Raw genomic sequence first — 57,671 nt, 5'->3', positions numbered from 1 at the left:
CGTTTCGAGTCACGACAAGAAACTTCGTATGCAATGAAACTTCTTGCTGCCATGCGTAATCAGTTTGGTGGTCACGAAATCAAAAAAGACTAAGCCCCGCAGTATCTCCGAGGAAATATTGAAAAGAATATAACGAAATGCTAACTTAAAAACTTCCCTTTTGGGGGAGAATGGAGGGGCTAATGAAATCAAAATCAATACAAGACCAAGCTTTGATTATTTTCGGAGCTTCTGGTGATTTAACATACCGAAAGCTGATACCGGCTATATTTGACTTGCATAAACAAAATTCACTACCCAAGAATTTTGCTGTGCTTGGTGTAGCTCGTAGTCAGTTTACAGACGATACCTTCCGCGATAAGATGAAGGATGGTATCAAGCAGTTTGCATTGGCAAAAGATGCTTTGGATGAAGAAATAGAGCAGTTTTGCCAGAAGTTGCATTATCTGCCAATCAATACAGATGACGGGACAGAATATTCCAAATTGAAAGTACGGCTCGAAGCTCTCGATAAGGAAGAGGGTACAGCAGGTAATTATATATTTTACTTGTCAACGCCACCTTCGCTCTATCCGCTTATACCTAAGTTTTTGGCAGAGCAAGGGTTGAATCAGGAGAATGGTAATTTTAGACGGATTATTATCGAAAAGCCTTTTGGTATTGATCTTAAATCTGCTGTGGAGCTGAATGTTTCGCTTCAGGAAAGTTATGATGAAGATCAGATATATCGTATAGACCATTATCTGGGTAAAGAGACTGTGCAAAATATGTTGGTAACACGTTTTGCGAATGGTATTTACGAACCCCTTTGGAACAGAAACTATATAAGCCATGTGGAAATAACTGCTGCTGAGAGCATCGGCGTAGAAAACAGAGGTGGCTATTACGATCATTCGGGAGCACTCCGTGATATGGTGCAAAACCACTTATTGCAGTTGCTGGCTTTGGTGGCAATGGAACCGCCAATGTCTATAGACTCTGTTTCGATTCGCAACGAGAAATTGAAAGTTTTTCAGGCTCTACGACCTATGTCGAACGATGACTTGTTTAAGAATGTTATTCGTGGGCAATACACTGCAGCTAACGTTAAAGGAAAATATGCCAAGGGATACCGTGAGGAAAAAGATGTGGATGCCGATTCCCGTACCGAAACCTATGTGGCTATGAAGCTCTTTATAGACAACTGGCGCTGGGGTGGAGTTCCTTTCTATATACGCACAGGTAAACGTTTGCCGACTCGTGTCTCTGAAGTTGTTATTCACTTCAAACCTGCACCTCAGAAATTATTTCCCGAAAGTGCAGATATGAGTAACGACGAAAATCAATTGGTGATACGTATTCAGCCGGATGAAGGTCTTTTGTTGAAAACAAAGATGAAAGTACCCGGAAGTGGCTATCAGGTTAAGAATGTGAATATGGACTTTCATTATTCACAACTACAGGATACTTATCTGCCTGAGGCTTACGAACGTCTTTTACTCGATTGTATGGTTGGCGATTCTACTCTGTATATCCGTGGCGATGCTTTGGAGGCTACATGGAAGTTTGTACAACCGTTGCTCGACTTCTGGGAGAAGAACCCCGATGCTCCCTTACATGGCTATCCTTCCGGCTCGTGGGGGCCAAATTGTGCCGATGAGCTGATTGAGGGTAAAAACCTCACATGGAGATATCCTTGTAAGAACCTGTCTGATGATGGAATATATTGTGAATTATGATAAAAGAAGAGATTAACATTTATTCGGATGCGAAAGCCCTGAGTGAGGGTTTTACGGCATTTTTGCAAAAGTTAATGGATGTATATCCGCGTGTAAACCTTGCATTGTCTGGTGGAACTACCCCAAAAGTGATTTTTGACTATTGGGCAGAAAACTGTAAAGATTCAATCGACTGGCAGCGACTGTTTTTCTTTTGGGGTGACGAACGCTGCGTTCCGCCCGAAAATGTTATGAATAATTATGGAATGACAAAGGATCATTTGTTTGACAAAGTTCCCAAAATTCCGAATAATAACATTTTCCGTATTCATGGCGAGAATGAGCCTGAAGAAGAGGCTGAATGGTATAGCAAAATTTTGGAAACAAAAGTTATGCAGCGCCGTAATGCTCCTTGCTTCGAAATCGTAATGCTGGGTCTGGGTGACGATGGACACACTGTCTCTATTTTCCCCGATCAGATATCATTGTGGGATAGCAAAGACTTCTGTGTGATAGGTGAGCATCCCGAAAGTAAAATGAAACGTGTAAGCCTTAGCGGTCAGGTAGTGAATAATGCACAGTATGTCGTTTTTCTTGCTACAGGAAAGAACAAAGCTGAGAAGGTAAGGGATATCATTAAAAACAGAGAACAGTTTTTGAATAAATATCCGGCTGCTAAAGTAAATCCAAAGAAAGGATATCTTTATTGGTTCTTAGATGAGGAAGCAGCAAGTTTGTTGTAAACGAAGCATCAAAATATATATCGTAAGAAGTTATCTCGCATAGGGGTAGCTTCTTTTTTTATATGTTAAAGATGGGTGAAATGGCGTATTGAATAGTCTTATGTTTCTTCTTTTGATTTGTATCCGGCTATGAATTCATTGTGTCGCAAAATGCGATTACTTTCTCCAGATAATCTCTGTTGTTTGACAATCGTGGAATTTTGTTCTGTCCTCCAAGTTTGCCAAGATGCTTTAGCCATTCGTTAAAAGTTCCTTTCGGTAGGCTTCTTACAATTGGCATATTCAGCGATAGGTTGTATGAACGCTTGGCTTCGTAGTCAGAGTTTACCTTTTTTAGTTCGCTGTCTAATAAACGGGTGAAATCTTCGAGGCTGTTGGGTTCTACAGTAAACTCTATCAGCCATTCATGTGCTCCGTTGTTGTTATCTCCAAAGTAAACGGGAGCGGCTGTATATTCGTTTATTTGTGCGCCCGTGATCTTGCATGCTTCAGCCAGAGCTTTTTCGGCATTGTCTATAATCAGTTCTTCGCCAAAGGCATTGATGAAGTTCTTGGTGCGCCCTGTTATATGAAACAGGTAAGGAGTAGTAGACGAAAACTCTATTGTATCGCCTATCATATATCTCCAAAGCCCTCCGTTTGTTGAAATAATTATAGCGTAATTCTGTCCGGTTTCTACTTCATCCAGTGTTAATGCTTTGGGATTTTCCTTGTCCCATTCACTCATCGGGACAAATTCGTAGTAGATGCCACTATCCAACATTAACAGCATTTCTTTAGAGTTTTTGGAGAACTGTACCCCAAAGAAACCTTCCGATGCATTATATGTTTCCCAATAGTACATATCGGGCTTTTGTATCAGTTTCTTGTATTGCTCTTCGAATGGAGTAAAGCTCACGCCACCATGAAAGAAAACTTCCAGATTAGGCCATATATCAGTGAGGTCGCGTCCGGTATCTGTCTTTATCTTTTTCAATAAGACGAGTAGCCATGAAGGTACGCCCATAAAAGCCCTCACATCGTTTTTTATAGCATAGTCGGTCAGTGCCTGCAACTTCGTTTCCCAATCAGGTAATAAGGAGATACTTTCGGGTGTACGGCTAAGCTTTGCCCAGAAATATAGATTCTTGATAAGGATAGCAGAGATGTCTCCTGTGAATATGCCGTCACCTATGTTGTTTATTTGCTTGCTGCCGCCTAGTACTAGTGTTTTGCCAAAAAAGAATTTAGCATCCTTATTGGCTTGTGCATAGATAGCAAGCATTTGCTCTCCGCACTTGTAATGTCCTTTGGTGAGTGATTCGTGAGTTACGGGTATGTATTTACTCTTATCCTCTGTAGTGCCCGACGACATGGCAAACCAACGTACGGGCTTGTTCCAAAGTACATTTTGTTCTTTATTTACAATGATCCGATCCAGATAGGGGCGCAAATCTTCGTAGTGGAAGATTGGAACCTGTTTTCTGAAATCGTCTTTGTTTTTTATAGCCGAAAAATTGAACTGCTGCCCAAAGAATGTTTGCTCACCGTTGCGGAGCAGATATTCCAATATCTTCTCTTGCGTTTCGATAGGTTTGTTGATAAAGCTATCAATCTCTTTGTATCGGTAATCCAGATACTTGTGAGCGATTCGGGTAATCATCCGATTTTACTTATTTTTCGGAGCTTTTCTTCGTCTATAATTTTTATTTTGCGACCATCCAGCGTAATGATATGTTCGTCAACAAACGTTGACAAGGTGCGGATGGCATTTGATGTAGTCATATTGGACAAGTTAGCCAAGTCTTCCCTTGAAAGGTAGATGCTTATTGTAGCACCGTCTTCTTCAAGTCCGTAATTCTCGATAAGGAATATCAACGATTCGGCCAAACGTCCACGGATATGCTTCTGAGTGAGGTTTACAACCCGCTCGTCTGCTATTCCAAGGTCTATTGCCAATTCTTTTATAAAGAAACTTCCTAATTTAGAATTTGATGCGACTATCTCGTTGATAAGTTTCATTGGTATGAAACAGATGGTAGAGGGTTCGAAAGCCGAAGCAGCCGTGACGTAAGGTTGGTTGGCAAAAAAGGCGCGGTATCCAAAATACTGAGTAGGTCTTATCATTCTGATAATCTGGCTGCGTCCGCCAACACCGTCTTTGTATATTTTCACTTTCCCTCTACACAGGCACATCAATTCCATTGGAATTTCTTCTTCCCTGTATATCACTTCATTTTTCTTGAAGTCCATAATTCTCGCATTAGCGGCAATTATAGTTTGTTCTTTGTCATTCAACAGATTCCATATTTCAGGAATACTTTCCGACAAGCTAACAGCATTACTATCTGTCATCATTCAAAACTGATAATGTAAAATATGTTATAAGCAAAGTTAATCAAAAAATATTATAAAACATGTTGCAAAACATCTTTTTAACGCATGCCCCTCTTTTTTATATAATTTTTTTGTGCTTGAAAGGCCTTTTGTATACTCAAATATCACGTAATGTGTAGAGTAGGTGGCTCGAATTTTTTCTTTTGCTTGTATTTATACATGCGGAAGTGTTTCGTTTCTAAAAAAAGTAACAACCAGCGGTCACAGGAGCGGAGCGTATGTAAAAGTAACAGATTTCTTCCCTCTTTTTAAGTGTTACTTTTCGCTTTCGGTTGATGAAGGTAAATATTTCTAAGATTAGATAATTTGTTATTTGAAAAATGACGCTTCTGATTTTATAATTTACAGCTAAGCTCTCTCTTGTTTTGTTAAGTTTTTTGCACTGATATACCTAAATAATTCAGAAAGTATGAATTGTGTAAAAGTTAGTTTGTTAATAAACTATCTAATGTTTTAGTATGTTAAACAAATAAAGTTTTTATATTTCACTTTGAATATTACAATAATAAGACTATTTTTGCACCACCAAAAAATAGAGTGGTGTTTTTACTCCATTTGCATTTCGATTGAAATTTGTAACAATAACTAAATAAACTCGTTAAGATGAATGTATCTCTAACAAATGTAGATAGTGTAAACGCTATATTACAAATAAATGTAACGAAAGAGGATTATCAAGAAAAGCTTGATAACGCACTTAAGACATTCCGAAAAAAAGCTAATATACCGGGATTCCGTCCGGGAACTGTACCTATGGGTATGGTGAAAAAAATGTATGGTAAATCGATTTTGGCAGAAGAAGTAAACAAGCTTGTTGGCGAAAATCTATATAAATATATACAAGACAACAAACTAAATGTATTGGGTGAGCCTCTTCCGAACGAAGAAAAGCAACAACCAATAGATTTCTCACTCGAAGGTGACTATGAATTTTATTTCGACGTGGCTCTTGCTCCGGAAATAAAATTATCACTGACAAAAAAAGATAAAGTAAAATATTATGCTATTGAGGTAGACGAAGAGCTTGTTGATAAACAAATCGCTTCGTACAAAGCTAACTATGGCAAATATGAAAAAATAGAAGAAGGTGCAAAAGAAACAGACCTTATCAGAGGTACAATCTCTGAATTGGAAGATGGTAAGGTAAAAGAAGGTGGCATCTTTGTAGAAGCCGGTATTGTAATGCCTTCGTATATGAAAGACGAAGCAGAGCAAGCTAAATTTGTAGGTGCAAAAGCCGGAGATGTGATTGTATTCAATCCGGGTAAAGCTTACAATGGCAACGAAACAGAAATCGCATCTATGCTTCATATCGAAAAGGATGCGGTAGAAACAATAGCTGCTGAGTTCCAGTTTGCTATCACAGAGATCACTCGTTATCAGGAAGCAGAGCTTGACCAAGATCTATTCGATAAGGTTTTTGGTGCAGGCAATGTAACTACCGAAGCTGACTTCAAAGCAAAAGTAAAAGAAACTATAGCAGAGCAGTTTGCGCCGGATAGTGACTACAAATTCCTGTTGGATGCGAAAGAACTTCTTGAAAAGAAAACAGGAGACTTGCAATTCCCTGATGCATTCCTCAAAAGATGGCTTATTGCTTCGGGCGAAGAAAGAACTGCTGAATCTGTAGAAGCAGATTATCCGAAAATCATAGCAGATCTTAAATTCCACCTGATAAAAGAGCAAATAGCAAAAGATAACGATATCAAGATCGAAAACGAAGATATGAAAATCATTGCTATGCAAGCGGCAAGAGCTCAGTTTGCTCAATATGGAATGATGAATCTTCCTGACGAAATGGTTGAGAACTATGCAAATGATATGTTGAAAAACAAAGACAATGCACGCAACCTGCTCGATCGCGCAATGGAAAATAAGATCATCGACGTATTGAAATCAAAACTTGGACTCGAAGAAACTGTAATCTCGCTTGACGAGTTCCGCAAGTTCTTTGAGAAAGAAGAAGCAGCTGAAGCAGAAACAGAAGCGTAAATGAAAAAAAGATAAAAATAACGGACAGGAAGGATAGTGTTTTCTTTCTGTCCGTTTGTCTTTAACATTATAAATAAGGAAAATACATACATTATTATTCCAGCTTTTCAATTTTTTATTTATAACTTTGTTTATAAGAAATGAGGCTGTGCTATTAGCCTCTTTTTTATGCCTGTACGAGTGGCATGATAATTGTTTATAGTAATAATGGTAAAACATTATTTAATAAAAAAAGAAAATGTTGTGAACAATGAATTTAGAAAGTATGCAACGAAGCATCTAGGCTTGAATGGGCTAGCTCTTGATAAATATATCGATATAACAAGCAGTTATATATCACCTACTATTATCGAAGAACGTCAGTTGAATGTTGCTCAGATGGATGTGTTCTCTCGTTTGATGATGGATCGTATTATCTTTTTGGGAACTCAGATCGACGACTATACAGCCAATGTAATACAGGCTCAATTGCTATATCTTGATTCTGCCGATTCGGGCAAAGATATATCTATTTATATAAATTCTCCCGGAGGATCGGTATATGCAGGTTATGGAGTTTATGACACTATGCAGTTTATCAACAGCGATGTGTCTACAATCTGTACAGGTATTGCAGCATCTATGGCAGCCGTATTGCTTGTTGCCGGAGAGAAAGGGAAACGCTTTGCATTGAAGCATTCACGCGTTATGATTCACCAACCGCTGGGAGGTGCTCAGGGACAAGCTTCAGATATCGAAATCACAGCTCGTGAGATTGGTAAGGTAAAAAAAGAACTTTATACTATTATTTCAGACCACTCGGGACAACCATTTGACAGAGTGGCACTAGACTCAGACCGTGACTACTGGATGACTTCGGCTGAGGCTAAAGACTATGGAATGGTGGATGATGTTTTGATGAAAAATAAACAATAATTCAAAAATCAGATTCATTTACTCATAAAAGATAAATGGCAAAAAAAGATACTAACGGCTATTGCAGTTTCTGTGGCAGAAGCGATAAGGATGTAAATATGCTTATCTCCGGTATGTCGGCTGACATCTGCGATAGCTGTGCTGAACAAGCATATCAGATTGTAAAAGAAAGCGTAGAGGCAAAGAAAACATCTTTGGGTATAGATAAAACACAATTGCCCGACCCAAAGACGATAAAAGAGTATCTTGACGGATATATTATCGGTCAGGAGAATGCCAAGCGCTATCTGTCTGTGGCTGTTTATAACCACTACAAACGTATACTACAAGGGAAGGAAGATGATATAGAAATAGAAAAGTCGAATATCATTATGGTTGGCCCTACAGGTACAGGAAAAACATTGTTGGCACGTACCATCGCCAAACTACTGCATGTCCCTTTCGCAATCGTAGACGCAACCGTGCTTACCGAAGCCGGATACGTAGGCGAAGATATAGAAAGCATTCTTACCCGGCTGTTGCAAGCCTCCGACTATGATGTGGCAGCAGCAGAAAGAGGAATTGTTTTTATCGATGAAATTGACAAAATAGCCCGTAAGAGCGACAATCCATCAATCACCCGTGATGTTAGCGGTGAGGGGGTACAGCAGGGCTTACTTAAATTGCTGGAAGGGTCGATTGTAAACGTTCCGCCTCAAGGAGGACGTAAACATCCTGACCAGAAGATGATTGCCGTAGATACCAAAAACATATTATTTGTGTGTGGTGGAGCTTTCGACGGTATCGAAAGGAAGATAGCGCAACGGTTGAATACAATGGTTGTGGGTTATGCTTCATCTAAAAACAACGCGCAGGTAGACCGTAACAATCTGCTGCAATATGTAGCACCTCAGGATTTGAAGTCTTTCGGACTGATCCCTGAGATTATAGGACGTCTGCCTATTTTGACATATCTTGACGCTCTGGATAGGAGTGCTCTTCGCCGGATACTTACCGAGCCGAAAAACTCTATCATTAAGCAGTATGTCAAATTGTTCAAAATGGATGGCGTTGATCTTACCTTCGAAGATGATGTATATGAGTACATTGTAGACAAGGCAGTGGAATATAAATTGGGAGCAAGAGGATTGAGATCCATAGTCGAAACCATCATGATGGATGCTATGTTTAATATCCCTTCCACAAAGCAGGCTCAACTGCATGTTACTAAAGAGTACGCCGTAGAGCAATTGGAGAACTCACAAGTCGTAAAACTAAGAAATTCATTATAAAGTTTGTTTTTTTGACAAAAAATAGCCTATTTTATATTGGAGAATTAAATTTAGGGGTTTATCTTCGTAATAATTAATAGCCTATTTATATGCCGGATATAGAGGATATATTGACGTGTTCATTGAAAAAGCATTTTGGCTTTGACAATTTTAAAGGTAACCAGAAGGCAATAATTCAAAACTTGCTGGATGGAAGAGATACCTTTGTGTTGATGCCTACGGGTGGCGGAAAGTCCCTCTGCTATCAGCTACCGGCACTCTTGATGGAGGGAACAGCAGTAATTATTTCTCCCCTGATAGCCCTGATGAAAAATCAGGTGGATGCCATGCGAAATTTTAGTGAAGAGGACGGCGTAGCGCACTTCATGAATTCGTCACTAAACAAAGCTGCGATAGAACAAGTAAAAGGTGATATACTTTCGGGAAAGACAAAACTATTATATGTAGCACCCGAATCTCTTACAAAAGAAGAGAATATAGACTTTCTGCGTCAGATAAAAATATCGTTTTATGCTATCGATGAGGCACATTGTATTTCGGAGTGGGGGCACGACTTCCGTCCTGAATACAGACGTATACGTCCCATTGTAAACGAAATAGGCAAGCATCCTATCATTGCACTTACTGCTACGGCAACACCAAAAGTGCAAATGGATATACAGAAGAACCTTGGAATGGTGGAAGCAGATGTGTTTAAATCATCATTCAACAGGGAAAACCTCTATTACGAAGTTCGTTCAAAAACGGATAAAGTAGATAAGGATATAATAAAATACATTAAATCGCAAGGCACAAAGTCTGGAATTATATATTGTTTGAGTAGAAAGAAGGTAGAAGAGTTTGCCGAAATATTACAAACAAATAATATCAATGCATTGCCGTACCATGCCGGACTAGACCCAAGTACACGCTCTGCCAATCAGGATGCTTTTCTGATGGAAAAAGTGAATGTAATTGTAGCTACCATTGCATTTGGTATGGGAATTGATAAGCCCGATGTGCGCTATGTGATTCACTACGATATGCCAAAGAGCCTTGAAGGATACTACCAGGAAACCGGTAGAGCCGGACGCGATGGTGGTGAAGGAAAATGTATAGCGTTTTATTCATTCAAAGACTTACAGAAACTGGAGAAATTTATGCAGGGTAAGCCCGTTGCTGAACAGGAAATAGGAAAACAGCTACTCCTTGAGACCGCAGCATACGCCGAAACTGCATTATGCCGGAAGAAAGTACTTCTTCATTATTTTGGAGAAGAATATAAAGAGAAAAATTGTGGGAACTGTGACAATTGTGTAAATCCTAAAAAACAAGTGGAAGCTAAAGATTTATTATTGACGGCTATTGAAGCTGTAATTGCATTAAAAGAAAAGTTTAAAACTGATTACGTTATCAATATCTTGAGAGGTAAAGAAACCTCCGAGATAGAAACGTACGGGCATCAGGATTTAGATGTATTTGGATCAGGTGATGATACCGATGATGAAACATGGAACGCCGTTATACGTCAGGCATTAATAGCCGGGTATTTTGATAAGGATATCGAAAATTACGGCTTACTGAGAGTAACCAAAAAAGGAAAAGATTTCTTGAAAAAACCGGCATCGTTCAAGATTACCACAGCAGACGAAGAAGACTTGTCTGATGATGAGAATATCGATGATGTAGTGGTGAAAGGCGGCGGAGGAGGATCGGCAGTAGATCCGGTTTTGTTTTCTATCATGAAAGATCTTCGCAAGAAGATGGCAAAACACAACAATGTTCCCCCATACGTGATATTTCAAGACCCCTCTCTGGAGGCTATGGCTACAATCTACCCGATAACAATGGAGGAATTGCAAAATATTCCGGGGGTAGGAGCAGGAAAAGCAAAGAGATATGGGACAGAGTTTCTTGAAATAATAAAGAAGCACGTTGAAGAAAACGAAATAGAACGACCTGAAGATTTACGTGTAAAAACAGTAGCAAACAAATCGAAACTAAAAGTAGCCATCGTACAGGCTATCGACCGCAAAGTAGCATTAGACGACTTGGCCGAATCGAAAGGAATTGATTTTGCTGAATTGCTGAGCGAAGTAGAAGCTATCGTATTTTCAGGAACAAAAATAAATATAGATTATTTCCTCAGAGAGGTTATTGATGAAGACCATCTCGACGATATATTTGAATATTTTCAAGAAGCAGAATCGGACGATCTGGAAGCTGCGATCAATGAACTTGGCGAATATTCTGAAGACGAAATACGCCTTGTCAGGATCAAGTTTATCTCCGATATGGCTAACTAAAGAATGAAGAGAAAAGCAATTTTTCCGGGGACATTCGATCCCTTTACAATAGGACATTATTCATTAGTGAAACGATCTCTCGAATTGGTAGATGAGATCGTTATTGCTATTGGAGTGAATGATACCAAGAAAACTTACTTTCCGCTCGACAAGCGCATCGATATGATCCGTTCTTTGTATAAAGGCGACAGCCGCATAGTGGTAGGTACTTATGATAGCCTTACTGTGGACTATGCCAAAGAAACAGGATCAAATTTTATAATACGTGGAATCCGTTCTGTAAATGATTTCGAATACGAAAAAACGATTGCCGATATGAACAGAAATATATCGGGAATAGAGACAATCGTACTCTTTACCGAACCGGAACTAACACATATCAGTTCTACTATTGTACGCGAACTGTTGCGATTCGGACACGATGTCAGTCAGTTTATACCCAAAGGTATGAGTCTGGACTGAATAATGATTAATTAAAAATCAGATGTAATCAGCGTTACCTGCGATTACCCAAAATGTAATTCTAGTATGAAAAGAGTTCTAATGTCGGTTCTCGGTTTTTTTGTCATTGTTTTGGCCGCCTCTGCTCAGTTTAAGATGAGCGAAGGATCTAAGAAAGTAGCTACAACAATTGCCGTTATTGAGAATATGTATGTAGATAAGGTAGACGACGGCAAATTGGCCGAAGATGCAGTGAAAGCTTTGTTAGAAAAACTCGACCCTCACTCTACATATATCAGTGCCGATGAGGTAAAAGATATGAACGAGCCGCTGGAAGGTAATTTCGATGGTATAGGTATATCTTTCAATATGCTTACGGATACACTTTATGTTATCGAAGCGCTTCCGGGAGGGCCATCCGAGAAGGTAGGTCTTAGGGCAGGAGACAAGATATTGTATGTAGACGATACGCTTATTGCCGGAGTTAAAATGTCTACCAAAGATGTTATGTCACGTCTTAAAGGCCCGAAAGGAACATCTGTAAACTTGAAAGTACAACGCAAGGGAATAGCTGATTTACTAAGCTTTAAGATTATTCGCGACAAAATTCCGATCTATAGTATCGATGCCACTTACATGGTGGATAAGACTACAGGCTATATACGCATCATAAGATTTGGAGCAACCACTACCGAAGAATTCAGAAAAGCGCTTCAGAAGCTTAAAGAAAAGGGTATGGAGAATCTTATTCTCGACCTGGAATATAATGGTGGAGGATACATGGCTCCGGCTACTGAAATAGCTGATGATTTTCTGGATGCAGGCAAGTTGGTTGTATATACCGAAGGCTTACGTCAGCCGAGAAGAGATGAAGTTTCCACAGCTAAAGGCGCATTCGAGAAAGGACGTCTTGTCGTACTTATCAATGAAGGTTCTGCTTCGGCTAGTGAAATCTTGTCAGGAGCCGTGCAGGATTGGGATAGAGGTGTTATTGTCGGTCGTCGCAGTTTCGGGAAAGGGCTTGTTCAACGACAAATACCGCTTCCTGACGAATCGATGATAAGGCTCACTGTTGCCCGTTATTATACTCCTACTGGACGCTCTATACAAAAACCGTATACAAAGGGAGATATTATGTCATACAACCTGGATGTAATAGAACGCTATAATAAAGGCGAGATGATGCATGCTGATAGTATACATTTTCCTGATTCATTGAAATATACAACTTTGTTGAATCACCGTACGGTATATGGCGGAGGAGGTATCATGCCCGACTATTTTGTGCCTGCCGATACTACATTTGCATCAGAATATTACCGAAAAATCTGGAACAAAGGCATAACGCTGCGCATAGCTTATAATGAGGTAGATAATCACAGAACGGAGATTTTGCAAAAATATCCTACAGCAACGGACTTCTATAAGCAATATCAAGTTTCGGACGAGATTATGAATAAACTAATCGCAGCCGGAAAAGATGAAAAAGTGGACTTTGATGAGGATGGATATGAGAAGTCGAAAGAAACACTCAAGCGTCAGATAAAAGCATATATAGCACGTGATGTATATGATACGGAGACGATGGTGAGGGTATTCAACGAAGATAGCGAAACTTTTAAGAAAGCATACGAGATTATACGGAATGAGAAAATGTATAACGGATTGCTCAAAGGTAAATAAGAAATAAAATAAAAAAGAGCTGTATTCAAAATGCAGCTCTTTTGATTAATAGGAATAGAAGAATATATACAGCCTTATGATAACGATTAATATTGAAGAACGTCATTTGATAGAAGAGATAATTTCGAAAAACACCATATGCTATGTCGGTATGATAGATAAGGGAGGTTTCCCGTATGTTATACCTATGAATTTCGGTTATCAAGATGATGTTATCTACCTACATTCGGCACAGGAGGGCAAGAGTATCGAATCCCTTCATATAAACCCGAATGTATGTATCACTTTCTGTGGTGAGTCGTCATTAACTTATCAGAATGAAGAGGTAGCATGTAGTTATCGTATGAAAGGAAGTAGTGTTATTTGCAGGGGCAAGGTCGTATTCGAAGAAGATTACGATAATAAAGTGAAGGCTTTGGACATAATGATGAAGAAATACACAACAAGGGCATTCACTTATTCTAAGCCGGCTGTAAATAACGTAAAGATTTGGAAAGTAGAGATCGATTCTATTTCATCAAAAGTATTTGGTGTTCCTCACCCAAATTCACGAAACTACAAAGATCAGCTCGAATTTTAGATAAGATGATTCGTTGCCAGATATTTCCACAATGGGGCGGCGTGCATAGATTGCCTGATCTCATCTTTTTTCAATAGTTCTATCAACTCGTCGATAGATAGCAGATGAACAGAAATATCTTCGGTATCTTCTAAATGCTGTTCCGATATCTTTTCCACATCGGTAGCCAGAAAACAGTAAGTAGTGTTGGTGTGTGTACCCGGATTTGCCGAAGTGGTCATTAATAGCTCCCATTTCCCGTTTCCGTAGCCGGTTTCTTCGAGGAGTTCCCTTCTTGCAGAAACTTCTGCGCTAGGGTCTTCTTCTTCGCATACTCCTGCACATAGCTCTAGCGAAGTGCATTGCAGTCCGTGCCTGTATTGACGTACCATCACAAACCGTTTGTCTTTGGTTATTGCTATGGTGCATACCCAGTCGGGATATTCGTATACATAATAATTTTGAATTTGGTTTCCGTTCGGTAGTTCTACATGATCTTTCCGTACGGTAAACCAAGGCTCTTGCGAAAGATATTCACTATTTAATACCTTCCACTTTTTATTATCTGTATCACTCATTTTTTTGCTGTTAATACGTTGTTGGAATTTTTATTTCTCTAGAACCACTACGTTCATCAAGATGTTTTTAAGAGGCTTGTCTTTTTCGTTGGTTCTTGCTCTTTGTATTTTATCCACAACGTCCATTCCTTCTATTACCTCGCCGAAAACGGTGTATTCATTGTCCAGAAAAGGAGTGCCACCCCTTGTTTTGTAGTATTCCCGCTGCTCGTCTGTATATGATACCTCAGCCTTTCGGGCTTTGGCTTGCTCATCCGCTTGTTTCAGCCAATCAGCACGCATTGCAGATGCAGATATACTATCGCCGCTCTTTAGTAATGCTTTCAGATCATCAAGATGTGCCGATTGTATTTCCTTATATATCTTTTGCTTAAAACGTTCGAAACGTTGTTTTTCTATCTCTGATAATTTATCGTCGAAGCATAATTCACCTGTCACTATATAGAACTGAGATGCATCAGAGGCTTTTGTCGGATTTTCGGCATCGCCCCATCGTGCGGCTGCCAGTACTCCTCGTTTGTGGTATAGCTGAGGAAACTTTATTTCGGCAGGGATTGTGTCACCCAGCGTTTTTTCTTCTTTCAATGCTGCAGAATCTGCAATATTCCTTGTTTGAGGATCTCCACCCTGTATCATAAAATCATTGATAACTCGGTGAAACGTAAGGTTTTTATAAAATCCTTCTTCTGCTAGTTTCAGAAAATTATCTCTATGTCCCGGAGTTTCATTATAGAGCTTAACTTTTATATTGCCATAGCTTGTTTGTATAACGACTATGGGTTCTTTTGGTTTATTATTACACATAGTGAATAAAAAGATTAGACAGGCGATACATATATTTCTCATATCATTTTTCTGTATGAAGTCAGACAAAGATAATGTTTTTTGAGCTCTTATTTTGAAATAATAGAAGCTTCGAATCGATATTTCAGAATCTTTTTATACTAAGGTTCTAAGTAATGAATAATAATTGCTTTCGTATTCGCTCTTATTCAATTTTTTACCACAGAGTAAAANNAAAAGAGTACCACAGAGTTTCTTACATTCAAAAATTATCAAAATATTCTTGTATGGTTATCATTGGTTTTATTGTATCAAAGCCAAATTTTGCAGCTTGTATCTTCATCTCTTTTTCGGTATTGAATTCCTCTAATTGTCTTGTGTTTAGATTAAAAATATAGAATCTGAGAGCGTTCAGGGAAGAAGAGGATTCCGTTTTTGCTAACAGAATATTTCTGTCAAAGGAGAAGTACGTAATATCATGAAGAATAGGCTCGTTTTCATTGTGATCTGCAGCTATGTACTTTATCCCTTTTTCGTCTTGTAAAGTCCCTTTCTCGAGAACATCAATAGCAGTTATCGAATACGGATATATCAGGGGCATACGGAAATAATCGCGAAGTCCCGCGTAAGAGAAATAACTATTCGGTATTATGCTGTCGGTTGGTTGCATCAATTTCAGGCTGTCCATAAAAGGAGTTTCTGTATTTCTTGAAGATAAACTGTTGGTGAATATATCAATCCCTTCTTCAATTTTATTAGGAACAACTACCCTAATTGTTTCCACAACTTTTACTATTACTATAACAGTACAGATTATAGTTAACATAGAGAATAAAAAAGTTAATCCGCAGCCTATGTTCCGATCCTTGTTATGTTTCCATTTGATAATAGTCCATAATATGATTACGAACGTAATGAATCCAAGTAATAGTGCGAGGACAAATAAGAGCCAGCTGTGAGTGATCATAATAAATTTATTTAGATGTGTAAAAATAACTAAATGCTCTTATATCAGAACTTTTAAATTATAATAAAAATCAATTCGTAAAGTTTGACTTTTATAATTTCACAAATTATACTAGATTTGCACTAATATAAAAGCAGAAATGGTAAAATATAACAGAATCCTCCTAAAACTGAGCGGTGAATCCCTCATGGGAGAACAGCAATATGGCATAGATGTAAACCGATTGAATGAATATGCCACGCAAATAAAGGCTGTAGCCGATATGGGTGTACAGATAAGTATTGTTATTGGAGGAGGAAATATTTTTCGAGGTCTGAGCGGAGCTTCCGAAGGGTTCGACAGGGTAAAAGGAGACCAGATGGGTATGTTGGCCACTGTGATAAACAGTTTGGCTCTTAGTTCGGCTCTTACTGCAATAGGTCAGAAGTCGAGAGTACTTACAGCTATCAGGATGGAACCTATAGGAGAAATCTACAGCAAATGGAAAGCAATAGAGGCTATGGAAAATAGTGAAGTTGTTATCCTTTCTTGCGGAACAGGCAATCCATTTTTTACAACAGATACCGGCTCTTCGCTGAGGGGAATAGAAATAGAAGCCGACGTGATGCTAAAAGGTACACGTGTAGACGGAGTTTATACTGCCGATCCCGAAAAAGACCCTACAGCCGTTAAGTTTGATTCCATCTCTTACGATGAGGTTTACAAGCGGGGACTGAAAGTTATGGATATGACGGCAACAGTGATGTGTAAGGAGAATAATTTGCCTATCGTTGTCTTCGATATGGATACTCCGGGCAATTTAGAGAAGCTAATTAAAGGTGAAAAAATAGGTACATATGTACATGCATAACAGAGGGAAAGTAGTAGTTGAAGATCAGTTGTATAATCAGGCTGTATATTTGATTAGAAAAAGAGAAAATCCCGAAAAGGTGAAGATCTTTCTAATCGAACGAGGGCTTAACGAAGAAGATGCTTATATCTTACTCGACCAGATTATACATCAGGTAGATAAAGAAAATATGAAAACAGCACGAAGAAATATCTTTATGGGCTGTTTGGTTTGTGCTGTAGGTGCGTTTATTACCATTACTGCACATACCTTGCTTACTTCTTTACTAATTTTGGCAGGGATAGGGCAACTTATTATTGGTCTTACCCAATTGCCGAGTAGAGTGTAAGTAGATTTATTTAATCTTAAAATATTGAAAACAAAAAATATATATTTATGGCAGCAGACCTAAAACAAATCGAACAAAAGGCGGATGCTAAGATGTCGGCCTCTGTAGAGTTTCTGGACGAGACGTTATCTCGTATTCGTGCCGGAAAAGCCAATCCGCATATTCTTGATGGTATAAAACTTGAGTATTACGGATCAATTACCCCGCTAAGTGGTGTGGCGGCTATCAATACACCTGACGCTAGAACTATCATCGTTCAACCTTGGGAAAAACAAATGCTGAAAGAGGTAGAAAAAGCCATTCTGAACTCTGATGTGGGTATCACACCCGATAATAACGGTGAAGTGATACGTCTTTCTATCCCTCCGTTGACAGAAGAACGTCGTAAGCTCTTGGTAAAACAAGCCAAACAAGAAGCTGAGGATGCTAAGGTAAGTGTGCGTAATGCTCGTCGTGATGCAATTGATACGATCAAAAAATCAGTGAAAGAAGGCTTGGCGGAAGACGTAGCCAAAGATGGTGAAAACGAAATGCAAAAGCTTCATGATAAGTATATCAAAAAGATAGACGACCTGTTTGCTCTTAAAGAAAAAGAGATTTTAACTGTATAACGAAATATACCGAAAATAGAATATGCCAATATGCTGATCGCTTTACAGTATCGGCACATTGGCACATTTGCATTTTAAAGGATTGATTGATGAATGGTCTTGTAATAAAAAATACGGGTAGTTGGTATTTGGTTCGTACCGATGACGGCAGCGACGTTGAATGTAAGGTAAAAGGAAACTTTCGTCTTAAAGATATACGTAGCACCAATCCCATTGCTGTAGGAGACAGAGTAACCATTGTACCAAACAATGAAGGCACTGCTCTGATAACGCAGATCGAAGACCGTAAGAATTATATTATACGCCGTTCGTCTAATTTATCGAAACAATCGCACATTTTGGCCGCTAATATCGATCTGTGTTTTTTGATTGTAACGATCAATCATCCGGTAACCTCTACTATTTTTATTGACCGCTTTTTGGCTGCAGCCGAAGCGTATCGTGTGCCGGTAAATCTTATTTTCAACAAGACGGATCTATACGCAGAAGAGGAGATAGAATACATGGATGCTCTTATTAGCCTTTATGATTATATTGGTTACCCAAGCATTAAGATATCGGCTTTACATAATACAGGATTAGAAATTTTACAAGAGAGAATAAAGAACAAAACTACCTTGTTTTCGGGTCACTCAGGCGTCGGAAAGTCTACTCTTATCAATGCGCTTGTACCTGATGTTCATCTAAAGACGGGTGCAATATCCGGTTATCATGGCAAAGGAATGCATACAACCACTTTTTCGGAAATGATAGAATTGCCACAGGGGGGATTTATTATAGATACTCCCGGTATCAAAGGCTTTGGTACTGTGGATATGGAGAAGAATGAAATATTTCACTTCTTTCCCGAGATCTTTAAGGCGTCTAAAGACTGTCGTTACAATAACTGCATTCATATAAATGAACCCGGATGTGCAGTGCGTGATGCTGTAGAAAATCACTATATAAGCGAGAGCCGCTACAAGTCATACATGAGTATGATGCAAGAGGATATTGAAGAAAAATATAGGAAATAGATATGAGGTGGAGATTTGATCGATCGTCATTCTTGATATTTATTATTATCTTTTTCATAGAAGTCCTCATCGCTAAATTTGTAGATGATGCTTTTATCCGTCCTTATGGAGGTGATATCTTAGTTGTTATATTGATCTATTATTTTGTAAAGTCATTTGTCCGGATAAAGCCTTTGTATTTAGCTTTGGGTGTGCTCTTTTTCGCCTATATGGTAGAGGTCGGTCAATACTTCAAGATGGTAGAAGTACTGGGCCTTCAAGATTATAAAGTAATGAGGATTGTTTTAGGGACATCATTTTCCTGGGGCGATATTTTATGCTATACTGTTGGGGCTATTATTTGTTATCTTATCGATAGAAAAGAAAAATAGATATTCGATATTAACACAAATGACATCTTTACAATCATTCATACAAGAGCTTTTTCAAGAAAATATCAGATAGTGGAGGTAAGTCCTTCGAATTATTTGATAAAAAAAGAGCTTGAGTTTAAATTTGTTATAACTTTGAAAAAAATGTATATTATTTGCGTATGGATGTAGCAGCGCAAGCAACAGATCATCTTATCCTTCTTTTCCAGATACTTTATGTGGTTACGGCTTTGGGTACGATGGTTGTGATTATCTCGGAGAATAGGAACCCCTTGAAAACGATTTCTTGGGTGCTTATTCTGTTGTTGCTTCCTTTGGTCGGTCTTATCATATACTATTTCTTTGGCGAAGATAATCGCAAGCAGCGTCTGATATCCCATAAGATGTACAAGAAACTCAATCGCCGGTCTATTGGTAGGCGAGAGTTGTTGGAAACGTTGAATCCACCAGTCGAGTATAAAGGGTTGGTGAATTTGTTAAATCGTTTGAAGGGCACTCCCTTATATGGAGGTAGTAGTGTCACTTTCTATTCTTCAGGACCCGATAAGTTTGAGGCTTTGTTCGAGGAGCTTGAGAAAGCGGAAAAGCATATACATATTCAATACTATATCTTCTTAGATGATGAGATAGGGTGCAAAACCCGAGATATATTGCTTCGTAAAGCAGCGGACGGTGTTGAGGTGCGTCTTATTTATGATGATGTTGGCTCTTGGAAAGCAAAACGTAGCTTCTTCAAAGATATGCAAGCCGGAGGCGTTGAAGTTCAACCATTCTTGAAGGTGGCATTCAAATTCCTGACAAGCAGAGTGAATTATCGGAATCACAGAAAAATTGTAGTCATTGATGGCAAAGTTGGTTTTGTTGGTGGAATGAATGTTGCAGATCGATATATCAACGGTGTAGGAACTGGAATTTGGCGTGACAGCCATGTTAAAATAGAAGGCAAGGCTGTGGCAGGATTACAGACATCTTTTCTTATCGACTGGTATTCGTCTCGTAAAGAATTTCTAGCATCAGATGCTTATTATCCGATACTCGACACAGAGGGAGATAATATGATTCAGCTGGTTACAAGTGGACCGGTAGGACAATTTAAAGATATACACTTAGGTATTCTGCAAGCTATTTCCAATGCCAAAGAAAGTGTTTATATACAGACCCCTTATTTTATTCCTACCGACTCATTGATGCAGGTTATACAAATGGCGGCAATGCGAGGTGTGGATGTACGCTTGATGTTGCCTCGCCATTCAGATACCACATTTGTGCATATTGCATCTATGTCTTTTCTGAAAGAAGTTTTGGATGCCAAAGTAAGTGTCTATTTTTTCGAAGCCGGATTTCTTCACTCCAAGCTAATGACGGTAGACAACTCTCTTACTATAACAGGTTCGGCCAATATGGATATGCGTAGTTTCGAACATAATTTCGAAATTGATGCTTTTATATATAGCGAAGAGACTTGCCGCAAAGCCCAGGAGATATTCTTGAAAGATATGGAGAGCTCAACACAGTTGCTTGTGGAAGAATGGGATCAAAGGTCACGGATTGAAAAATTTAAAGAGTCTGTCATGCGCTTGTTCTCTCCATTATTATAATAGTAAAGTTGATACAAGATCCAAATTTTATATAACTATATTATACTCAAGAGTATTGTTGAAATACCTGCCGATCTGAAGGATTGGAGTGTATGATAAATAAAATAGTTAAAAAAATGCTTTTTGCAAATTTCAGGATTAGAGACTTATACGTCAAAAAATGAGAGAAAATCAATATGTAATCTCTAATTTAAGGTCTTTTTTATTTGTTTTAGTTAAAAAAAATATATCTTTGTTGCTTGAACTGATTATTCGTATTCGTTAAAAGATACAATAATTGGGAAAGGTTAAGTATAAAATTGATCATTAACATAAATCTTAATAAAGATTTTTTTATTAAGTAAACTATATGGGTAAAGTAGCACTCATCACAGGCGTTACAGGACAAGATGGAGCTTATTTGTCAGAATACTTGATAAAAAAGGGCTATACAGTACATGGACTTAAAAGAAGATCTTCCATGTTTAACACAGATCGTATAGACCATTTATATCAAGATCCTCATCTTGAAGATAGAAATATGATTCTTCATTATGGTGATATGACAGATAGTATGAATCTGACACGACTAATTGGCGATGTACAGCCCGATGAAATATATAATCTTGCGGCAATGAGCCATGTTAAGGTTAGTTTTGATATCCCTGAATATACAGCAAATGCAGACGGAATAGGTACTCTTCGTATATTAGAGGCTGTTCGTCTTCTTAATTTGGTAAATAAAACAAGGATATATCAGGCTTCAACATCCGAGCTTTATGGTTTAGTGCAAGAGATACCTCAAAAAGAAACAACACCATTTTATCCGAGAAGTCCATACGCTGTCGCTAAAATGTATGCATATTGGATTACGGTTAATTATAGGGAGGCTTATGGTATGCATGCCAGCAATGGCATCTTGTTCAATCATGAATCACCATTGAGGGGGGAAACGTTTGTTACAAGAAAGGTGACACGTGCAGTTGCACGTATAGTGCTAGGACTTCAAGATAAGGTTTATATGGGAAATCTTTCCAGTAAACGAGATTGGGGACATGCCAAAGATTATATTAAGGCTATGTATCTTATTCTTCAACAAGATACTGCTGATGATTATGTTATCTCTACAGGCGTCACAACTACTATTCGTGACTTTATCAAAATGTCATTTATAGAGGTCGGGGTAGATGTTGAATTTAGAGGTGAAGATGAAAAGGAAGAAGGCTATATTGTAGGTGTTGATGAGAATAAATTCTCTAAAATAGTTGGAGCCGAATATCTCGAAGGCTTCATTAAGAGAATAGGGCAATCTGTTGTAGGTGTAGATCCTGCATACTTTCGTCCGACCGAAGTTGATATTCTCATTGGTGACAATACAAAGGCCAGGACTAAATTAGGCTGGGAGCCTACATACGATCTTAAAGCTTTATGTCAGGATATGGTTGTTCATGATGTTGAGCTGATGAAGAAAGAAGAGTACCTCAAAAATGGAGGATATAGAATTTTGAATTACTTTGAATAAAAGTAAGAAAATATAGATGATAGAAAAGAATGCTAAAATATATGTAGCCGGCCATAGAGGCTTGGTTGGTTCTGCAATTCTTAAAAGTCTTGTAAGCAAAGGATACACAAATTTTGTCTTAAGAACGCATCAAGAATTAGATCTTACAGATCAAAAAGCTGTATCCGAATTTTTTACAAAGGAAAAGCCTGAATATGTTTTTTTAGCGGCGGCTAAAGTAGGAGGTATTATTGCCAATAATACATATCGCGGGCAATTCATTTATGAAAATTTGATGATCCAGAACAATGTAATTCATCAATCATATCTGAATAATGTTAAAAAATTAGTGTTTTTAGGTAGTTCTTGTATTTATCCCAAAGAAGCACCTCAGCCAATGACGGAAGATACACTGTTGACAGGCCCTTTGGAATACACAAATGAACCGTATGCAATAGCTAAAATAGCCGGTTTGAAGATGTGTGAGAGCTATAATATACAGTATGGAACGAATTTTATAGCGGTAATGCCAACAAACCTATATGGTTTGAATGATAATTTTAATCTTGAAACATCTCATGTATTGCCAGCAATTCTAAGAAAAGTACATTTGGGGAAATGCTTAGAAAATAATGCTTGGGATATTATAGAGCTGGACTTGAATGTTAGGCCGATAGAGGGAATATCTGGAACCTCATCTAAAACAGAAATACTAGAAATACTAGCTAAGTATGGTATAAGAAAAGTTGGAGATGTTGTTCAGGTCGAACTTTGGGGGTCAGGAAAACCGATGAGAGAATTCCTGTGGAGTCAGGAAATGGGTGATGCCACTGTTTTTGTGATGGAGTCTGTAAACTTTTTTGACTTAGTTGATGTTATACATGGAAGGGAGATAAAGAACACACACATTAATATTGGAACCGGTATTGAAATATCTATAAAAGATGTTGCAAACCTTGTAAAAGAAATAGTCGAATTCTCCGGAAGTTTGTGGTTTAATACAGATAAGCCAGATGGAACGATGAGAAAATTATCAGATGTATCAAAACTTAATTCTTTGGGCTGGCAACATCAAGTTGAAATAGAAGATGGCTTGAAGTTGATGTATGCTTGGTATACTGAGTATAATATATTAAATTAAAAAAAGAGTGTTTAATTATAATTTAAAAGATTGATTATGAAAAAAGTAAGTTTACTTTTAGTTTTAGTTTTTGCGGCTATGGCTATTTCTGCTCAAGATAGTGGATTTAGTACTAAAGTTGGTCGCAATGCAACTTTTGCGCGTAACGGTTTTTGGGATAACTGGTTCGTAGGAATTGGTGGTGGAGCAACAATGTATCTTAATGATAACGCAAATGATGCTAAATTCACTAACCGCCTTAACCTAGCTCCAACTGTTTTCGTAGGTAAATGGTATAATCCTTATTTCGGAGCACGTTTGAAATTTAATGGTGGTGGTTACCACACATTTCAAAATGATGCAAAGGTGATGAATCATCCTCATTATTTAGGTGCTAACGTTGACCTATTATTTAATGTTTCTAATTATTTAGGACATTATAACGAAAATCGCTTCTACAGCTTTATACCTTATGTTGGTATAGGATTTGTTCATGGATTTGACGAAGATTGGAAATCTATCAAGAACAACTCTGCTACATGGAATGCCGGTATTATCAACAATTTCCGTCTGTCTAACAGAGCTTCTCTATTCGTAGAAATAGCTGGAAACATGGTTCAAGAGTCTTTCGACCGTATGGGCGGTGGAGACTGGGAATGGGATGGCATGCTATCTGCATTCGTAGGATTTAACTTCAAAATTGGTAAAAGAAATGACTTCTCTGAAGCATTGTTGATGGATCAAGGTCTTCTTGATGATTTAAACGGTCAAATCAACAAACTGCGTCAAGAAAATGAAGCTTTGAAAAACAGAAAAGTTGAAGCTCCAAAATGTCCAGATTGTCCAAAATGTCCAGAAGTTAAACCAGCTGAGGTTAAAAACTTCGTTTCTAACGTAGTATTTTTCCGTCTTGGTAGTGCAGTTATTGACAAAAACCAAGAAGTTAGCATCTACAACACAGCTAAATATCTACAAGATAATCCTAGCAAAAATGTTAAGATTGTAGGTTATGCTGATAAGAAAACTGGTACAGCTTCTATCAACATGAAACTTTCTGAAAAACGTGCTAAGAATGTTGCTAATGCGTTGATCAACAAATACAACATCAACAGCAACCGCGTTAAAGTTGAATGGAAAGGTGACACAGAACAACCATATGCAGAAAATGCATGGAACCGTGTTGCTATCTTCTTTGCTGAATAATTTCGGCTAACGAAAATATAAGAATAGGAAAGAGTGGAGTATATCTCCACTCTTTTTTTGTTTCATATTGATACAATGCACAATAAAAGAAAGACTTTAGATAATGATATGCCTAAGATATACTGACTGATTGAACATTGTTATGTATTCTCTAATTCACGTAAGTATAAAGCATTTGTTAAAGTCAATCGGTGTGCTAAAATGTGTTATTAAAAGATAAAGCTGGAAGCTATCTAGTAGCTCCCAGCTTTATTCTATTTGGTATTAACTTATTCTTATTCCTATTTTATCAGATCTTCTTTAATACGAGTTTTCTCTTTATTGCTGAATTTATTTCTGAGAAAAAGGATTTGATTTCGTTGTAGCTCGATTTGTCATACCTCCCTGTAAAAATATCTATATTCTGTATATATGTAATTTTATGATCTTCCACCTTGCATTGTGTCTTTAGCTTCCCAAATGGAGTCTCTATCGAGATGTCCTTAGGTAATGACTCAATCGTATATGTTTCAGGAATATTGAATGTGATAGAATCGCAATCAGAATATCCATTTTCTATTACGATGTCCTGTTTCCGTGTAGAAGATGTAAATATATTATAATTACCTTTTCTCAAAGGGCATACAGATGCAAATAATCGGGTGCCGGTTTTGTTCACAAAGTCTTCAGCTTCGAAATTCGCAGACAATGTACATGATGGTAACGACGATTTATGCTCAGATACTTCTATTTGAGAAATCTTTACTTTTGGCATATTCACATTCGTATTGATGTAGTTCATCTCTTTTTCTCTGTCTTTAGATGTCATCCAATAAAAAAACTTGTCGTACAAATGTAAATGTTCAGTAAACTGCATTTTTCCTTTTGCTGTACCGTTTTCGGATATATTTATGTCTAGCTTCGATACCTGATAATTTTGATCGTCTTTATATTGGGGTAAACGACACATTTTGCCCCCTTCATTCGTTATAATAAGGCTATTATGGCCTGCAATTTTATTATGTATATATCCAAAGGGGAGCGTCTGGCTTGTACATTCCAGCCAAATACTATCGTTTTTGAGTGGAACCAGTAGAATAGCATGGTCAAACTGATTAAAGTTAGGAAAATCAGGTAGTATATCCTTCTCTTTCATACTTACTATGCTGTAATTGGAAGGTATATCAACGGCTTTCAGCATGGCCATCATTAAATTGGTTAGGCCTTTACAGTCGCCAAACCCACTTTTACTTACAGATGTTGCATCGATAGGCTGATAGCCTCCTATACCCAATTGTATGCTGACATATCTTGTGTTATTCTGTAGATATTGATAAAGAATAGCTACCTTTTCTCTATCGTTTTTTGCATCTTTTGTGAGATCTTTTATTTTAATCACAAAATCGGCAGGAAGAATATCTTTTCCGGTTAACAAGCTTGATACCCATTTGCCGTGATTTTCCCAGTTAGACAAATTGCCACAGGTTGAATCGTAGCAGAAATCATTCGGCATTAACAATACTCTTGGTACTATTTCGCGGAATGGAGGGGCGTAAGGTTCCCTGTCGATAGCTTTCATGTTTTCGAGAGATAGCGAATATATATGCTTATTGCCTACAGTTTCATCTTTGATATTACAAGAATAATTAGTATGGTAGCGAAGATTCATTCCTGTTGGGAGTTCAATCTTATAGCTAGCTCGTTTTAGCGATAACAGACTTCCATTGATAGGTGCGAAAGCCGGATAGCATAAAACACCATTCTTCCATTTTTCCTGATAGGTATACTCTATAGTATAAGGGTATGTAGGGTTCTTATATTCATAGAACATAGAGTAATCGTCGGTACTCAAATGTTCAGATAAGGATGAGGATATCAAGTCTTTTTTTCCTATTTTCTTGACTACTGTCCCCGACATATTTTTTATTATACCCGAGAAATCTTTCAGCTCCCTGAATTTATCATAGGTTTCGTTGAAATAACCATACTCCTCTCCCTGTTCATTTAGGATAGTTATTACCTTATTCACTGACAGTGTTGCATTATTCAAATCAGTTTGACTAAATACTGCAGAATAATTATCTACGATGGCACATGCGTTCTCTCGCAAACTATCAACCTTTTGTATAACAAATTGCCCATAGGCTTGCGTTTGGGATAGAATAAATAAGAGAACACATGCAAATATATATCTGATATTCATATTGAGACAAGCATTTTAAATTGCAGAGGCCTTTTTCAGAACGATCTGCTCGCTGTTTTTAGCTACAATTTTAGCATAAAAGTCTTTTAATGACTCGTACTCTTCAGGCAAGAACGTTAATTTCTTTAATTGGAATTGATAATGCAATTTAATTGCATTTCCGGCCTGAGCCAGACGATATGTCAAAACGATATCGTTATCATTTAATACTAATTTTGCAGCCTGAGGCAACTCGTCTACTACATACCCTTCAGGTATTTCTATATCTACAACTTGGAGGTAATTTGTCAAATAATCGAATTCTACAGGATATTCTCTTTTCTCTCTTTGAAAAGGATTTTCGGCAATGTGTTTTTCTATCATCGGATTTATATATAAGAAATCATCTCCTAAGCTGGCGTCTGCAACCTGTGTATATTCCATCTTTATAGGAGCTGAAGTGTCATCGATAGCTGAAACTGAAAAACTGTCGATCTTACAATTTGTCCTCTTTGCTAATGATTCAATGAAGTCTTCCTTGTTCTTGTGGTTATAATAGGATACTTTCATATCATAGGCGGCATTACCTTTTCTGGTATCTGTTATGGTTCCTATATATTTGGAGTCATTGAATGTGAATTTTGCTGTTTTTAATGCAGAGCCATTCGAAACATTGCTAAGATTAACCCATCTGCCGCCACTCTCACTCATTATACGTGCCTGAGGAACCATACACTTTTCAGGCAGTAAGTTCCAGTCTCCATATTTAGCAGAAGCATCGGTATAGTACATAAGTGAATCTATCTTCAGTGCTGTAATTACATAATTAAATGCCGTTATACTAGGATGAGATATTGGCAATCTTCCGTTTGTTCTGGTACTGAGTATAACAGGGTATGCGTCAAATCCTCCTGCTTTTAGTGCATTTATGAGTAAAAAGTTTACATCAGCACTACTGCCTATTCCATTTTTGAGAGCATCTTTTAGGTTGCCCGGAACGATAGCTCTCTTGTCATTCCATTTCACCCGATATTTAACCATATCCTGTATTTCTTTTGCCCGTTTAAGGGTAGTCTCTCCTTTAGCTATTTCTTCTTTAAAGAGATCCGCCTTTTTCATGTTGCTTCCAAGAGAGCTCGAAAGGATATCCTTATCTATAGACTCCCATGAACTAGATTTATTTTCGGTCATGCTGTAGGGCATCTGTATGCTTTTTAGCTCAAAGGATACTTGTGTTATATAATCATTTATAGTCCACAGATATGCTTCTCTTTTCATTGCCGGAATATTGAAGCCTTCGCTTTTCAATGTTTCTGCATTACATCTTACGGTCGTTGCTTGTAAACGTCCGTAGTCGTCTTTATATCTTATGTGGAAAGATTCATTGTCCGGCTCTTTGCTAGACTTTAAGTTGGCATATCCCTGATAGTTGATGTTGTATCGGAAGTATTCCGGAATTTTAGCCTCAAAGTTCACATAAGCAATAGGGATAGACTCTTGGAATCGGAAGTCTCTTAAGTTATAATAGTAGTCGGATACGATTGTATATTTATACTCGATCACAGATCCTACTTTTGCTGCAGGCATAGAGAATTTCTTTACTTTCAATGTGTTGTCAATGTCCTCATCGGTAATGAATTCCTTCGCAAGCTTTGTTTTTGTGATTTTTCCATCTTCAAGATTGTATGTTGTGCCCGATAAACCATTGATTTGCTCTTTCGTTGATCTATTGGTTTCGTAGTATGAGATTTCTTGGTTACACCAATCAAGTCCTTCTGTCTTCAATATTTTTATCTTAACTTGTATGGCGTATTCAAACTGAAATCCATACAGTTCGCTAAAGATAAACCTTAAGTCCCCTTTTTTGAGTAGGATAACTGCCGAGGCTGTTGTGTCCTCCGGGTATACGGTCATATTCAGCTCATCCATAGTTGCATTGCCATACTTAGACTGGGAATGACTTTCCTGAACATGAAACAGAAAAATAAAACATAGCATTATAGCTAATAAGTAAGTTGTCTTCATTGTTTGGTTATTGAGATGTTGATAGATCATAAATTATGTAAATGTATGAAATAAAATATTAATTATGTTAAAAAATGGCTATGTCTTATAACATTTTTTTTGTTTATGGAAAACTGTCTGATATTGTCTCTATATCTATCTTTGCGCAGCACTCATTCAAGCAATCTCTCTGTATATAGCGCAATGGGAGTTGTTGCTTTGAATAAATCATTTTCGTAAAAGAAAACTTACATATAAAATAGATCTAAAATAGTCTTAAATGTTAAAAGTTTATTTCTTAAATTGATGTTATTTTTTTCACAATAATAATGTTTTTCTATAAAGACAATATTGCAAACTGCACTTGACAAAATGCTGCATTTTGGCTTCTGATGCCATTTGTTTATTGACTTATTGATAAAATATATGAGTCATTTTGTTCTTTTTTGAGAAATAAATAGAGTATCTTTGTAATCTGTAAAAACAAAGTGTGTTAAAATTAAGGATATGAATTCAAGTATATATGATTTTATACCTATTCTGATGCAAATCGCGTTTTCTGCGATATTTGTATTTGCTACGGTATTTATTTCTAAGATGTTAGGTCCAAGTCGTAGGAGTGCACGGAAAAATGCAAATTTTGAGTGCGGTCTCGATCCTATAGGCGATGCTCGTTCTCCGTTCCCTGTTAAATATTTCCTTGTTGCGATCTTGTTTGTTCTTTTCGACATCGAGATCGTTTTTATGTACCCATGGGCTGTAAACTTTAAAGAGCTTAGTTGGGAAGGATTTGGCAAGATGGGAATCTTTATCGGAATTATTGTGGTAGGTTTCTTGTACGAAGCCAAACGTAAGGCTTTGGATTGGGAGAGATAAAAATTTAACAAGTATGAGCAATTCTTCTAATATAAATGTAGTACCTGCTCCGGATGGATATAGGGGGCATGGATTTTTTGCTACAAAATTTGACTACGTCATAGGTTTGGCTCGTGCCAATTCCCTATGGCCTTTGCCATTTGCTACATCCTGTTGCGGGATTGAGTTTATGGCTACAATGGCTGCTACGTACGATATGGGACGTTTTGGGGCAGAGCGTAACAGCTTTTCGCCACGTCAGGCAGATATGTTAATGGTAATGGGGACTATTTCTAAAAAGATGGCTCCTATCCTTCGCCATGTATATGAACAAATGGCCGAACCTAAATGGGTGATTGCAGTAGGTGCATGTGCTTCTTCGGGAGGTATCTTCGATACATATTCGGTTTTGCAAGGTATCGATAAGGTGATTCCGGTAGATGTGTATGTTCCCGGATGCCCTCCACGTCCTGAACAGATATTGGATGGCGTAATGCAATTGCAGGAGTTAGTAAAACATGAATCTATTCTTCGTAGAGGCTCGGAAAGATATCAGGAGCTTCTTGAATCATATAAATTTGAATAATGGCTCTCGATACTACAGTTATTGAAAATAAGATGAGCGAGAAATTCGGAACGGAAGTGATGAATTTCAGAATGGAACGGGATATTTTTACTTTCGAAGCTGCTCCGGCGGTAATCAAAGAAGTAATCCGTTTTATGAAAGACGATGAAACTCTGCGTTTCAACTTCTTGACAGACTTATGTGGGGTGCATTATCCTGATAATGACAAGAAGGCTCAGTTTGCTGTTGTTTATTTGCTTCACAACTGGATCGACAATGTACGTGTACGTGTGAAAACATTTCTTGATGGAGACAGACCGTATGTTGAATCTGTAGTGGACGTTTTTGCTGCAGCCAATTGGATGGAACGCGAGACTTATGATTTCTACGGAGTAATTTTCAAAGGACATCCCAATCTTAAGCGTATACTTAATGATGAGAGAATGGTGTCGTTTCCGATGCGTAAAGATCATCCACTTGAGGATGCCGGACGTACGGATAAGGATGACCGCTTCTTTGGTAGGACTCCCAATAATTATGAACAAACTAAATAGCAAAGTAAGGAAATGTCAGATCAACTAATAAATCCGGAACATCGCTTTGCGAAAATGATAAAAGAACAAGCCTTTGGGGACGATAAAGAGTTGTCCGTTCTTAACTTCGGGCCAACTCACCCTTCTACTCATGGTGTGTTTCAAAATATATTACTGATGGATGGTGAACGTATTTTGGATGCGGATACCACTATCGGTTATATTCACCGTGCATTTGAGAAGATTGCAGAACACCGCACTTTCTATCAGATTACAACCCTGACCGATCGTCTTAACTATTGTTCTGCCCCTCTGAATAATATGGCATGGTGGATGACTGTAGAGAAGTCACTTGGTGTAGAGGTTCCTAAACGTGCGCAATATATGCGTGTTATTGTTATGGAGCTGGCTCGTATTACGGATCATTTGATATGTAACTCTATCTTAGGGGTCGACCTCGGTGCGTACACTCCTTTCTTGTATGTAATGCAATACAGAGAGTTGGCATACGAGATTTATGAAGAAATCTGCGGTGCACGTTTGACTACAAACATGGGGCGTATCGGCGGATTCGAAAGAGACTGGAGCGAAGCCGCATGGCGTAAGTTAGATGAGTTTATCGAAGGCTTCCCTAAAGCATGGGATCAGTTGGAGAGACTGTTTATCCGCAACCGTATCTTTATGGATCGTATCGTTGGTGTAGGTGCTATATCAGCCGAAAAGGCTATAAATTATGGGTTTACAGGGCCTAACTTGCGCGCTACAGGCGTCGATTACGACGTGCGTGTAGCGAATCCATATAGTTCATACCAAGATTTTGATTTTAAAGTACCTGTAGGTTCATCCGGCGATACGTATGATCGTTGGTGTGTGCGTGCAGCAGAGATAAAAGAAAGCTTGAGCATAATTCGTCAAGCTCGTGATAATATGCCTGATGGAAGCTTCCATGCAGATGTGCCTGACTATTACCTTCCTCCAAAAGAAGAAGTGTATACACAGATGGAGCAGCTTATCCAACACTTCAAGATCGTGATGGGTGAAGTTCCCGTTCCTATAGCTGAAGTATATCACGCCGTAGAAGGTGCTAATGGAGAACTGGGTATTTATCTTATTACCGATGGTTCACGAGCTCCTTTCAGGGTGCACTTCCGCAGACCATGCTTTATTTATTATCAGGCGTTCCCTGAAATGATAAAAGGCGGGATGTTTTCGGATGCTGTTGCCACGCTTTCAAGTATTAATGTTATTGCCGGAGAATTAGATGCATAATCATGTCAATGGAAACTAAAGAATATACACAAGTAATAAATATGTCGGAGAGCCTGATGGCCCGTATCAATGAATTGTTGAGCCATTACCCTGCCGATAAAAAGAAATCTGCTTTACTACCCGTGCTTCATGCCGTACAGGATGCTCATGACAATTGGCTGAGCCTCGAACTGATGGATAAAGTAGCTGAGATATTGGAGATTACACCTATCGAAGTTTATGAAGTAGTAACATTTTATTCGATGTTCAATCAGAAACCGGTAGCTAAATATATGTTTGAGTTTTGCCGTACCGCTTGTTGTGGCTTGCGTGGTGGCGAAAACTTGATGGAATATACCTGTCAGAAACTGGGCGTTAAACCCGGTGAAATAACACCTGACGGGATGTTCAGTGTAGTAGGGGTAGAGTGCCTTGGAGCATGTGGCTACGGTCCGATGCTTCAGTTGGGAGACAACTATCATGAAAATCTTAACAAAGAAAAGATTGATACACTGATCGAAGATTGTAAACAAGGAAAAGTAAACCTATATTAATTGCGATGGCTAGAAAAGTATTATTAGAGAAATTAGATATTCCGGGAATAGCGGAATACGAAGTTTATCGCAAGAATGGCGGATATGCGTCTGTGGAGAAAGCACTGAAAACGATGACCCCCGATGAGGTTGTAGAAGAAGTGAAAACCTCAGGGGTAAGAGGCCGTGGAGGTGCAGGTTTCCCGATGGGGCTCAAGTGGAGCTTTATTGATAAGAAGTCCGGCAAGCCTCGCCACTTGGTTGTGAATGCCGATGAATCGGAACCCGGTACATTCAAAGATCGCTTTTTGATGCATCATATTCCGCATTTGCTAATCGAAGGTGCTATTGTTTCCAGTTACGCATTAGAAGCTAATTTATCATATATCTATATCCGCGGCGAATATATGTGGATATTCAAGATATTAGAAAAAGCAATTAAGGAAGCTTATGCCAATGGTTGGCTGGGTAAAAATATATTGGGTACAGGCTATAATCTCGACTTGTATGTACATTGCGGAGCAGGAGCATATATTTGCGGAGAAGAAACAGCCCTGATAGAATCACTCGAGGGTAAGCGTGGTAATCCACGTATCAAACCGCCATTCCCTGCTGTTAGTGGGTTGTGGGGTGAGCCTACAGTGGTGAACAATGTGGAGTCTATTTCTACTGTTTCGTGGATTATAAACAATGGCGGTGCTGAATATGCTAAAATCGGTGTAGGAAAATCTACAGGAACCAAGCTGATGTCAGCTTCGGGTCATATTAAGAATCCGGGCGTATATGAAATAGAATTAGGTTTGACTGTCGATGAATTTTTCAATTCAGACGAATATTGCGGTGGTATGTTAGACGATCGTCCGCTAAAGGCTGTAATACCCGGCGGGTGTTCGGTTCCGATCTTACCTCCTCAATATATATTTAAAACAGCAAATGGTGAAGATCGTTTGATCAGCTATGAATCACTCGCTGACGGAGGTTTCGTTACCGGCTCTTCTCTCGGATCGGGAGGTTTCATCGTGTACAATGATACAGCATGTATCGTTCGTAATACATGGAATTTTTCTCGTTTCTTCCATCACGAAAGCTGTGGGCAATGTTCTCCGTGTCGTGAAGGTACAGGATGGATGGATAAAATACTTCATCGCATCGAAACAGGACAAGGTAGAGAAGAAGACATCGACCTGCTATGGAGCATACAAAGTAAGATTGAAGGCAATACAATTTGTCCTCTTGGTGATGCGGCATCATGGCCGGTTGCAGCAGCAATACGCCATTTCCGTGAAGAGTTCGAATACCATGTACGCTTCCCTGAAAAGATAAAAAATAGAGATCATTTTGTAGACGAGCCTATGGAAAAAGTTCGTCACCTTTTGAAGTAAAGCAATATGAAAATTACAATAGATGGACATGTTTTAGACGTCGAACCTGGAACCACAGTGTTGCAGGCGGCACGTATGATAGGCGGAGCCAGTGTTCCTCCTACAATGTGCTATTACTCTAAGCTGGAAGACTGCGGTGGCAAATGTCGTTGTTGCTTGGTGGAGGTAAACAAAGGTAGCGAAAGAGACCCTCGTCCTATGCCTAAGCTTCAGCCGTCATGCGTAACAGCTGTTCAGGACGGTATGGAAGTGAAAAGCGCTACATCCGAAAGAGCTCTGGAGGCACGAAAGGCTGTAACCGAATTTTTGTTGATCAACCATCCTCTCGACTGTCCGGTATGCGATCAGGCGGGAGAGTGCGATTTGCAGAACCTTGCTTATGGTAATAATAACTTCAAGTCGCGTTATATAGAAGAAAAAAGAACATTCGAACCCGAAAATATAGGCCCATACATACAGTTGCACATGAATCGTTGCATTCTTTGCTACCGTTGTGTAAAATTGGCTGATCAACTAACGCCTGAACGTGTTCATGGAGTAGTGGGAAGGGGTGACCATGCTCAAATTTCTACATATATAGAACGTGCGATCGATAACGATTTTTCGGGCAATGTGATCGATGTTTGTCCTGTAGGAGCTCTTACCGATAAAACATTCCGATTCAAGTCTCGTGTTTGGTTCAACAAACCATTCAATGCACATCGTCACTGTACAAAATGTTCGGGGAAAGTAGTGCTATGGATGTTTGGCGACAAAGTTCAACGTGTGACAGCTCGTAAAGATGAATGGCACGAGGTTGAAGAATTTATTTGTAACGAATGTCGTTTCGAACACAAGAATGTTGAAGACTGGACTATAGAAGGCCCTCGCAAATTTGAGAAGCCGTCTGTAATCAATGTAAACAACTATACAGAGCCGATACATAAGGTAAAGATAAATACAGACGAACTTGTATTGGAAGGTCGTAAAGAAGATCAGAAGAAAATAAGCATGCCTGATTCTCCCTATGATGCAGAGGAGTTGGAAGCTATAAAGAAAACAAAAGAATAAATAAAATAATGGAGATTGCACTTATTTTAGAAAAGTTGATGCTTATCGTTCTTGTGTTTGCTGTCACAATGCTTTTTGCGTTGTATTCTACTTATGCAGAACGTAAGGTAGCCGGTTTTTTACAAGATCGTCTCGGGCCAAATCGTGCAGGTATCTTTGGTTTGCTACAGCCTCTTTGCGATGGGGCTAAGTTGTTTGCCAAAGAAGATCTTATGCCAAATACGCCGAATAAGATTCTCTTTGTTGTAGGTCCGGCTGTTGCCATGACAGTCTCTTTGCTTGGGGGGGCGTTGATCCCGTGGGCAGAGAAGTTTGTTATAGCAGGCTATGGAGAGGTTAAACCTTACATCGGGGATGTAAATGTGGCTATTCTATATATTGTAGCTGTATTATCTACAAGCGTATATGGTGTTGTAATCGGAGGATGGGCATCAAATAATAAATATTCCCTGATGGGAAGTATCCGTGCCGGAGCGCAGATGATTTCGTACGAAATAGCAATGGGGCTTTCTCTTATTGCGCTGATTATGATGACTGGTTCTTTGAGTCTGGTAGAAATCACTCAGCAGCAAAGTGGCTGGCATGGTATGCAATGGAATGTGATTTATCAGCCGTTGACCTTTATTATTTTCCTTGTTTGTTCGTTTGCAGAATGTAACCGGACACCCTTCGACCTTGCAGAATGCGAGTCGGAACTGGTTAACGGACACCATGTCGAATATTCATCGTTGGGAATGGGATTCTATATGTTCTCCGAATATGCGAGCATGTTTTTCTCATCTGCATTTATCTCTGTTCTTTTCTTTGGAGGATACAATTATCCGGGAATAGATTGGGTAACAGAAAACTGGGGTATAAATATAGCTAGTCTACTTGGAGTGCTATCACTTCTAGCCAAAACCTCATTCTTCATTTTCTTCTATATGTGGGTGCGCTGGACAATACCGAGATTCAGATACGACCAACTGATGAAACTGGGATGGAAAATGCTGTTTCCGTTGGCGATAGTAAATATCATCTTGGTAGGAATTTTTGTCCTGATTTTTAAATGAAAATAAGAAATTAGCGATGTCAATAGAAAAAATATCATTATCAGGAAGAAAGACGGAGGTTGTTGATAAAAACATGACCTTCGCAGAAAAGATATACCTTCCTGCTGTGATAAAAGGGCTTATAATTACAATTAAGCACTTTTTCAAGAAGAAGGCGACTGTTCAGTATCCTGAGCAACAACGCGAATTCAGCCCTGTATATCGTGGGCAGCATGTATTGATGCGTGACGATCAGGGGCGCGAACGCTGTACAGCATGCGGGTTGTGTGCCTTGTCTTGTCCGGCAGAAGCAATCACAATGGTGGCTGCTGAGCGTAAAAAAGGAGAAGAACACCTGTACCGTGAAGAAAAATATGCTTCGGAATATGAAATAAATATGCTACGCTGTATATTTTGTGGAATATGCGAAGAGGCTTGTCCGAAAGAAGCTATTTTCTTAACCAAGTCTAAGCTTCTGGTGAAGCCGAAATTAGAACGTGAAGACTTTATCTATGGTAAAGATAAACTCGTGATTTCGGTAGAGGATGCCAAAGCACGCAAATATGATTAAATAGAGATACGAGATAAATAATGATATGATTACAATAATTTTTTATATTCTGGCAACCATAACACTCGGTACGGGACTTCTGACGGTATTGTCTAAGAATCCTATCCATAGTGCAGTGTATATGATTATCTGTTTTTTCTCCATATCGGGGCACTTTTTGCTGCTGAATGCTTTGTTTCTATCGGTTATAAATATTGTGGTTTATGCCGGAGCTATCATGGTGTTATTGCTATTTACTCTGATGCTTATGAACCTGAGTGAAAGCCACGAGCCAAAGAAAAAAGTGATCAGTCGTGTGGCGGCTACAATTTCGAGTTGCTTGATGGGAATTGTCCTGTTGGCTGCGCTTCTGAAGGCTACGCCTGTGATAGAAACATACAAAACCGAGGGATTAGACTATCAGTCGGTAAGTATTATTGGTCAGGTGCTGCTTGACGAGTATTTAGTGCCATTTGAATTTGCTGCTATATTACTTATAACGGCTATGATCGGGGCAGTACTTATTTCTAAAAAAGAGAAAAAAGCTTAAGCTATGCTGAATAATATATTAGAACAAGTAGGAATTGACAATTACATCTACCTCTGCATACTATTGTTTTGTGTAGGTGCAATTGGAATATTGTATCGTAGGAGTACGATTGTGATGTTGATGTCGGTAGAATTGATGCTGGCTTCTGCCAATATGTTATTGGCTGTTTTTTCTGTGTATCATCAAGATACCAGCGGACAAGTGTTTGTGATATTCTCATTGGCCGTAGCTGCGGCTGAGGTGGCTGTAGGGTTGGCTATTTTGGTTGCCATCTACAGAAACATAGGCACGATAGATATTGATGAATTGAAAAACTTAAAAGGATAAATTTGGATGGAAACAATATTGGTATTAATACTCTTGCTTAGTCCGTTTATCGGTTTCTCAATTAATTTGCTGGTTGGTAAAAAACTAACGGGACGCACATTACCCGGAGTTATTGCTACCACAGCTGTAATTATAAGTTTTGTAATATCTCTTTACCTTTTCATCCAGAATCTTTCTACAGGTCAGGTTTTTAATGTCAACCTGTTTCAATGGATTGCCTTAGGGGAGTTTACAACTGATCTGTCTTTCACGCTCGACCAACTGTCTCTAGTATGGTTGTTGTTTGTGACAGGTATCGGTACGCTGATACACATCTACTCGATGGGGTATATGCACGATGATGAAAATATAGACCGTTATTTTTCATATCTGAATCTATTTATCTTCTTTATGACGATACTTGTTTCGGGAAGCAACCTTCTCGTTATGTTTATCGGTTGGGAAGGTGTAGGTTTGTGTTCTTATCTGCTTATTGGTTTTTGGTCGAGAAATCACAAGAACAACGATGCGGCAAAGAAAGCCTTTGTGATGAACCGTATCGGAGACTTAGGTTTCCTTATCGGTATCTTTACACTGGGCTATATGTTCAAAACGGTGGACTACGTTTCGCTAAAAGATCTTGTTACCAGTCCCGACCCACTGTTGGGCGTTGCCACATTGGCATTGTTTATAGGGGCTACAGGTAAAAGTGCACAGATACCTTTATATACTTGGTTGCCCGATGCGATGGCAGGTCCTACTCCTGTATCGGCACTGATACATGCTGCAACGATGGTTACAGCGGGTATATTTATGGTGACACGGTTGAATTTCATTTTCGACCTGACTCCCGATATTCAGACTTTGATTGCTATTGTGGGTGCTGTAACTGCATTGTTTGCTGCAACTATAGCTCTTACACAAAATGATATAAAGAAAGTACTAGCATACTCTACAGTATCGCAGCTCGGGCTGATGTTTTTGGCTCTTGGGCTGGGTGCTTATCACGTTGCAGTATTTCATGTGATTACACACGCATTCTTTAAGGCTTGCTTATTCCTTGGCTCAGGTTCGGTTATCCATGCTATGGGAGGCGAACAGGATATGCGCAAGATGGGAGGTCTTAAGAATAAGATGAAGACGACGTATTATACATTCTTGATCTCTACGTTATCAATTGCAGGTATTCCGCCTTTGGCTGGTTTCTTCTCCAAAGATGAAATCATGCTGACAGCTTTCGAGCATAATATCTTCTTATGGATTTTAGCAGCATTAGCATCTTTGCTTACTGCATTCTATATGTTCCGTTTGCTATATCTTACATTCTTCAAAGAGTTTAGAGGTACAGAAGAACAGAAACATCATTTGCACGAATCGCCAAGCAGTATGACTCTNNACCTGCCGCTTATCGTATTGGCTTTCTTAGCGTTTTTCGGAGGGCTTATCAGTATTCCTTTCGGAGGGCTTAGCTGGTTGAACGCTTACTTAGAGCCAATATTACCGGGTATTACAGGCGAGCATGCTCCTGTAGACCAGATGGTGATGACAATGGTAATTTCTACTATAATCGCTATCGTTGGTATTGCATTGGCATATTTTAAGTATATAAAGAAATCTGAAGTCCCTGCTGAGGATGATGAGATTTCGGGACTTGCTAAAGTTTCTTATAACAAATTCTACATTGATGAAATATACGATGCACTATTTGTAAAGCCTCTTTATGCTTTAGCCGGCTTCTTTGAGAGTGTAGTAGAGAGAGCATTAAAAAATATACTGAAAAGCTTCGGAGGCTTGGTCGAGTTGTTGACAGTTCCGGCGCGAAGGCTACAGAATGGAAGTCTCGGTTTTTATCTGTTTTTCTTTGTGTTAGGATTCAGTGCACTAATCATCTGTTTATTTCTTGTATAAAAATTAAAAAAGAAACATGAATATCACTATTATATTAATCATATTATTGGTAGGTGCAATTCTTACTTATTTATCAGGAAATAGATTTGCCTCTAAAGTAGCTATGTTGTTCGGTGTTGCCGCAGCTATTTTTTCGGTAGCGTTATGTCTTAAATACGGAGCAGCAGGAGCAAATTTCAGCATAGACTGGATTAGTAAGCCTAATATCTCGTTTTCGTTAAAGGCCGACGGCTTGTCGATGGCTATGATATTAATGACGACGATACTGCTGCCTATAATTATACTGGGTACGCAATCGCGCGAATTTAAGAATGAAAAGATGCTGTATAGCTTAGTCATGTTTATGGTTTTTGCTATGGTAGGCGCATTCTTAAGTAGCAACGCCCTTTTGTATTATGTGTTTTGGGAAATGTCTCTTATACCGATCTATTTTATCATCGTATTGTGGGGTAACGGCGAGATCATCAAAAGACGTAAGGCAGCGATGACATTCTTCCTCTTTACATTTGCCGGATCATTGTTTATGCTTGCAGCCATTATATACCTGTATACAAAAACGGGAAGCTTTCAGCTCGAAGCATTCTATAATGCGAGTCTGAGCCAAACAGAACAAATCTGGATATTCTTGGCATTCTTCCTTGCTTATGCTATTAAGATACCGATTTTCCCTTTCCATACATGGCAGGCAAATGTGTATCAGAAAGCACCGGCAATAGGTACTATGTTGCTGGCAGGTATTATGTCTAAGATGGGAGCATATAGCGTTATTCGTTGGCAGTTGCCCGTAACTCCTTACGCATCAAACGAGTTTAGGACAATAATCGTGATCCTTTGTATCATTGGAGTTGTATACGGAGCTATTATGGCGCTGCGTCAGGACGACTTGAAAAGATTTTTAGCGTATGCATCATTGTCTCACGTAGGATTTATTGCGGCGGGCTCTTATGCGTTGACATACGATGGTCTCGAAGGAGCTGTGATACTTATCCTCGCTCATGGCTTTGGTATTGTGGGTATGTTCTATTCCGCAGATGTAATTCAAACACGTATGCATACATTGACTATAAGTAAGATGGGTGGTATTAAAGAACATGCTCCAAAGTTTTCGGTGGCGTTCTTTATAAGCATCCTTTCTTCTATCGGTATACCGCTTACATTTAACTTTATCGGAGAGTTTACAATAATGTTTGGATTGTATCAGGTAAGTCTCTGGTACGCCCTAACAATAGGAACCGCATTGTTCCTTGGAGCGCTGTTCATGTTGAGAATGTATCAGCAGGTGATGTTAGGAGAACCGTCTGTGAATCCGTTCAGGGATTTGTCGAAGACCGAAACGGTAGTTTTCGCCTTAATAATAGGAGTACTTATATTTTTCGGGGTGTATGTGAAGCCGGTTACAGACTTGGTGTCTACAAGCCTGACAGAAATAGTAATGTATATTAACAGATAAAAATAGCCAGATATATAATGAGTACATTGATAGCCATCTCAGCATTAGGTATAATCTGCCTTTTATTAGAGATATTCAATTTGAGAAAAATCCTTATACCAGTTACACTTATCGGACTGATTGCTGTATTGGGGTTGACTGTTACCGAGTTTTACTTAGGACAATCTTTCCTTGGTACGGATAAGTACAATATGTTGGTATCAACAGGATTTTCGCAAGGATTCTCTATCCTGTTTATTATTCTTGCTGTACTGATTCTTGCGATGAGTCCCAAGTTTTATCAAGACAGAATAGATAAGATTGCCGACTATGTAGCCCTCAAGGTCTTTCTTGTGGCCGGAGCTGTGGCTATGGTCTCTTTCGGAAACTTCATTATGTTTTTCGTGGGACTTGAGGTATTGTCTATTGCTGCTTATATTTTGGCAGCCAGCGATCCGAAGAACTTGAGAAGTAACGAGGCGGGTATGAAGTATTTCATTATGGGTGCATTTGCGTCCAGCTTTATTCTGTTTGGTATTGCTCTCATATATGGCGCATTTGGTTCGTTCGATATTGCTACAGTTGCTATTGCATCTACTGCTCAGGCAGGATCTTTACCTATATGGTTTAGTCTTGGTTTTGTGATGTTGACTGTCGGTTTGATGTTTAAAGCATCTATCGTACCATTCCATTTTTGGGCACCTGATGTTTACGAAGGCTCACCTACACTTTCTACCGCTCTGATGAGCACCTTAGTGAAGGTGGCTGCAATAGGAGCATTGTTTAAGGTAGTAACAATATTGTCTGTTGCGGTAACACCTGTATATCAGATCGTACTGATCGTCTTGTCTATATTGACAATGACAGTAGGAAACGTAACAGCAATGAAGCAGAAAAACATAAAGCGTATGATGGCCTATTCGGGGATATCACATGCCGGATTTATGATGATGACCTTACTAGCGATTGGCACATCTGCAAATACAGTATTGTATTATGCAGCAGCATACAGCTTGGCGGGGATTGCAGCCTTCGCTGTAATACTTGGTGTTTGCCGGGGAAAAGACAATGAGGATATGACAAACTTCTTTGGCTTGGTGAAACGTCAGCCGGTGTTGACCGCAATCTTTATTTGCGCATTGTTGTCATTAAGTGGAATTCCTGTTTTTGCAGGTTTCTTTGCTAAGTTCTTTGTGTTTGATCAGATGTTACAATCAGGACACTTAGTTCTTGTTATATTCGGTATTATAAATTCGATTATAGCAGTGTTCTATTATCTGGGAGTAGCAAATATAATGATTACCAAAGAAAGCGAGACAGAAGAGCCTCTACGAGTTCCTTTCGAATATAAAGCTGTAGCTGTAATTGCTATATCTTTGAATTTATTACTTGGAATTTTCCCTTCTGTAATTATGGGTCTGAACTTATAATTAGATAAGATATAAAAAATAAAAAAGAGCAGATCTGACGGTCTGCTCTTTTTTGTATTGATATTTTTCTCTTCTATTCCGCTTTTATCCCCTTCGCTATAAACCTTATGATGCAATAAGCAATATAAATAAATACAAGATACATTATCAATCCTGTATGATGCAGATAGATAACAGCGAATGTAGCCATTAGTATACATGCCGTAAGTGATAATCCTTGCCACAAACGGGTAAGAATATCTAATTTTTGTCCCCATACATTCGGACGGAATACCCAGTTGATAGGTACAACGAAGGCATTCAACAACAGTATCGAGTAAGACATGTATTCATACTTCACATCATTGATGATGCAGAGTATTGCTGTTAAACCTATCATTGCTCCATAATATAACTTACCATAGTTGGTACTTGCACTTGTGGGCATGTCTGTTGCCATAAATATAGTACCCAGCAATAAGCCTCCCAGAGAGAATTGTATTGTATATTCGGTCAGATTAGACACGGTAAGAAGCAATACTGTGAAAGCGGCTAATAAAGCAAATGGTATATGCCATGAGATCCTTTGTCTAATCAACAAGAATAAACCGCCTAGTACCAAAAAGAATATCGAATATTCACCTATTGCTCCCGATGCTTTATAAAATAATTGGTTTATAAAACTGTCGTTAAATATATTGAGCTCACTTATATTCACCGCTGTCTTGTCGTACCAAATAGTGCGTGAAGCCATCACAGCGGGAAAGAATACAGTCATAAACTCTCGTCCGATGAGGGCAGGATTGAATATATTGCGTCCTAAGCCACCCCAGAGTAGTTTTCCGAACAGAACAGCCATGCTTCCTCCGAATGCAACGACATAGAGAGGAGTGAAAGGCGCTATTGTGAATGCAAGCAAAATCCCCGAAATAATAGCTGACCCATCAGAAAGAGATTCCGTGTTTTTGGAAAAGATAATAGAGAATAGGAATTCTGTTAATAACGCACTTCCTACTGCCACCAAGATTACCATGACAGGTACAAACCCGAATGCCAAATACGACATGGCTATACATGGGAGCAATGCTAAAATAACATCTGCCATCACACGGCTGGTGCTGTCACTTTTCCTTATAAAGGGTGCAAATATTGTTTTATCTGATTGCATTTGCTAGTTCTTTAAGTTTTACTTTTCCTTCTTTTATGCTTTCTATAAGCGGCACATTACTTGGGCAGATGTATTCGCAAGCTGCGCATTCGATGCAACTGCTAATACTGTATTTCTCAAGATTGAAGTATTTCTTCTTTCTATAGTTTTCTTCAAACTTCATTGGCATCAACCGCATGGGGCATACATCGACGCAATAACCACACGAGATACAATTACTCCGTTTTACTTCTTCTTTCTTTAGGAATAGTATTCCCGATGCACCTTTGGTTACAGGTATCGACAGGTCTTGTATTGCCTTTCCCATCATCGGGCCTCCCTGTATGATGGTATTCCCCAAAGTTTCTATCCCTAGCGATTTTGTGATATGTCGTATCGGTGTTCCTATTTTCACTTCGTAATTGCCATAATTAGTAGATCGCTCACCTGAGATTGTTATTATTCGGCTGATAACAGGCTTGTGATTTACTACCGCCTGATAAACAGAGTAGATAGTACCAATATTACTCACTATAATTCCCGCTTCGGCAGGTCGCTTCGATCTTGGTAGTTCAATGCCTGTGGCAGACTTTATTAATTGCAGCTCGCCACCTTGAGGGTACTGATCGGGCAATAATATTGCTTTGTAGCCTTTATGTTCTTCTTGTTGCAGATATGGAGCAAATACTTTTAAAAGTTCTCTATTCTGATGCTCTATACCAATGATAACATTGTCGGCATTGAGTATCTTTTTTATGATATCAATTCCTTTAAATAGCTCTTCGGTACGCTCTGCCATCAGTGAATAATCTGATGTAAGATATGGTTCGCACTCTGCACCGTTTACAATAAAGGTATGTATCTTATGCTCCCCAACACTGTATTTTATAGCTGTCGGAAATTGAGCGCCACCTTGTCCTACTATACCCGCATCCTTAATTCGCTCTATCAACTCTTCGGGGCTACATTGGTTGTAATCTTTGTACGAAATGTTGTTTACTTCCTCGTCCTTATAGTCGTTCTGGATAACGATGGTTTTTACAGAAGAGCCATCTGCAAAAGGATAGTCTTTTGTTTCCAAAATCACGCCCGATACCGGTGCATGTACTTTGGTCGCAAACTTATCCTTTACTTCTCCTATCAATTGATATTTCTTGATCTTATCGCCAACATTGACAACAGGAGTAGGAGCACAGCCTAAATATTCTGCGAGGGGAATGTATAGAAAAGGAGCATCTTCAATAGCTTGAATACGCTTCTTCTTGGTTTTCCCTTTCATCGAAAGTATGTGCATTATCATAGCTTTTGTTATTTTAATTTGAAATAACTATCTGAAATCTTGAGTGTATATAATATTGTTATAACTATCGAGCATAAAACCTTTTATGTTGTAATGTTCCGATAGTAGATCAATCTTTTTTAAGAATCCTTCTGCCGACTCGTTAAACAGTGCAGTAGAGATCATATCGCCTATCATACAATTGTCGCTGATAATTCCCACCTGCTTGTTTGCCGACGGAAAACCCGTAATAGGATTTAGTATATGTCCATATTCTTTAGCTTCTATACTTACAAACGTTTTGGACTGAGATGATGTCGAATACGCCTGATTTGCAATGTTTAACTTGAATAAAACTTCTTCCGTTTGGGGATGCCTCACCATGACTTGCCATCGTGGGTGCGATTCGTTATTTATTGCCATTATCGTACTGCCTCCGGCATTAACTATCGCATCATTTATATCCAATTCAAGCATTCTTTCAGTCAGACGATCTACAGCATAGGCTTTAATGAACGAGCCTGTAATGATTTCCTGTCCTTTTTTTATCCTGACTTTTTTTCCATTTATCTCTATGTGCCTATAATCAATCAGCTTTTTTGCATCTTCTATTTCTTTGATTGAGGGTATTTGCCGTTGCTCATCTTTATAGAATCCCCACAGCCTAATAAGTGGCATGACTGTAATGTCATAAGTCCCATTAAAGAAATCTGAGATTGTGATTGCCTGATTTAATATATTTACAGTTTCCTCATCAACATCTACAAAGCTGCCACTGTTCTTATTTATTGTGTCGAAATAAGAACCTGCTTGATACGAATTGTATTTCTTATCCACATGTTCGAGAATCGCAAATAATTCATCAAATATGCTTTCTTCGTAAAAAGCAGATAGCTTGATTTTTATATGCGAATGGAATAAGAATCGGGTCTGGGCTTTGTATAATAATTCCATTTACAGGTTTACTCTGTTCCTGACGACTCTTCGGGTGTTGCTTTTTCTATAACGGTTTGCTTGACTTCCTCTACCTTTTTTTCTTCCGTCTGGTTTTCCTTTTTACTCTCTACAGCTGTTGCTGATTTTTTTGTCTGGGGTGTGGTAGAAGCTTTAGGCTTCACATCTTCTGCTTTTTTCTTATCAGTTGATACTTTGGCCGGAGCAGTTAAACTCTTTACCTCTTCTTTTATCGGCTGCTCTTCGGTTTTGGGTTCGTCTGCAGGGGGTAAGACGATGGGCTGCTCAACTTCTTTTGTATTCTTTTCTTTTTCTTCTTTGGCTTTTTCTTCAGTATTAGCGGCATTTACTTTATAGCCCCAAATTACTAATAGAACTCCAAATAAAAAAAGGCCGGTTTTTTTCAATATCTGAACAATATTATTCATGCCTTTAACTATTTTATAACTTTATACAAAAATAAATTATTAGTCTGATCTGATAAAAAAGATTAACTATTTATAGCATTTATAATATTAAGTACAGAAAAGAGAAAAAATAGTGTATTTTTGTGACGCTGAAATATTAGTACTGTTATGAAAAAAGCTGCAATCTTAACAATTTTCTGTGTCTGTTTTTTATCCGAGATATTTGCTATTTCTCATTCAGACGGTGACGTAAATAAACTGACTTTATCATGTTACTCGTTGAAGAATGAAAAGATAGGCCATTTAGCTTCCGATATCAGTAACTTTATTTTTCGCAGGAAAAACGGATATCTTTGGCCGGTAACCAAAATTTTGTTTTCGAAAGATAAAGGCGTGTTGAAACTGGATATTACAGCTCTCGATAATGAATGGAACAAAATGTATGAGCCGGGAGAAAAAACTTATGGCTACTTCATTATGACGAATCGTATATTTATTATCTCATCTAAAGAAAACGAACAAGTGGACTTTTCCGAATATTTTGATCCTGTAGAAGATGGTGATCGTACATTCGGCAGCTCAAATTCGAAGAAAATAATAAAAAATCCGAAGTGGGTTTATATAATAGACGAAAATTGTACTTTCCCTAAACAATTGCGGGCTGCAAATTTAGAAGCGCTTGGCAGATAAATTAACCTGTTTATAATATTTTATTCTTTTGTTCCGTTCAAGCAAAAGGATTACCAAACTTATTTTTATAGTTCTAATAAACTGAGATAACATGAAATTCAAATTAAGTTTAACCTTTTCCCTTTTTTTATTTTTATATCAAACTGCTAATTCCCAGAATCAGCCACTAAAGGCTTATGGAGCGATACCAACGCAAGATCAGGTCAACTGGCAACAAATGGAATATTATATGTTCACCCATTTTGGCCCTAATACTTTTACCGATGTAGAATGGGGGAATGGAAAAGAAGACCCGAAGGTATTTAATCCTACCAATGTGGACTGTCGTCAATGGGCAGCTACAGCGAAGGCTGCAGGTATGAAAGGTATCATTATCACGGCAAAGCACCACGATGGTTTTTGTTTGTGGCCAAGTAAATATAGTACGCATACAGTAAGAGAAAGCCTTTGGAAAGATGGAAAAGGAGACTTGTTGAAAGAGCTTTCTGAAGCTTGCCGCGAATATGGTTTAAAGTTTGGAGTTTACTTGTCTCCTTGGGATCAAAATCATCCTGCTTATGGAACACCTGAGTATAATCAGGTTTTTGCAAATACATTGAATGAAGTGCTATCAGGATACGGAGAAGTATTTGAGCAGTGGTTTGATGGTGCAAACGGAGAAGGAAAAGACGGTAAAAAACAAGTTTATGATTGGAATTTATTTCACAATACAGTATATAGAAATCAACCTCAAGCTGTAATATTCAGTGATGTAGGCCCCGGCTGTCGCTGGATGGGTAATGAGCAAGGTGTTGCGGGTAAGACTAATTGGTCTACACTCAATATCAAGGGCTATGAACCGGGACGAGGCGCACCGTCTGTAGATATTTTAAATACAGGAGTGCAAGGTGGCGAGGCATGGGTTCCTGCCGAAACGGATGTTTCTATTCGTCCGGGATGGTTTTATAGCCCGTCTACAGACGATAAGGTAAAGTCGGTAGATAAATTGATGGATATATACTATACTTCTGTGGGACGAAATTCTAACTTGTTGTTGAATGTTCCTCCCGATCGCACAGGGCGTATTAATGCCAACGACTCTATTCGTTTGATGGAGTTTCGTAAAGCAAGAGAAGAATCATTTAGTAAAGATTTGATTGAAGGTGCTGAAATAAAAGCAAGTAATGTGAGAGACAACGCTGCCCAATATTCTGTTGCAAACCTGCTTGACGACAACTATAACACGTATTGGGCTACAGACGATAGTGAATTAAATCCGTCTATTGAGATTGATTTGAAACAAGCGAAGACATTCAACCGTTTGGCATTACAAGAATATATCCCATTGGGGCAAAGAGTGGCATCGTTTAGTGTAAAATATTGGGATAACGGAGTTTGGAGAGACTTGACGGATGCTACAACAATAGGCTACAAACGCATTTTGCGTTTCCCTACGATCTCTACTCAAAAACTGAAAATAAGCTTTACTGCTCTTGCTTGTCCGCTAATCAGCAAAGTAAGTTTGTATAATGCTCCCGAATCATTCTCGGCGACAGAAGCAGTAAATAAAGAAAATAATAAGAGCCTTTCTACATCTAAATGGAAATTAGTATCGCCTGTTGCTGATTTGTCGAAGATTACTGATAATGATGATAATACTTCCCTCGAAGTAAAGAAAAAGACTCCGTTGGTAATCGACTTGGGAGAAGCTGAGTTAATCAAAGGTTTCACTTATATTCCTTTCAATAAAGTACAATCATCAAATATTCTCAGATATAATTTTTATATCAGCTTAGATGGTAAAAGCTGGACACAAGTGAAGAAGAATGCTATTTTCAACAATATAGCTAACAATCCGGTAAAACAAGAAGTTACTTTGTTTGCAACGAATTCAGAAAAAGCCCGCTATATAAAATTAGAACCGATAGAGACTGTCGACTCAGGAGATAACTATTTTGTGGCAGGAATAAAACTGTTTTGATTATCTTTACGTTTTAGAAAAACAAGCCAGATAATGAGAAGTATATTATATATAATATTTTGCGCACTGTTTTTTGTCAGCTGTTCGAGTGAAGAGGAAGTGGATGGTGTACTACAGGTAACAAATGTAGACTTGTCTAGCCTCGCCGTGTATGCGGGTTCGGCTACAGGTGGAAAGCAAGTGCAATTTAATGAATTGAGAAGAACTGAGTTGGCCAATTATTTCTTTGAAGGTTCGTATAAATATGATTTATATGATAATATAAGGATTCAATTTGACAATGATAAATTGACCTATGTTGATTCTTTAGGACAAAAAAAAATAGTATCCAGCTATGTTTACGAAAAAGATTCTCTATTTATAAATAAACTTGATACGGTAAACAAGACTTGGCATAAAGTATTTGTGGCTCTTGGTAATGCTGATAACTTATATAGGGTTAAAGCTTTGGTACGTTATCGTAACGAAAGAGGTAATGATACTATACGTTTGTTTAATCAGGCTGTAAGCTTGGAGAAAACGCTCGAAATGAGAGGGCTTTCTTCACTGAGCGAGATGACAGACCCGAAAGATACCCTTGTATGGTGTAATGCAATTTATCAGTTCAAATGATTCCTAAATCTAATTTGACCGTAAGATGATTTTTTCTAAAAAACGATATATACTTTTTGTCTTATCTGCAATTTTGTTGATAGCATGCAGCAACGAAAATAAGACGGATAATATACGATACATTAGTTCCTCTATTACAGACTTTAATATCTATAAAGGTACTGTATCGGGTCCTGATACAGTTCTAACAAAGAGATTTGATCCCGCAACTGTCTTTACTAGTTTCTATGAACAATACCCTACTGATACATATATATTGTTCGATGATGATTTTGTTTATGTAAATCAGGGAGATATAGTCAAAGAACGCAGCCAGTATCGCTTCCAGAATGATACTTTGTTGTATATTACTACAGGAGGCATAGAGCAATACTATGGAAGTGGTAGTAAAAAAAATCTGAGGATAAGACAGCATTATGTAGGATATAAGAGTACAGATAAGAATATTTCACTATTTGAGGGCATACCGACAGAAAAATTCACTTTAGATGATGCTCTTAAAAGTGCCCACAAAACGAGCCTGCCTGTAGGCGATACGATTATGTGGATTACACGAGTATCACACTTTCAATAGGATATAAGTTATAAAAATATGAAAGGCTTGCACACGCAAGCCTTTTTCGTTGAAAGTGTTTTCAATAAAAATACGTACCTTTGCACAAAATTTAGAGTACAATATACAAATATGGGAAATTTAGTAGCTATAGTTGGACGTCCCAACGTGGGTAAGTCAACCCTGTTTAATCGATTGACAGAAAGTCGCCAGGCTATAGTCGATGAAACTTCGGGTACGACCCGTGACCGCCAATACGGAAAAGTAGAGTGGGGTGGTCAGGATTTTTCGCTTGTGGATACAGGTGGATGGGTTGTGAATTCTGAGGATATTTTTGAAAATGAAATAAATAAGCAAGTAGCCATTGCTATAGAAGAAGCTGATGTAATTCTGTTTATGGTGGATGTAATGAACGGACTTACAGATTTGGATTCGAGTGTTGCAAACATGCTTCGCCGCTCAAAGAAACCAATCCTACTTGTCTCCAATAAAGCAGATAATTTTAATTTGCACGCTCAGTCGGCAGAGTTCTATGCTCTCGGCTTAGGAGATCCTATTAATATTTCGGCGATCAACGGTTCGGGAACAGGAGATCTTTTGGATGTGATAATAACCAAGTTTACAAAAAAGGGAGAAGAGGAACATCTCGAAGATATACCACGTATTGCCATTGTTGGGCGACCTAATGCAGGGAAGTCGTCTTTGGTAAATGCCTTGATGGATGAGGAACGTAATATTGTAACCAATATCGCAGGCACAACACGTGATTCGATCTATACACGGTTCGATAAGTTCAATCTGGACTTTTATCTTGTAGATACTGCGGGTATTCGTAAGAAAGGAAAGGTTACCGAAGATTTGGAATACTACTCGGTGATTCGTTCCATAAAAGCGATTGAAAATTCAGACGTTTGTGTTCTGATGCTTGATGCTACGCAAGGGATAGAGAGCCAGGATATGAATATATTTTCTCTTATTCAGAAAAACCGTAAAGGGCTTGTCGTTTGTGTAAACAAATGGGATTTGGTAGAGAATAAGGAACTGGTTGTGATAAAGACTTTCGAAAATGCAATTCGGGAACGTTTAGCTCCTTTCACCGATTTTCCGATCATCTTTGCTTCGGCTATGACCAAACAACGTATTCTGAAAGTGTTAGAAACAGCTAAAGAAGTTTATGGTCGTAGAAAAACTAAGATTCCAACACATAAGCTGAATGAGATATTACTCCCTATCATAGAGCGCACTCCGCCTCCTGCGAATAAAGGAAAATATATCAAGATAAAGTATATTACGCAGTTACCTAATACACATGTTCCTACGTTTGTGTTCTTTTGTAACCTTCCTCAATGGATAAAAGACCCATACAAACGTTTTCTCGAAAATCGTATTCGTGATAATTGGGATTTGTCGGGTACTCCGATCAATATCATTATCAGAGAGAAATAAGATTTATGTATGATAGATAAACTAAATACAAAAAACTTGCAACTACAAAGATTTCTCTTTGTAGTTGTACTTTTTTGTATTGGTGCTACTATTTACTACTTTAACTACTTATTCCCTCTCCATGCCGATGATTGGGCCTATTCATTCAGAGAGGTACTGGTCGATTATGGTTTCCCTTCCAGCAATGAAAAAATAGCGAGTTTTAAAGATATACTCGAATCTCAATATGTCCATTATTTCAATTGGGGTGGACGCTCGGTTGTTCATAGCATTGCTCAATTTCTTCTGTGGATAGGTACACCTTTTAATGATATAATAAATACATTAGCTTATGTAATTCTAATCTGCTCAATGTACTTTATTTGCAATAAAGGTAAGTCAACCAACGCCTTTTTGCTGATACTGATCAGTGCATCTGTCTGGTTTCTTGTACCCCGCTTTACCTCCGATGTGTTTTGGATTACAGGAAGTGCTAACTATCTGTGGGGAACCTTACTCATTATGCTATTTATATATCCCTATGTGTCTTACTTTTTTGATGAGCGTACGGATTATAAACTTTATAAAACTGTATTGTTTTTTTTCGCAGGAATCATTGCCGGATGGACAAATGAATCTACCGCCTCAGTTGCTACATTATTGATTTTTATTTTTTGTATCTATTATAAGAGAAATTTAAAGCTTCCTAAATGGGCAATTGCAGGCTTGATTGGATTATGTCTTGGCTTTGCTCTGATGATTCTCGCACCCGGAAATTATGTTCGTGCGGCACTCGTTGCTAAGCAAAATGTGAGAGATCAGGGATTATCAATATTTGAAACTCTCTGGTCAAACTTATCTGATATGATGTCTATTCGATATTTACCCTATATGCTTCCTGTCTCGCTGCTCTTTTTATTTTTTTTATTTCTCTTTTTCAAGAGCCGAAAAAATATGGAGAAAGATCAATATAAAAAGGTTTTGTTTGCAGCTGTACTATTCTTTGTTGCAGGTCAGCTTTCTTTCTTTATAATGATTGTATCACCTGTTTTCCCTGCTTGGGCTATGTTCGGGCAGATTGTTTTTATAGTTATCGCCATTGGTCTCCTGTATGCGAATATAGAAATAAGGCACACGTTGTTCCACTATGCGAATTTGATAGCGATAATAGCATTGGTTAGTCTATATGGTGTAGATTATTATAGAAAATACCCATCAATGAAGTTAATATCGGATGTCTATCAGGCTCGGGAAGCATCCTTGAAGGAGCAGGTGGCTAATGGAATACAAGATATTGTGTTTACCGACAAGGTTGCTGTTCATAGCAAATTTCACTACGAAGACCTGAGCACAAATCCTGATCAATGGCTGAACAATAAATACGCTTTCTACTATGGTGTAAGGTCGGTAAGAGTCGTAAGGGCAGATTGAGGAGAGAAGGTCGGATACTTATCGTTGATATTATTTAATCGTTTATTGTATTTGAGGTTATATAAAAAAGAAAAGGTTGTCATCACGACAACCAATCTTTATTGTTAACCTTAAAATCTAATACTATGAAAAACACATAATATAAACGCAGGATATGCGTAAATAGTTTATTTACACTGTATTAAAAATAGTAAAATAGTTAAATAATTAGTTAATTGGAACGTCAATGCTTCCTGAAGTCCGCTCTTGTAAAGGATTCTTCAGAAATTATATTTCTACAATTTTACCTAATCTGATGTAACAAATATATCCTTTAACGTCGGTGTAGCCCATTTTACGGATCTGATCGGCATAATATTTCACCTGACGGATATATTTTTTGTCTTCCTTTTCGCCGAATTTATAATCAATTACAATAACCTCCTTGCCCTTTATCATCACACGGTCGGGACGAACAAACTTGCCTTTGGGCTGTAATATTTGTATCTCGTTCAATACCTTGTATTCACCGCTATACCACGGTGCGACCAGAGGATTGGAAAGGTATTCTTCTAGTAGTCCTATTATCTTGCTCTTATCAGTAGCAGTCACTTCTCCCGCAATGTGATATTCTTCTACAGCTTTCTGTACGTCGTCAATTGTTTTTACCTTACTCACTATTTCGTGCATCAGAGTACCATAGTCTCGCTGTCCCGTGTCTGTGAAAAAGTACTTGTTTTTCAACAATAGTTTTACTCTTTTGTCATAAGGAATACTTGATAAGCTATCTACACTGATTTCTTCTACCGATCTGTGTGTAACTTTTTTGATTGGTATATAATTTTCACCTATTTCAAAAGTCGCCGTTTCTTCATCTATGTATTGAGACAAGTCTGTGTAAGCTTGCTTGCCATCACCTACAGAGCCGCTGTTGATTGTAGCCCATACCAAAGACGATATATTATTCACTTCTTCTTTTTTCGGCTTGGGAGCATAAGCTATCAGTTCGTTTTTTGCACGAGTGAAAGCCACGTATAATACATTGATATTGTCGATAAATGCATGAAGCCGCTCATCAAAATATTCGTAAGCAAAAATGGTGTTTTTTAGCTTTTGTGAATATTTTACAGGAACGAGGTGTAGCCTGTTGAACGGTTCTGTCTGTGGGTGACACCATAGTATCGTTGTTAGTTTATGATCTATCTCCCAGTTGCAGAAGGGAATCAGTACAACATTAAAGCCCAGCCCTTTCGACTTGTGTATTGTCATAATCCGTATCGCATCTTGACCATCCGGGGTGAAAATAGTTTTATTTGTACCTGTCTCGTCCCACCACCTCAGGAATGCATCCAGATCGGAAGAGCTGCGAACCGTGAAGTCGAGCACCATGTCCAGAAACGACTGTATATATACTTGCTCATCGTTTTCCATTGCTTCACGAAACAGATTGAAGATCTCTTCTGTCATTTCATACAATGGCAGTTCTCGTATATGGCTCAGCCTGTCCTCTATCTGTTGAGGCAGATCATCTTTTGCCGAGAAGTATTTGAGCAGCGCCTCTTCGGCATTCATTTGCTTGCTGTATTTGAAATATTCGAAAACAGCCAAGGCCTTTAACGATTTATCCAAAGGATTGTGCAAATGCTTTAATAGCGCAATTATAAGTTTGATGCTCTTTGAGTTGCTTACAAACAGCGCTTCATCGGATATAATATCATAACGATATTTTGAACCCGGGTGTAGCTTTTTATATTCCAACAAGCAATTTGCTACATCTGCTCCCTCTTTCTTTGTACGTACCAGTATGGCAATATCTTTGAGGTTGTAACCTCTTTCCTGCAACTGTTCTATCTCGATAGGTAATTGCTCCAATACATAATTCTGCCATATATGCTCGTCAGTATCAATAAACTCTACTCTTACTCGCCCTTCGTTGTTTTTATGGCTTTCGGGTATCTCCTGATACAGTTCGTCGTAAGCTTTTGTTATCCGTGTGAGGAATGGCTTGAGCCTTGCATTATCAAGATCTTGCAATGATTTGTTAAATGTATCTTGCAGCAACGCCGAACCAATAGAAAATACTGCATTGTTGAAAGAAATAACATTGCGGGAGCTGCGCCAGTTAGTATCCAGCGTATCATGTTCTATGCCTTCGGTTCGGAAATCGATATCGAGTTGTTCATCCAGAAGTTTCCAGTCTGAGTTTCTCCAACGATAAATACTTTGTTTTACATCGCCTACTATGTAGTTTTTGTTTCCGCTACCGAGGCTATCTTTTACCAGAGGAAGGAAATTTTGCCACTGCATGCCCGATGTGTCTTGAAACTCGTCGATCATGTAATTGTTGATTCGTTGACCAACTTTTTCGTATATAAACGGAGATTCATTACCCTCTATGATACGGTTTAGCAGTTCGGTCGTATCCGAAATCAACATGATATTATTCTCGGTACTATATTCCCGAATTTTTTTATCTACGTCTCCCAGTATCCCTAATGTGAAGAAGTAGCGGTTTATCTCGTATGCTGTCTGATAGATTAGTGAGTTGTCATAGTGGTTTATAATGTCGCACACACAGATGTTTAGTTCGGGATATACACTTTCTATTTTATCTCGTGTTACTGAACCTGTCGTTTTGGTGTACCATCCACTAAGGTTATCGGCTAACGTGCGGAACGTATCCGTTGGTTCGGCAATCGTTCCGTTAGCCCATTTCAAGAAGTTAAGAAACGGAGAGCGGGTTCCTCCTTTAAAATCTTCACCTTTGAGCTCGAAGCGTGACATTATATTCAAGGCTTTTTCTCCGATCTGCTGCGATGCTTTCTCAAAATCCCTGATAATGGTAAACAGCATATCTTTGTAGTCGGTCATCAGCTGCTTATCTCTGATGTCTGTTTGCACCTGATTGCTGTATGCTTTGTAGCTTTCTTTAAATATTTCGGACGATAGGGATTGTATATCGTTGCGGATATTCCAGGTTTCTCCGTTTTCTACTTTTTCTTCAGAGAAACGAATCAACCAATCCAACAATAATTTATTGTCTGTCTGTTCCAGATCGTACAGCATGGAGTCGATAGCTTCACCGAGTACCTTGTTTGTATCCAGTTCTACATTGTATCCGCCACCTAAGCCTATTTCACGGGTAAAAGCCCGCATTGTTTGTTGGAAGAACTTGTCAATAGTGCTTACCGAAAAAGACGAATAATCGTGCAGGATACGCACCAGTATATCCCGAGCCTCTTTTCTTACCTGTTCTTCGTTGTATTTATATTCTTTCGAGAGAAAACTTATATGATCCGATTCCTTCCCTGTGGCGATATTTGCCAACTCTTCTATTATACGGCTTTTCATCTCGTCTGTAGCCTTATTAGTAAAGGTTACAGCGAGTATATGCCTGTATGCAAAGGGGGACGAGAAAAGCAAATTAAGATACTTCTCTGTCAGGCGGTGTGTTTTTCCCGAGCCGGCAGAGGCTTTATATACGTATAAGCTTATTTCATCATCAAATGATGCGTGATTTGACATACCCTTCTTTTTGGAGTAGTTCTAATACCTTGTTACGGAGATCTCCCTGTACAATTNNACAATTATCTCGTGGTCTTTTGCCGATCCGCCAACACCACATTTTACCTTTAAGAATTTACCCAACTCTTCCAGATCTTCGTTTGTCCCTACAAACCCAGTGATTAGAGTCACCGCTTTTCCTTTGCGGTTGCGCTTATCCAGCTGAATGCGTAATTGCTGTTTCTCTTTCGGGAGGGTGTCTTGTTCCTCTTCCTTGTCTGTATCATATTTGAAGTCCGGATTTGTGGAATACACAACATTCAGACGGTCTTTCCAATCATTCATATCGATGGTATTTGTTCATTACAAAAATACGGATTATTTCAGGTAGATATATAAAACTACCACTTATTCATGTGTATTTTCTTTTCGTCATACTTATCTTTTACCGAATGGTTTCCCATCGGGTAGCCTATTGGTATTACAACCAAAGGTAAAACTTGTGCGGGCATATTCGTATGCTTTATCACTGTTGCCATTCTGTCCCGATAGGGGTAAGCGGCAGTCCACACGCCCCCCAGATCCATCGCTTCGGCAGCTAGAAGAATATTTTCTGTTGCAGCCGAACAATCGAGATACCAGTACGAAGAACGTATAGTATCTCCACAAACAACAATTGCCATTGGCGCTTGAGATAGCATTTTGGCTGTAGGCAGTTCTTCTGCCATTTTATCCAATATAGCCCTGTCATTTATAATCACAAATTCCCACGGACGGGTGTCTTTTCCCGAAGGTGCAGACATGCCGGCCTTTATTAGTGACTGAACATCTTCATCCGAAACAGGTCTGTCTTTGATAAAACTGCGTACACTTTTTCTGTTATAGATTGCAGATAAGGCGGCCTCCTTTTTTGTTATTTGCTTTTCCTTTTTTTGAGAACAACTCATAAAAGTGATACTACAAATAGTTATAAGACCGAAAAGTATATACTTTTTATTCATGTTTGGCAGATGTTTTATTGTTGAAGTATTGCAAAGATATAAATTAATTTTTATGGATTTCAGCGAAAAGAAAAGGCTGAGTAATTACTTTTACTCAGCCTCTTTTATTTATTAAACGGCTTTAGACAATGCCTTGAGCCATTACGGCTTTAGCAACTTTCATAAATCCGGCTATGTTAGCACCTTTTACATAGTTTACATATCCGTCTTTTTCTGTACCGTATTTCACGCAATTTTCGTGAATATTCTGCATAATCCATTTCAGCTTCTTATCAACTTCCTCAGCAGACCAGCTTATGCGCTCCGAGTTTTGTGTCATTTCCAATCCCGAAACAGAAACTCCTCCGG

Annotated in this window: 53 protein-coding genes and 1 pseudogene (2 of these 54 cut by a window edge); 39 read left to right on the top strand and 15 right to left on the bottom strand. The window is 38.5% G+C overall.

Annotated features, from left to right (window positions below; translation table 11 throughout):
• The 3 genes from gnd to pgl form a co-directional block, all read left to right on the top strand.
• Nucleotides 1-93, top strand: the 3' end of a protein-coding gene (gene gnd, locus B3P17_RS02135; RefSeq protein WP_291103010.1) for a phosphogluconate dehydrogenase (NAD(+)-dependent, decarboxylating). The gene continues 804 nt to the left of window position 1, outside the view; the window shows 93 of its 897 coding nt (coding positions 805-897); its start codon lies beyond the left edge, outside the window; its stop codon occupies nucleotides 91-93.
• An 89-nt stretch (nucleotides 94-182) separates the two neighbouring features.
• The gene (gene zwf / locus B3P17_RS02130) at nucleotides 183-1,718 is read left to right on the top strand and encodes a glucose-6-phosphate dehydrogenase (protein ID WP_252638595.1); all 1,536 of its coding nucleotides are present in this window, start codon (nucleotides 183-185) and stop codon (nucleotides 1,716-1,718) included.
• The gene (pgl, locus tag B3P17_RS02125) at nucleotides 1,715-2,440 is read left to right on the top strand and encodes a 6-phosphogluconolactonase (protein WP_252638596.1); all 726 of its coding nucleotides are present in this window, start codon (nucleotides 1,715-1,717) and stop codon (nucleotides 2,438-2,440) included. The genes zwf and pgl overlap by 4 nt, the downstream gene beginning before the upstream one ends.
• Before the next feature lie 127 nt (nucleotides 2,441-2,567).
• On the opposite strand, the gene B3P17_RS02120 is transcribed toward pgl, so the two are convergent.
• Together B3P17_RS02120 and B3P17_RS02115 are read right to left on the bottom strand one after the other, a co-directional pair.
• The gene (locus B3P17_RS02120) at nucleotides 2,568-4,082 is read right to left on the bottom strand and encodes a GH3 auxin-responsive promoter family protein (protein ID WP_252638597.1); all 1,515 of its coding nucleotides are present in this window, start codon (nucleotides 4,080-4,082) and stop codon (nucleotides 2,568-2,570) included.
• Entirely contained in the window at nucleotides 4,079-4,774 is a 696-nt protein-coding gene (locus B3P17_RS02115) for a Crp/Fnr family transcriptional regulator (RefSeq protein ID WP_135105280.1), read from the bottom strand. The genes B3P17_RS02120 and B3P17_RS02115 overlap by 4 nt, the downstream gene beginning before the upstream one ends.
• A 645-nt stretch (nucleotides 4,775-5,419) precedes the next feature.
• Here B3P17_RS02115 and tig point away from each other — a divergent pair.
• From tig to B3P17_RS02080, 7 genes are all read left to right on the top strand, one after another.
• Nucleotides 5,420-6,808, top strand: coding sequence for a trigger factor (gene tig, locus B3P17_RS02110; protein ID WP_252638598.1), 1,389 nt, complete (start codon nucleotides 5,420-5,422; stop codon nucleotides 6,806-6,808).
• Between the two features lie 207 nt (nucleotides 6,809-7,015).
• Nucleotides 7,016-7,723 carry an ATP-dependent Clp endopeptidase proteolytic subunit ClpP gene (gene clpP / locus B3P17_RS02105; RefSeq protein ID WP_291103005.1) on the top strand — a complete coding sequence of 236 codons (708 nt, stop codon included), beginning with the start codon at nucleotides 7,016-7,018 and terminating at the stop codon, nucleotides 7,721-7,723.
• A 35-nt stretch (nucleotides 7,724-7,758) separates the two neighbouring features.
• Entirely contained in the window at nucleotides 7,759-8,994 is a 1,236-nt protein-coding gene (gene clpX, locus B3P17_RS02100; RefSeq protein WP_252638600.1) for an ATP-dependent Clp protease ATP-binding subunit ClpX, read from the top strand.
• An 89-nt stretch (nucleotides 8,995-9,083) separates the two neighbouring features.
• The gene (gene recQ / locus B3P17_RS02095) at nucleotides 9,084-11,279 is read left to right on the top strand and encodes a DNA helicase RecQ (RefSeq protein ID WP_252638601.1); all 2,196 of its coding nucleotides are present in this window, start codon (nucleotides 9,084-9,086) and stop codon (nucleotides 11,277-11,279) included.
• 3 nt (nucleotides 11,280-11,282) lie between these two features.
• The gene (gene coaD, locus B3P17_RS02090; protein WP_252638602.1) at nucleotides 11,283-11,741 is read left to right on the top strand and encodes a pantetheine-phosphate adenylyltransferase; all 459 of its coding nucleotides are present in this window, start codon (nucleotides 11,283-11,285) and stop codon (nucleotides 11,739-11,741) included.
• A gap of 66 nt (nucleotides 11,742-11,807) precedes the next feature.
• A complete protein-coding gene (locus B3P17_RS02085) occupies nucleotides 11,808-13,403 on the top strand; it encodes a S41 family peptidase (protein ID WP_135104823.1) in 1,596 nt (531 codons plus the stop codon).
• 76 nt (nucleotides 13,404-13,479) lie between these two features.
• A complete protein-coding gene (locus B3P17_RS02080; protein WP_135104824.1) occupies nucleotides 13,480-13,983 on the top strand; it encodes a pyridoxamine 5'-phosphate oxidase family protein in 504 nt (167 codons plus the stop codon).
• Here B3P17_RS02080 and B3P17_RS02075 read toward each other — a convergent pair.
• The 3 genes from B3P17_RS02075 to B3P17_RS02065 all read right to left on the bottom strand — a co-directional run bounded on the left by B3P17_RS02075 (nucleotide 13,980) and on the right by B3P17_RS02065 (nucleotide 16,290).
• Complete coding sequence (locus B3P17_RS02075) at nucleotides 13,980-14,540, bottom strand: NUDIX hydrolase (RefSeq protein ID WP_252638603.1); 561 nt, start codon at nucleotides 14,538-14,540, stop codon at nucleotides 13,980-13,982. The two genes, B3P17_RS02080 and B3P17_RS02075, sit on opposite strands and share 4 nt — an antisense overlap.
• Before the next feature lie 30 nt (nucleotides 14,541-14,570).
• Entirely contained in the window at nucleotides 14,571-15,344 is a 774-nt protein-coding gene (locus B3P17_RS02070) for a peptidylprolyl isomerase (protein WP_252638604.1), read from the bottom strand.
• Nucleotides 15,345-15,585: 241 nt separating this feature from the next.
• Nucleotides 15,586-16,290: a hypothetical protein gene (locus B3P17_RS02065; RefSeq protein ID WP_252638605.1), complete on the bottom strand. Its 705-nt coding sequence runs from the start codon at nucleotides 16,288-16,290 to the stop codon at nucleotides 15,586-15,588.
• 139 nt (nucleotides 16,291-16,429) lie between these two features.
• Between B3P17_RS02065 and pyrH the strand changes: the two genes are divergently transcribed.
• From pyrH to B3P17_RS02020, 9 genes are all read left to right on the top strand, one after another.
• Complete coding sequence (pyrH, locus tag B3P17_RS02060; RefSeq protein ID WP_135104827.1) at nucleotides 16,430-17,140, top strand: UMP kinase; 711 nt, start codon at nucleotides 16,430-16,432, stop codon at nucleotides 17,138-17,140.
• The gene (locus tag B3P17_RS02055; protein WP_252638606.1) at nucleotides 17,127-17,468 is read left to right on the top strand and encodes a hypothetical protein; all 342 of its coding nucleotides are present in this window, start codon (nucleotides 17,127-17,129) and stop codon (nucleotides 17,466-17,468) included. The genes pyrH and B3P17_RS02055 overlap by 14 nt, the downstream gene beginning before the upstream one ends.
• Nucleotides 17,469-17,515: 47 nt before the next feature.
• The gene (frr, locus tag B3P17_RS02050; RefSeq protein WP_252638607.1) at nucleotides 17,516-18,079 is read left to right on the top strand and encodes a ribosome recycling factor; all 564 of its coding nucleotides are present in this window, start codon (nucleotides 17,516-17,518) and stop codon (nucleotides 18,077-18,079) included.
• An 89-nt stretch (nucleotides 18,080-18,168) separates the two neighbouring features.
• Complete coding sequence (gene rsgA, locus B3P17_RS02045) at nucleotides 18,169-19,095, top strand: ribosome small subunit-dependent GTPase A (protein ID WP_252638608.1); 927 nt, start codon at nucleotides 18,169-18,171, stop codon at nucleotides 19,093-19,095.
• A gap of 2 nt (nucleotides 19,096-19,097) precedes the next feature.
• Complete coding sequence (locus tag B3P17_RS02040) at nucleotides 19,098-19,466, top strand: DUF2809 domain-containing protein (RefSeq protein WP_252638609.1); 369 nt, start codon at nucleotides 19,098-19,100, stop codon at nucleotides 19,464-19,466.
• Between the two features lie 161 nt (nucleotides 19,467-19,627).
• Nucleotides 19,628-21,064, top strand: coding sequence for a cardiolipin synthase (gene cls, locus B3P17_RS02035; protein WP_252638610.1), 1,437 nt, complete (start codon nucleotides 19,628-19,630; stop codon nucleotides 21,062-21,064).
• A 349-nt stretch (nucleotides 21,065-21,413) separates the two neighbouring features.
• Nucleotides 21,414-22,565: a GDP-mannose 4,6-dehydratase gene (gmd, locus tag B3P17_RS02030; protein ID WP_252638611.1), complete on the top strand. Its 1,152-nt coding sequence runs from the start codon at nucleotides 21,414-21,416 to the stop codon at nucleotides 22,563-22,565.
• A gap of 19 nt (nucleotides 22,566-22,584) precedes the next feature.
• Nucleotides 22,585-23,685, top strand: coding sequence for a GDP-L-fucose synthase family protein (locus B3P17_RS02025; RefSeq protein WP_291103121.1), 1,101 nt, complete (start codon nucleotides 22,585-22,587; stop codon nucleotides 23,683-23,685).
• Between the two features lie 36 nt (nucleotides 23,686-23,721).
• Nucleotides 23,722-24,867 (top strand): OmpA family protein, encoded by a 1,146-nt coding sequence (locus B3P17_RS02020; protein WP_252638613.1) that lies wholly within the window; start codon nucleotides 23,722-23,724, stop codon nucleotides 24,865-24,867.
• Between the two features lie 289 nt (nucleotides 24,868-25,156).
• Here the strand turns inward: B3P17_RS02020 and B3P17_RS02015 are convergent, their stop codons facing one another.
• Nucleotides 25,157-27,049, bottom strand: a complete 1,893-nt coding sequence (locus B3P17_RS02015; protein WP_252638614.1) for a DUF3857 domain-containing transglutaminase family protein — start codon at nucleotides 27,047-27,049, stop codon at nucleotides 25,157-25,159.
• Nucleotides 27,050-27,064: 15 nt separating this feature from the next.
• Nucleotides 27,065-29,053, bottom strand: coding sequence for a DUF3857 domain-containing protein (locus B3P17_RS02010; protein ID WP_252638615.1), 1,989 nt, complete (start codon nucleotides 29,051-29,053; stop codon nucleotides 27,065-27,067).
• Nucleotides 29,054-29,539: 486 nt separating this feature from the next.
• On the opposite strand from B3P17_RS02010, the gene B3P17_RS02005 reads away from it, so the two are divergent.
• The 14 genes from B3P17_RS02005 to B3P17_RS01940 all read left to right on the top strand — a co-directional run bounded on the left by B3P17_RS02005 (nucleotide 29,540) and on the right by B3P17_RS01940 (nucleotide 42,402).
• Nucleotides 29,540-29,908 carry an NADH-quinone oxidoreductase subunit A gene (locus B3P17_RS02005; protein ID WP_135104837.1) on the top strand — a complete coding sequence of 123 codons (369 nt, stop codon included), beginning with the start codon at nucleotides 29,540-29,542 and terminating at the stop codon, nucleotides 29,906-29,908.
• Nucleotides 29,909-29,921: 13 nt separating this feature from the next.
• Complete coding sequence (locus B3P17_RS02000; RefSeq protein ID WP_006843264.1) at nucleotides 29,922-30,473, top strand: NADH-quinone oxidoreductase subunit B; 552 nt, start codon at nucleotides 29,922-29,924, stop codon at nucleotides 30,471-30,473.
• On the top strand, nucleotides 30,473-31,006 hold the full coding sequence (locus tag B3P17_RS01995) for an NADH-quinone oxidoreductase subunit C (RefSeq protein ID WP_252638616.1): 534 nt from the start codon (nucleotides 30,473-30,475) through the stop codon (nucleotides 31,004-31,006). The genes B3P17_RS02000 and B3P17_RS01995 overlap by 1 nt, the downstream gene beginning before the upstream one ends.
• A 12-nt stretch (nucleotides 31,007-31,018) precedes the next feature.
• Nucleotides 31,019-32,254 (top strand): NADH dehydrogenase (quinone) subunit D, encoded by a 1,236-nt coding sequence (gene nuoD, locus B3P17_RS01990; protein WP_252638617.1) that lies wholly within the window; start codon nucleotides 31,019-31,021, stop codon nucleotides 32,252-32,254.
• Nucleotides 32,255-32,262: 8 nt separating this feature from the next.
• Nucleotides 32,263-32,787, top strand: a complete 525-nt coding sequence (nuoE, locus tag B3P17_RS01985; protein ID WP_252638618.1) for a complex I 24 kDa subunit family protein — start codon at nucleotides 32,263-32,265, stop codon at nucleotides 32,785-32,787.
• A gap of 5 nt (nucleotides 32,788-32,792) precedes the next feature.
• Nucleotides 32,793-34,148, top strand: coding sequence for an NADH-quinone oxidoreductase subunit NuoF (gene nuoF / locus B3P17_RS01980; protein WP_135104840.1), 1,356 nt, complete (start codon nucleotides 32,793-32,795; stop codon nucleotides 34,146-34,148).
• Nucleotides 34,149-34,154: 6 nt separating this feature from the next.
• Nucleotides 34,155-35,198, top strand: coding sequence for a 2Fe-2S iron-sulfur cluster-binding protein (locus tag B3P17_RS01975; protein ID WP_252638619.1), 1,044 nt, complete (start codon nucleotides 34,155-34,157; stop codon nucleotides 35,196-35,198).
• A gap of 8 nt (nucleotides 35,199-35,206) precedes the next feature.
• A complete protein-coding gene (gene nuoH / locus B3P17_RS01970; protein ID WP_291102985.1) occupies nucleotides 35,207-36,250 on the top strand; it encodes an NADH-quinone oxidoreductase subunit NuoH in 1,044 nt (347 codons plus the stop codon).
• A gap of 16 nt (nucleotides 36,251-36,266) precedes the next feature.
• The gene (locus B3P17_RS01965; RefSeq protein ID WP_252638622.1) at nucleotides 36,267-36,800 is read left to right on the top strand and encodes a NuoI/complex I 23 kDa subunit family protein; all 534 of its coding nucleotides are present in this window, start codon (nucleotides 36,267-36,269) and stop codon (nucleotides 36,798-36,800) included.
• 25 nt (nucleotides 36,801-36,825) lie between these two features.
• Nucleotides 36,826-37,329 carry an NADH-quinone oxidoreductase subunit J gene (locus B3P17_RS01960; protein ID WP_135104843.1) on the top strand — a complete coding sequence of 168 codons (504 nt, stop codon included), beginning with the start codon at nucleotides 36,826-36,828 and terminating at the stop codon, nucleotides 37,327-37,329.
• 3 nt (nucleotides 37,330-37,332) lie between these two features.
• Nucleotides 37,333-37,656: an NADH-quinone oxidoreductase subunit NuoK gene (nuoK, locus tag B3P17_RS01955; RefSeq protein ID WP_252638624.1), complete on the top strand. Its 324-nt coding sequence runs from the start codon at nucleotides 37,333-37,335 to the stop codon at nucleotides 37,654-37,656.
• Between the two features lie 6 nt (nucleotides 37,657-37,662).
• Complete coding sequence (nuoL, locus tag B3P17_RS01950; RefSeq protein WP_291102980.1) at nucleotides 37,663-39,543, top strand: NADH-quinone oxidoreductase subunit L; 1,881 nt, start codon at nucleotides 37,663-37,665, stop codon at nucleotides 39,541-39,543.
• A 16-nt stretch (nucleotides 39,544-39,559) separates the two neighbouring features.
• Complete coding sequence (locus tag B3P17_RS01945) at nucleotides 39,560-40,993, top strand: complex I subunit 4 family protein (protein ID WP_252638626.1); 1,434 nt, start codon at nucleotides 39,560-39,562, stop codon at nucleotides 40,991-40,993.
• Between the two features lie 17 nt (nucleotides 40,994-41,010).
• The gene (locus tag B3P17_RS01940; protein WP_135104847.1) at nucleotides 41,011-42,402 is read left to right on the top strand and encodes an NADH-quinone oxidoreductase subunit N; all 1,392 of its coding nucleotides are present in this window, start codon (nucleotides 41,011-41,013) and stop codon (nucleotides 42,400-42,402) included.
• A gap of 73 nt (nucleotides 42,403-42,475) precedes the next feature.
• Here B3P17_RS01940 and B3P17_RS01935 read toward each other — a convergent pair whose 3' ends face one another.
• Genes B3P17_RS01935 through B3P17_RS01920 form a run of 4 tightly spaced genes read right to left on the bottom strand, consistent with a single transcriptional unit; the run spans nucleotide 42,476 to nucleotide 46,189 of the window.
• Nucleotides 42,476-43,549, bottom strand: a complete 1,074-nt coding sequence (locus tag B3P17_RS01935; protein WP_252638627.1) for an RnfABCDGE type electron transport complex subunit D — start codon at nucleotides 43,547-43,549, stop codon at nucleotides 42,476-42,478.
• Nucleotides 43,536-44,828 carry an electron transport complex subunit RsxC gene (rsxC, locus tag B3P17_RS01930; RefSeq protein ID WP_252638628.1) on the bottom strand — a complete coding sequence of 431 codons (1,293 nt, stop codon included), beginning with the start codon at nucleotides 44,826-44,828 and terminating at the stop codon, nucleotides 43,536-43,538. Before rsxC ends, B3P17_RS01935 begins: the two co-directional genes overlap by 14 nt.
• Before the next feature lie 27 nt (nucleotides 44,829-44,855).
• Nucleotides 44,856-45,761 (bottom strand): FAD:protein FMN transferase, encoded by a 906-nt coding sequence (locus tag B3P17_RS01925; protein ID WP_252638630.1) that lies wholly within the window; start codon nucleotides 45,759-45,761, stop codon nucleotides 44,856-44,858.
• Nucleotides 45,762-45,769: 8 nt separating this feature from the next.
• Nucleotides 45,770-46,189 (bottom strand): hypothetical protein, encoded by a 420-nt coding sequence (locus B3P17_RS01920; RefSeq protein ID WP_291102974.1) that lies wholly within the window; start codon nucleotides 46,187-46,189, stop codon nucleotides 45,770-45,772.
• A gap of 147 nt (nucleotides 46,190-46,336) precedes the next feature.
• On the opposite strand from B3P17_RS01920, the gene B3P17_RS01915 reads away from it, so the two are divergent.
• The 6 genes from B3P17_RS01915 to B3P17_RS01890 all read left to right on the top strand — a co-directional run bounded on the left by B3P17_RS01915 (nucleotide 46,337) and on the right by B3P17_RS01890 (nucleotide 52,839).
• On the top strand, nucleotides 46,337-46,858 hold the full coding sequence (locus tag B3P17_RS01915) for a hypothetical protein (protein ID WP_252638635.1): 522 nt from the start codon (nucleotides 46,337-46,339) through the stop codon (nucleotides 46,856-46,858).
• Between the two features lie 91 nt (nucleotides 46,859-46,949).
• The gene (locus B3P17_RS01910; protein ID WP_252638636.1) at nucleotides 46,950-48,818 is read left to right on the top strand and encodes an alpha-L-fucosidase; all 1,869 of its coding nucleotides are present in this window, start codon (nucleotides 46,950-46,952) and stop codon (nucleotides 48,816-48,818) included.
• A 33-nt stretch (nucleotides 48,819-48,851) separates the two neighbouring features.
• Complete coding sequence (locus tag B3P17_RS01905) at nucleotides 48,852-49,430, top strand: hypothetical protein (RefSeq protein WP_252638638.1); 579 nt, start codon at nucleotides 48,852-48,854, stop codon at nucleotides 49,428-49,430.
• A 25-nt stretch (nucleotides 49,431-49,455) separates the two neighbouring features.
• Nucleotides 49,456-50,004, top strand: a complete 549-nt coding sequence (locus B3P17_RS01900; RefSeq protein WP_252638639.1) for a hypothetical protein — start codon at nucleotides 49,456-49,458, stop codon at nucleotides 50,002-50,004.
• A gap of 111 nt (nucleotides 50,005-50,115) precedes the next feature.
• Nucleotides 50,116-51,429 (top strand): ribosome biogenesis GTPase Der, encoded by a 1,314-nt coding sequence (gene der / locus B3P17_RS01895; RefSeq protein ID WP_252638640.1) that lies wholly within the window; start codon nucleotides 50,116-50,118, stop codon nucleotides 51,427-51,429.
• 9 nt (nucleotides 51,430-51,438) lie between these two features.
• Nucleotides 51,439-52,839: a DUF3329 domain-containing protein gene (locus tag B3P17_RS01890; RefSeq protein ID WP_252638641.1), complete on the top strand. Its 1,401-nt coding sequence runs from the start codon at nucleotides 51,439-51,441 to the stop codon at nucleotides 52,837-52,839.
• A 267-nt stretch (nucleotides 52,840-53,106) separates the two neighbouring features.
• Here B3P17_RS01890 and B3P17_RS01885 read toward each other — a convergent pair whose 3' ends face one another.
• From B3P17_RS01885 to B3P17_RS01870, 4 genes and pseudogenes are all read right to left on the bottom strand, one after another.
• Nucleotides 53,107-56,343, bottom strand: a complete 3,237-nt coding sequence (locus tag B3P17_RS01885) for a UvrD-helicase domain-containing protein (protein WP_252638642.1) — start codon at nucleotides 56,341-56,343, stop codon at nucleotides 53,107-53,109.
• Nucleotides 56,321-56,673 (bottom strand): annotated as a pseudogene (locus tag B3P17_RS01880) (translation initiation factor). The gene B3P17_RS01885 and the pseudogene B3P17_RS01880 overlap by 23 nt, the downstream one beginning before the upstream one ends.
• Nucleotides 56,674-56,723: 50 nt before the next feature.
• Nucleotides 56,724-57,323, bottom strand: a complete 600-nt coding sequence (locus B3P17_RS01875; protein ID WP_252638643.1) for a nitroreductase family protein — start codon at nucleotides 57,321-57,323, stop codon at nucleotides 56,724-56,726.
• A gap of 121 nt (nucleotides 57,324-57,444) precedes the next feature.
• Nucleotides 57,445-57,671, bottom strand: the 3' end of a protein-coding gene (locus B3P17_RS01870) for an NADP-specific glutamate dehydrogenase (RefSeq protein ID WP_135104861.1). 1,108 nt of this gene lie beyond the right edge of the window; only the last 227 of its 1,335 coding nucleotides appear in the window; its start codon lies beyond the right edge, outside the window; it ends in the stop codon at nucleotides 57,445-57,447.

Origin of the sequence: Dysgonomonas sp. UBA7630, assembly GCF_002483985.1 — a bacterium.
Classification (GTDB): Bacteria; Bacteroidota; Bacteroidia; order Bacteroidales; family Dysgonomonadaceae; genus Dysgonomonas.
The sequence above is the reverse complement of the archived record's forward strand: the minus strand, read 5'-3'. Positions and strand labels throughout refer to the sequence as shown.

Excerpts from the sequence above, each read along its gene's own strand:
- B3P17_RS02070 (WP_252638604.1), bottom strand. The coding sequence starts at position 15,344 with ATGTGTAATAATAAACCAAAAGAACCCATAGTCGTTATACAAACAAGC.
- nuoK (WP_252638624.1), top strand. The coding sequence starts at position 37,333 with ATGCTGAATAATATATTAGAACAAGTAGGAATTGACAATTACATCTAC.
- B3P17_RS01935 (WP_252638627.1), bottom strand. The coding sequence starts at position 43,549 with ATGCAATCAGATAAAACAATATTTGCACCCTTTATAAGGAAAAGTGAC.
- B3P17_RS01925 (WP_252638630.1), bottom strand. The coding sequence starts at position 45,761 with ATGGAATTATTATACAAAGCCCAGACCCGATTCTTATTCCATTCGCAT.
- B3P17_RS01995 (WP_252638616.1), top strand. The coding sequence starts at position 30,473 with ATGGCTCTCGATACTACAGTTATTGAAAATAAGATGAGCGAGAAATTC.
- zwf (WP_252638595.1), top strand. The coding sequence starts at position 183 with ATGAAATCAAAATCAATACAAGACCAAGCTTTGATTATTTTCGGAGCT.
- clpP (WP_291103005.1), top strand. The coding sequence starts at position 7,016 with ATGGTAAAACATTATTTAATAAAAAAAGAAAATGTTGTGAACAATGAA.
- nuoE (WP_252638618.1), top strand. The coding sequence starts at position 32,263 with ATGGAAACTAAAGAATATACACAAGTAATAAATATGTCGGAGAGCCTG.
- B3P17_RS01965 (WP_252638622.1), top strand. The coding sequence starts at position 36,267 with ATGTCAATAGAAAAAATATCATTATCAGGAAGAAAGACGGAGGTTGTT.
- B3P17_RS02120 (WP_252638597.1), bottom strand. The coding sequence starts at position 4,082 with ATGATTACCCGAATCGCTCACAAGTATCTGGATTACCGATACAAAGAG.
- B3P17_RS01960 (WP_135104843.1), top strand. The coding sequence starts at position 36,826 with ATGATTACAATAATTTTTTATATTCTGGCAACCATAACACTCGGTACG.
- nuoF (WP_135104840.1), top strand. The coding sequence starts at position 32,793 with ATGGCTAGAAAAGTATTATTAGAGAAATTAGATATTCCGGGAATAGCG.
- recQ (WP_252638601.1), top strand. The coding sequence starts at position 9,084 with ATGCCGGATATAGAGGATATATTGACGTGTTCATTGAAAAAGCATTTT.
- nuoD (WP_252638617.1), top strand. The coding sequence starts at position 31,019 with ATGTCAGATCAACTAATAAATCCGGAACATCGCTTTGCGAAAATGATA.
- rsxC (WP_252638628.1), bottom strand. The coding sequence starts at position 44,828 with ATGATAATGCACATACTTTCGATGAAAGGGAAAACCAAGAAGAAGCGT.
- B3P17_RS01890 (WP_252638641.1), top strand. The coding sequence starts at position 51,439 with ATGATAGATAAACTAAATACAAAAAACTTGCAACTACAAAGATTTCTC.
- B3P17_RS01910 (WP_252638636.1), top strand. The coding sequence starts at position 46,950 with ATGAAATTCAAATTAAGTTTAACCTTTTCCCTTTTTTTATTTTTATAT.
- pyrH (WP_135104827.1), top strand. The coding sequence starts at position 16,430 with ATGGTAAAATATAACAGAATCCTCCTAAAACTGAGCGGTGAATCCCTC.
- B3P17_RS02065 (WP_252638605.1), bottom strand. The coding sequence starts at position 16,290 with ATGATCACTCACAGCTGGCTCTTATTTGTCCTCGCACTATTACTTGGA.
- B3P17_RS01945 (WP_252638626.1), top strand. The coding sequence starts at position 39,560 with ATGAATATCACTATTATATTAATCATATTATTGGTAGGTGCAATTCTT.
- B3P17_RS02115 (WP_135105280.1), bottom strand. The coding sequence starts at position 4,774 with ATGACAGATAGTAATGCTGTTAGCTTGTCGGAAAGTATTCCTGAAATA.
- B3P17_RS02015 (WP_252638614.1), bottom strand. The coding sequence starts at position 27,049 with ATGAATATCAGATATATATTTGCATGTGTTCTCTTATTTATTCTATCC.
- rsgA (WP_252638608.1), top strand. The coding sequence starts at position 18,169 with ATGAATGGTCTTGTAATAAAAAATACGGGTAGTTGGTATTTGGTTCGT.
- B3P17_RS02020 (WP_252638613.1), top strand. The coding sequence starts at position 23,722 with ATGAAAAAAGTAAGTTTACTTTTAGTTTTAGTTTTTGCGGCTATGGCT.
- pgl (WP_252638596.1), top strand. The coding sequence starts at position 1,715 with ATGATAAAAGAAGAGATTAACATTTATTCGGATGCGAAAGCCCTGAGT.
- B3P17_RS02010 (WP_252638615.1), bottom strand. The coding sequence starts at position 29,053 with ATGAAGACAACTTACTTATTAGCTATAATGCTATGTTTTATTTTTCTG.
- cls (WP_252638610.1), top strand. The coding sequence starts at position 19,628 with ATGGATGTAGCAGCGCAAGCAACAGATCATCTTATCCTTCTTTTCCAG.
- B3P17_RS02055 (WP_252638606.1), top strand. The coding sequence starts at position 17,127 with ATGTACATGCATAACAGAGGGAAAGTAGTAGTTGAAGATCAGTTGTAT.
- B3P17_RS01900 (WP_252638639.1), top strand. The coding sequence starts at position 49,456 with ATGATTTTTTCTAAAAAACGATATATACTTTTTGTCTTATCTGCAATT.
- B3P17_RS01940 (WP_135104847.1), top strand. The coding sequence starts at position 41,011 with ATGAGTACATTGATAGCCATCTCAGCATTAGGTATAATCTGCCTTTTA.
- tig (WP_252638598.1), top strand. The coding sequence starts at position 5,420 with ATGAATGTATCTCTAACAAATGTAGATAGTGTAAACGCTATATTACAA.
- B3P17_RS02080 (WP_135104824.1), top strand. The coding sequence starts at position 13,480 with ATGATAACGATTAATATTGAAGAACGTCATTTGATAGAAGAGATAATT.
- B3P17_RS01915 (WP_252638635.1), top strand. The coding sequence starts at position 46,337 with ATGAAAAAAGCTGCAATCTTAACAATTTTCTGTGTCTGTTTTTTATCC.
- frr (WP_252638607.1), top strand. The coding sequence starts at position 17,516 with ATGGCAGCAGACCTAAAACAAATCGAACAAAAGGCGGATGCTAAGATG.
- B3P17_RS01875 (WP_252638643.1), bottom strand. The coding sequence starts at position 57,323 with ATGAATAAAAAGTATATACTTTTCGGTCTTATAACTATTTGTAGTATC.
- B3P17_RS02085 (WP_135104823.1), top strand. The coding sequence starts at position 11,808 with ATGAAAAGAGTTCTAATGTCGGTTCTCGGTTTTTTTGTCATTGTTTTG.
- B3P17_RS01920 (WP_291102974.1), bottom strand. The coding sequence starts at position 46,189 with ATGAATAATATTGTTCAGATATTGAAAAAAACCGGCCTTTTTTTATTT.
- nuoH (WP_291102985.1), top strand. The coding sequence starts at position 35,207 with ATGGAGATTGCACTTATTTTAGAAAAGTTGATGCTTATCGTTCTTGTG.
- B3P17_RS01885 (WP_252638642.1), bottom strand. The coding sequence starts at position 56,343 with ATGTCAAATCACGCATCATTTGATGATGAAATAAGCTTATACGTATAT.
- gmd (WP_252638611.1), top strand. The coding sequence starts at position 21,414 with ATGGGTAAAGTAGCACTCATCACAGGCGTTACAGGACAAGATGGAGCT.
- B3P17_RS02075 (WP_252638603.1), bottom strand. The coding sequence starts at position 14,540 with ATGAGTGATACAGATAATAAAAAGTGGAAGGTATTAAATAGTGAATAT.
- B3P17_RS02005 (WP_135104837.1), top strand. The coding sequence starts at position 29,540 with ATGAATTCAAGTATATATGATTTTATACCTATTCTGATGCAAATCGCG.
- coaD (WP_252638602.1), top strand. The coding sequence starts at position 11,283 with ATGAAGAGAAAAGCAATTTTTCCGGGGACATTCGATCCCTTTACAATA.
- B3P17_RS01905 (WP_252638638.1), top strand. The coding sequence starts at position 48,852 with ATGAGAAGTATATTATATATAATATTTTGCGCACTGTTTTTTGTCAGC.
- der (WP_252638640.1), top strand. The coding sequence starts at position 50,116 with ATGGGAAATTTAGTAGCTATAGTTGGACGTCCCAACGTGGGTAAGTCA.
- B3P17_RS02040 (WP_252638609.1), top strand. The coding sequence starts at position 19,098 with ATGAGGTGGAGATTTGATCGATCGTCATTCTTGATATTTATTATTATC.
- clpX (WP_252638600.1), top strand. The coding sequence starts at position 7,759 with ATGGCAAAAAAAGATACTAACGGCTATTGCAGTTTCTGTGGCAGAAGC.
- B3P17_RS01975 (WP_252638619.1), top strand. The coding sequence starts at position 34,155 with ATGAAAATTACAATAGATGGACATGTTTTAGACGTCGAACCTGGAACC.
- B3P17_RS02000 (WP_006843264.1), top strand. The coding sequence starts at position 29,922 with ATGAGCAATTCTTCTAATATAAATGTAGTACCTGCTCCGGATGGATAT.